Annotated in this window: 56 protein-coding genes, 1 tRNA gene and 1 other RNA gene; 36 read left to right on the top strand and 22 right to left on the bottom strand. The window is 60.5% G+C overall.

All coding sequences use genetic code 11. The features are described from left to right. Positions 1-3: 3 nt before the first annotated feature. Positions 4-351, bottom strand: coding sequence for a helix-turn-helix domain-containing protein (locus tag ACQRD3_RS03555; protein WP_427779875.1), 348 nt, complete (start codon positions 349-351; stop codon positions 4-6). 406 nt (positions 352-757) lie between these two features. Here ACQRD3_RS03555 and ACQRD3_RS03550 point away from each other — a divergent pair, with 406 nt between their 5' ends. From ACQRD3_RS03550 to ACQRD3_RS03530, 5 genes are all read left to right on the top strand, one after another. Beyond that, a complete protein-coding gene (locus ACQRD3_RS03550; protein WP_427779873.1) occupies positions 758-1,201 on the top strand; it encodes a sigma-70 family RNA polymerase sigma factor in 444 nt (147 codons plus the stop codon). Beyond that, complete coding sequence (locus ACQRD3_RS03545; RefSeq protein ID WP_235398194.1) at positions 1,179-1,433, top strand: helix-turn-helix domain-containing protein; 255 nt, start codon at positions 1,179-1,181, stop codon at positions 1,431-1,433. Before ACQRD3_RS03550 ends, ACQRD3_RS03545 begins: the two co-directional genes overlap by 23 nt. Before the next feature lie 279 nt (positions 1,434-1,712). Further along, positions 1,713-1,856 carry a hypothetical protein gene (locus ACQRD3_RS03540; protein WP_427779871.1) on the top strand — a complete coding sequence of 48 codons (144 nt, stop codon included), beginning with the start codon at positions 1,713-1,715 and terminating at the stop codon, positions 1,854-1,856. A gap of 74 nt (positions 1,857-1,930) precedes the next feature. Then, positions 1,931-2,131 (top strand): helix-turn-helix domain-containing protein, encoded by a 201-nt coding sequence (locus ACQRD3_RS03535; RefSeq protein ID WP_427779869.1) that lies wholly within the window; start codon positions 1,931-1,933, stop codon positions 2,129-2,131. A 15-nt stretch (positions 2,132-2,146) separates the two neighbouring features. Next, complete coding sequence (locus ACQRD3_RS03530) at positions 2,147-3,538, top strand: tyrosine-type recombinase/integrase (RefSeq protein ID WP_427779868.1); 1,392 nt, start codon at positions 2,147-2,149, stop codon at positions 3,536-3,538. Positions 3,539-3,706: 168 nt separating this feature from the next. Here the strand turns inward: ACQRD3_RS03530 and ACQRD3_RS03525 are convergent. Both ACQRD3_RS03525 and ACQRD3_RS03520 read right to left on the bottom strand, forming a co-directional pair. Beyond that, positions 3,707-3,783, bottom strand: a tRNA-Arg gene (locus ACQRD3_RS03525). Positions 3,784-4,079: 296 nt separating this feature from the next. Continuing rightward, on the bottom strand, positions 4,080-4,256 hold the full coding sequence (locus tag ACQRD3_RS03520; protein ID WP_158082904.1) for a hypothetical protein: 177 nt from the start codon (positions 4,254-4,256) through the stop codon (positions 4,080-4,082). A gap of 124 nt (positions 4,257-4,380) precedes the next feature. On the opposite strand from ACQRD3_RS03520, the gene ACQRD3_RS03515 reads away from it, so the two are divergent. Continuing rightward, positions 4,381-5,013 carry an HAD family hydrolase gene (locus tag ACQRD3_RS03515; RefSeq protein ID WP_080906689.1) on the top strand — a complete coding sequence of 211 codons (633 nt, stop codon included), beginning with the start codon at positions 4,381-4,383 and terminating at the stop codon, positions 5,011-5,013. A 64-nt stretch (positions 5,014-5,077) separates the two neighbouring features. Here ACQRD3_RS03515 and ACQRD3_RS03510 read toward each other — a convergent pair whose 3' ends face one another. The 8 genes from ACQRD3_RS03510 to ACQRD3_RS03475 form a co-directional block, all read right to left on the bottom strand. Further along, complete coding sequence (locus tag ACQRD3_RS03510) at positions 5,078-6,592, bottom strand: UDP-N-acetylmuramoyl-L-alanyl-D-glutamate--2,6-diaminopimelate ligase (protein WP_080906688.1); 1,515 nt, start codon at positions 6,590-6,592, stop codon at positions 5,078-5,080. 153 nt (positions 6,593-6,745) lie between these two features. Next, positions 6,746-6,955: a helix-turn-helix domain-containing protein gene (locus tag ACQRD3_RS03505; RefSeq protein WP_427779866.1), complete on the bottom strand. Its 210-nt coding sequence runs from the start codon at positions 6,953-6,955 to the stop codon at positions 6,746-6,748. 57 nt (positions 6,956-7,012) lie between these two features. Continuing rightward, complete coding sequence (locus ACQRD3_RS03500) at positions 7,013-7,726, bottom strand: aspartate/glutamate racemase family protein (protein WP_427779864.1); 714 nt, start codon at positions 7,724-7,726, stop codon at positions 7,013-7,015. Positions 7,727-7,729: 3 nt separating this feature from the next. Then, complete coding sequence (locus tag ACQRD3_RS03495) at positions 7,730-8,941, bottom strand: ATP-grasp domain-containing protein (protein ID WP_427779863.1); 1,212 nt, start codon at positions 8,939-8,941, stop codon at positions 7,730-7,732. Then, entirely contained in the window at positions 8,941-9,120 is a 180-nt protein-coding gene (locus ACQRD3_RS03490) for a hypothetical protein (protein WP_080906684.1), read from the bottom strand. Before ACQRD3_RS03490 ends, ACQRD3_RS03495 begins: the two co-directional genes overlap by 1 nt. Before the next feature lie 38 nt (positions 9,121-9,158). Then, on the bottom strand, positions 9,159-11,396 hold the full coding sequence (locus ACQRD3_RS03485; protein WP_080906683.1) for a RelA/SpoT family protein: 2,238 nt from the start codon (positions 11,394-11,396) through the stop codon (positions 9,159-9,161). Positions 11,397-11,411: 15 nt separating this feature from the next. Then, positions 11,412-13,478, bottom strand: a complete 2,067-nt coding sequence (recJ, locus tag ACQRD3_RS03480; protein ID WP_080906682.1) for a single-stranded-DNA-specific exonuclease RecJ — start codon at positions 13,476-13,478, stop codon at positions 11,412-11,414. Positions 13,479-13,787: 309 nt separating this feature from the next. Next, on the bottom strand, positions 13,788-14,834 hold the full coding sequence (locus ACQRD3_RS03475) for a M42 family metallopeptidase (RefSeq protein WP_427779860.1): 1,047 nt from the start codon (positions 14,832-14,834) through the stop codon (positions 13,788-13,790). A 70-nt stretch (positions 14,835-14,904) separates the two neighbouring features. Here ACQRD3_RS03475 and ybaK point away from each other — a divergent pair, with 70 nt between their 5' ends. The 12 genes from ybaK to ssrA all read left to right on the top strand — a co-directional run bounded on the left by ybaK (position 14,905) and on the right by ssrA (position 25,420). Then, a complete protein-coding gene (ybaK, locus tag ACQRD3_RS03470; RefSeq protein WP_427779858.1) occupies positions 14,905-15,381 on the top strand; it encodes a Cys-tRNA(Pro) deacylase in 477 nt (158 codons plus the stop codon). 115 nt (positions 15,382-15,496) lie between these two features. Next, a complete protein-coding gene (locus ACQRD3_RS03465) occupies positions 15,497-16,342 on the top strand; it encodes a DUF4358 domain-containing protein (protein ID WP_427779856.1) in 846 nt (281 codons plus the stop codon). A gap of 181 nt (positions 16,343-16,523) precedes the next feature. Beyond that, entirely contained in the window at positions 16,524-18,392 is a 1,869-nt protein-coding gene (locus tag ACQRD3_RS03460) for a fibronectin type III domain-containing protein (protein WP_427779854.1), read from the top strand. Positions 18,393-18,550: 158 nt separating this feature from the next. Continuing rightward, a complete protein-coding gene (locus ACQRD3_RS03455) occupies positions 18,551-19,765 on the top strand; it encodes a YibE/F family protein (protein ID WP_080906677.1) in 1,215 nt (404 codons plus the stop codon). Positions 19,766-19,842: 77 nt separating this feature from the next. Further along, positions 19,843-20,052 (top strand): FeoA family protein, encoded by a 210-nt coding sequence (locus ACQRD3_RS03450; RefSeq protein WP_080906676.1) that lies wholly within the window; start codon positions 19,843-19,845, stop codon positions 20,050-20,052. Between the two features lie 15 nt (positions 20,053-20,067). After that, positions 20,068-20,289: a FeoA domain-containing protein gene (locus tag ACQRD3_RS03445; protein ID WP_080906675.1), complete on the top strand. Its 222-nt coding sequence runs from the start codon at positions 20,068-20,070 to the stop codon at positions 20,287-20,289. Between the two features lie 66 nt (positions 20,290-20,355). Beyond that, on the top strand, positions 20,356-22,824 hold the full coding sequence (gene feoB / locus ACQRD3_RS03440; RefSeq protein WP_427779852.1) for a ferrous iron transport protein B: 2,469 nt from the start codon (positions 20,356-20,358) through the stop codon (positions 22,822-22,824). Between the two features lie 12 nt (positions 22,825-22,836). Beyond that, positions 22,837-22,998 carry a FeoB-associated Cys-rich membrane protein gene (locus ACQRD3_RS03435; protein ID WP_080906673.1) on the top strand — a complete coding sequence of 54 codons (162 nt, stop codon included), beginning with the start codon at positions 22,837-22,839 and terminating at the stop codon, positions 22,996-22,998. A gap of 159 nt (positions 22,999-23,157) precedes the next feature. Then, positions 23,158-23,661, top strand: coding sequence for an adaptor protein MecA (locus ACQRD3_RS03430; protein ID WP_427779850.1), 504 nt, complete (start codon positions 23,158-23,160; stop codon positions 23,659-23,661). A gap of 47 nt (positions 23,662-23,708) precedes the next feature. Then, positions 23,709-24,176, top strand: coding sequence for an SsrA-binding protein SmpB (gene smpB / locus ACQRD3_RS03425; protein WP_080906671.1), 468 nt, complete (start codon positions 23,709-23,711; stop codon positions 24,174-24,176). Between the two features lie 195 nt (positions 24,177-24,371). Next, a complete protein-coding gene (locus ACQRD3_RS03420) occupies positions 24,372-24,893 on the top strand; it encodes a peptidylprolyl isomerase (RefSeq protein WP_080906726.1) in 522 nt (173 codons plus the stop codon). A 181-nt stretch (positions 24,894-25,074) separates the two neighbouring features. Beyond that, positions 25,075-25,420: a transfer-messenger RNA gene (gene ssrA, locus ACQRD3_RS03415) on the top strand. Positions 25,421-25,728: 308 nt separating this feature from the next. Here ssrA and ACQRD3_RS03410 read toward each other — a convergent pair. From ACQRD3_RS03410 to ACQRD3_RS03395, 4 genes are all read right to left on the bottom strand, one after another. Continuing rightward, positions 25,729-26,538, bottom strand: a complete 810-nt coding sequence (locus tag ACQRD3_RS03410) for a hypothetical protein (RefSeq protein ID WP_427779847.1) — start codon at positions 26,536-26,538, stop codon at positions 25,729-25,731. Between the two features lie 62 nt (positions 26,539-26,600). After that, positions 26,601-27,185 carry a 5S rRNA E-loop-binding protein gene (locus ACQRD3_RS03405; RefSeq protein WP_080906669.1) on the bottom strand — a complete coding sequence of 195 codons (585 nt, stop codon included), beginning with the start codon at positions 27,183-27,185 and terminating at the stop codon, positions 26,601-26,603. Between the two features lie 182 nt (positions 27,186-27,367). Further along, positions 27,368-28,126, bottom strand: a complete 759-nt coding sequence (locus ACQRD3_RS03400; protein ID WP_080906668.1) for a hypothetical protein — start codon at positions 28,124-28,126, stop codon at positions 27,368-27,370. Positions 28,127-28,207: 81 nt separating this feature from the next. Further along, positions 28,208-29,548 (bottom strand): butyryl-CoA:acetate CoA-transferase, encoded by a 1,341-nt coding sequence (locus tag ACQRD3_RS03395; RefSeq protein WP_080906667.1) that lies wholly within the window; start codon positions 29,546-29,548, stop codon positions 28,208-28,210. A 208-nt stretch (positions 29,549-29,756) separates the two neighbouring features. On the opposite strand from ACQRD3_RS03395, the gene ACQRD3_RS03390 reads away from it, so the two are divergent. The 15 genes from ACQRD3_RS03390 to ACQRD3_RS03320 all read left to right on the top strand — a co-directional run bounded on the left by ACQRD3_RS03390 (position 29,757) and on the right by ACQRD3_RS03320 (position 43,609). Next, the gene (locus ACQRD3_RS03390; protein ID WP_427779844.1) at positions 29,757-30,620 is read left to right on the top strand and encodes a dipicolinate synthase subunit DpsA; all 864 of its coding nucleotides are present in this window, start codon (positions 29,757-29,759) and stop codon (positions 30,618-30,620) included. A gap of 2 nt (positions 30,621-30,622) precedes the next feature. Further along, positions 30,623-31,222 (top strand): dipicolinate synthase subunit B, encoded by a 600-nt coding sequence (locus ACQRD3_RS03385; protein WP_080906665.1) that lies wholly within the window; start codon positions 30,623-30,625, stop codon positions 31,220-31,222. 268 nt (positions 31,223-31,490) lie between these two features. Continuing rightward, a complete protein-coding gene (locus ACQRD3_RS03380; protein ID WP_427779841.1) occupies positions 31,491-32,408 on the top strand; it encodes an ABC transporter permease in 918 nt (305 codons plus the stop codon). A gap of 14 nt (positions 32,409-32,422) precedes the next feature. Further along, positions 32,423-33,571: an ABC transporter permease gene (locus tag ACQRD3_RS03375; RefSeq protein WP_080906663.1), complete on the top strand. Its 1,149-nt coding sequence runs from the start codon at positions 32,423-32,425 to the stop codon at positions 33,569-33,571. An 8-nt stretch (positions 33,572-33,579) separates the two neighbouring features. Then, complete coding sequence (locus ACQRD3_RS03370) at positions 33,580-34,599, top strand: ABC transporter ATP-binding protein (protein ID WP_080906662.1); 1,020 nt, start codon at positions 33,580-33,582, stop codon at positions 34,597-34,599. Then, positions 34,596-35,552 (top strand): oligopeptide/dipeptide ABC transporter ATP-binding protein, encoded by a 957-nt coding sequence (locus tag ACQRD3_RS03365; RefSeq protein ID WP_080906661.1) that lies wholly within the window; start codon positions 34,596-34,598, stop codon positions 35,550-35,552. The genes ACQRD3_RS03370 and ACQRD3_RS03365 overlap by 4 nt, the downstream gene beginning before the upstream one ends. Before the next feature lie 66 nt (positions 35,553-35,618). Further along, positions 35,619-37,280: a peptide ABC transporter substrate-binding protein gene (locus ACQRD3_RS03360; RefSeq protein WP_427779838.1), complete on the top strand. Its 1,662-nt coding sequence runs from the start codon at positions 35,619-35,621 to the stop codon at positions 37,278-37,280. Next, a complete protein-coding gene (locus ACQRD3_RS03355) occupies positions 37,280-37,765 on the top strand; it encodes a peptidylprolyl isomerase (protein ID WP_080906659.1) in 486 nt (161 codons plus the stop codon). Before ACQRD3_RS03360 ends, ACQRD3_RS03355 begins: the two co-directional genes overlap by 1 nt. Positions 37,766-37,918: 153 nt before the next feature. After that, positions 37,919-38,743 (top strand): purine-nucleoside phosphorylase, encoded by an 825-nt coding sequence (locus ACQRD3_RS03350; protein ID WP_080906658.1) that lies wholly within the window; start codon positions 37,919-37,921, stop codon positions 38,741-38,743. Between the two features lie 172 nt (positions 38,744-38,915). Further along, positions 38,916-39,155, top strand: a complete 240-nt coding sequence (locus ACQRD3_RS03345; protein WP_080906657.1) for a hypothetical protein — start codon at positions 38,916-38,918, stop codon at positions 39,153-39,155. A 13-nt stretch (positions 39,156-39,168) separates the two neighbouring features. After that, a complete protein-coding gene (locus ACQRD3_RS03340; RefSeq protein ID WP_427779835.1) occupies positions 39,169-40,470 on the top strand; it encodes an amidohydrolase family protein in 1,302 nt (433 codons plus the stop codon). A 23-nt stretch (positions 40,471-40,493) separates the two neighbouring features. Continuing rightward, positions 40,494-42,122 (top strand): polysaccharide biosynthesis protein, encoded by a 1,629-nt coding sequence (locus ACQRD3_RS03335; protein WP_080906655.1) that lies wholly within the window; start codon positions 40,494-40,496, stop codon positions 42,120-42,122. Positions 42,123-42,159: 37 nt separating this feature from the next. Continuing rightward, entirely contained in the window at positions 42,160-42,948 is a 789-nt protein-coding gene (mazG, locus tag ACQRD3_RS03330; RefSeq protein ID WP_427779832.1) for a nucleoside triphosphate pyrophosphohydrolase, read from the top strand. Between the two features lie 64 nt (positions 42,949-43,012). Then, complete coding sequence (locus ACQRD3_RS03325) at positions 43,013-43,288, top strand: HU family DNA-binding protein (protein WP_080906653.1); 276 nt, start codon at positions 43,013-43,015, stop codon at positions 43,286-43,288. 78 nt (positions 43,289-43,366) lie between these two features. After that, positions 43,367-43,609 (top strand): RNA-binding S4 domain-containing protein, encoded by a 243-nt coding sequence (locus ACQRD3_RS03320; protein WP_080906652.1) that lies wholly within the window; start codon positions 43,367-43,369, stop codon positions 43,607-43,609. Positions 43,610-43,788: 179 nt separating this feature from the next. Here ACQRD3_RS03320 and ACQRD3_RS03315 read toward each other — a convergent pair whose 3' ends face one another. Continuing rightward, positions 43,789-44,163, bottom strand: a complete 375-nt coding sequence (locus ACQRD3_RS03315; RefSeq protein ID WP_080906651.1) for a desulfoferrodoxin family protein — start codon at positions 44,161-44,163, stop codon at positions 43,789-43,791. A 469-nt stretch (positions 44,164-44,632) separates the two neighbouring features. Between ACQRD3_RS03315 and ACQRD3_RS03310 the strand changes: the two genes are divergently transcribed. Next, positions 44,633-46,819: a bifunctional diguanylate cyclase/phosphodiesterase gene (locus ACQRD3_RS03310; protein WP_427779829.1), complete on the top strand. Its 2,187-nt coding sequence runs from the start codon at positions 44,633-44,635 to the stop codon at positions 46,817-46,819. A gap of 20 nt (positions 46,820-46,839) precedes the next feature. On the opposite strand, the gene ACQRD3_RS03305 is transcribed toward ACQRD3_RS03310, so the two are convergent. Further along, positions 46,840-47,838, bottom strand: a complete 999-nt coding sequence (locus tag ACQRD3_RS03305; RefSeq protein WP_427779827.1) for a radical SAM protein — start codon at positions 47,836-47,838, stop codon at positions 46,840-46,842. A gap of 64 nt (positions 47,839-47,902) precedes the next feature. On the opposite strand from ACQRD3_RS03305, the gene ACQRD3_RS03300 reads away from it, so the two are divergent. After that, a complete protein-coding gene (locus ACQRD3_RS03300; RefSeq protein ID WP_080906648.1) occupies positions 47,903-49,213 on the top strand; it encodes an FAD-dependent oxidoreductase in 1,311 nt (436 codons plus the stop codon). After that, positions 49,194-50,027: a tocopherol cyclase family protein gene (locus ACQRD3_RS03295; RefSeq protein WP_427779825.1), complete on the top strand. Its 834-nt coding sequence runs from the start codon at positions 49,194-49,196 to the stop codon at positions 50,025-50,027. The genes ACQRD3_RS03300 and ACQRD3_RS03295 overlap by 20 nt, the downstream gene beginning before the upstream one ends. A 55-nt stretch (positions 50,028-50,082) precedes the next feature. Here ACQRD3_RS03295 and galU read toward each other — a convergent pair whose 3' ends face one another. The 5 genes from galU to ACQRD3_RS03270 form a co-directional block, all read right to left on the bottom strand. Then, positions 50,083-50,952, bottom strand: coding sequence for a UTP--glucose-1-phosphate uridylyltransferase GalU (gene galU / locus ACQRD3_RS03290; RefSeq protein WP_080906646.1), 870 nt, complete (start codon positions 50,950-50,952; stop codon positions 50,083-50,085). A 33-nt stretch (positions 50,953-50,985) separates the two neighbouring features. Then, positions 50,986-51,513: a QueT transporter family protein gene (locus ACQRD3_RS03285; protein ID WP_080906645.1), complete on the bottom strand. Its 528-nt coding sequence runs from the start codon at positions 51,511-51,513 to the stop codon at positions 50,986-50,988. A 339-nt stretch (positions 51,514-51,852) separates the two neighbouring features. Then, positions 51,853-52,959 carry an acryloyl-CoA reductase electron transfer subunit beta gene (acrA, locus tag ACQRD3_RS03280; RefSeq protein ID WP_080906644.1) on the bottom strand — a complete coding sequence of 369 codons (1,107 nt, stop codon included), beginning with the start codon at positions 52,957-52,959 and terminating at the stop codon, positions 51,853-51,855. Between the two features lie 20 nt (positions 52,960-52,979). Beyond that, positions 52,980-53,780 carry an acryloyl-CoA reductase electron transfer subunit gamma gene (gene acrB, locus ACQRD3_RS03275; RefSeq protein ID WP_080906643.1) on the bottom strand — a complete coding sequence of 267 codons (801 nt, stop codon included), beginning with the start codon at positions 53,778-53,780 and terminating at the stop codon, positions 52,980-52,982. A gap of 21 nt (positions 53,781-53,801) precedes the next feature. Further along, positions 53,802-54,959, bottom strand: a complete 1,158-nt coding sequence (locus tag ACQRD3_RS03270) for an acyl-CoA dehydrogenase (protein ID WP_080906642.1) — start codon at positions 54,957-54,959, stop codon at positions 53,802-53,804. Positions 54,960-55,153 lie beyond the last annotated feature (194 nt).

Here is a 55,153-nt window from a genome sequence, read left to right as displayed (position 1 = left end):
ATTTTATATTTGAATTGTTTCTTTTGACTTAAGCGCAGAGCGTGCTGCCTGACAAATTGGCAGTATTTTTTTAATTTCTTCTTCGCTGCACCCAATAAGCAAAAGCTGAAGCTGTCTGAACGCCGCATCACGCTGTTTTAACTCAGGATAAAAAACCTCCCAAGGATCTATTTTTAAAGTCCGAATCAAGGGGTATAGGTTTTCCAGCATGGGATTTCCCTCGCAGCCTTCAATTTTGATAATGGTGCGCGAGTCAATACCAGTCATTTCTGCAAGTTTCACCTGTGTAAGCCCCAACTCTTTCCTGGCCTTTCTAACTGCGACACCTAAGGAACGAGAGTAATCATGCATTTTATTTCACCTCGACAGCATTCTACAATACATGCTGCGCTGTGAAAATTCGCTCAAATTCATATTAATGTGTATCTTATTTCATGTAGATGAGGAAAGCCCTTTGGAAACAAAACAAAATAGCAGTCGAGCCGTACTGCACATGAATTTCATTGCAATCAGCAGGCTTCACATATTCTGAAATGTGAATTTAAATTCACATTTTGCAAGATTTTCTTTGCCCGTTCTCGGGCACCACCCTCCAATTCGCTGGAAAATGCCTTAAGCGAATTGGAGGGTTTTTATTTTTTGCATTTTTTAAAAAATTTTTCGCCATCTTTGCCAATTTGCCATGTTCAAAACGGGATAGAAGCGAAAGGGGTTAGAAAGCCGCCTCCCGCGGTTCGGGAGGGAGGTGAAATGACTCTTGGAGCTGACACCATCCCAGAAGAAAACCGTTCGGCATCAATTTGACAGCTTTTGCAGAAAGGTACTGCGTGAGGAAGCCCGTGATTATATCCGGGAACTGATACGGCGGGCCGCACATGAGGTCCCCCTTTCGGAGCTGTCTGAGGAGCAGATGGAGCGGCTGTGTGTACTGGACGAGTATCCGTCTGAAGCGATCCACTTCGATGTGCAGGGATATGATGTTGCGATAAACAACGAGAAGCTGGCAGATGCGCTGACCGCATTGCCGGATGATAAGCGTGACATCGTACTGCTGGCATATTTCCTGGACATGAGCGATCAGGAAATTGCGGACAAGCTGAACATGGTACGCCGCACAGTCCAGTACAGACGGACAAGCTCTCTCAAAGAAATGAAACATAGATTGGAGGTTCATGAAGATGGCGGGCAATCAGAAGAATAGCACTTCCTCGCTGCTGCCGTATTCCACCATTGAAGCGGCTGCGTCCGGCAATGTGGATGCCATCAACGCTGTGCTGGCGCATTATTCTCGTTACATCTGCGCTCTGTCCACCAGGACGCTGTATGACGAAAACGGTGTGCCGCATCTCTGCGTAGATGAAGAAATGCGGCGTCGGCTGGAAACCAAGCTGATTACGAAAATTCTGGACTTTGATGTGACCAGAGCAGCATAATCCCTTGCCCACAGACGGCGGCGTGTTCCCCTTTCCACGCCGCCGCTATGGGCTTTTCCTGCTTGCGGGTATCAGTTATCAATCTCATTGCTTGATGGCTGATACGGGCCGACAGGAGCCTTAATCGCACCTTGAAAAAGAAAGCGGCTTATGGACGCAGAATAAGGCAGACAGGCACATTCGTGTCAAAGTGAGCCACACGGCAGATCCGCCAAGACCTCTTTTTGCAGAGCGAGCGATTACGATCCAGCCGGAAAGCAGACTGGCAATCTGACGGCCATGACCTTTGCCACCCCTAACGATACTCCCGAATTGAACGCCCTCAAAGCATTGTTCGGCGCACCCATCAGCATGGGCCGAGGTGAAAATCCTGTGGAGCTGCTGCCAGCAGCCGCCTGTCTGCTTTACTTTTTTATGACCTGAAAAATTTGTGAATTTAGCGGCACCGTATTACAATTTTGATTGTCGGTACGATGCTGCTTGGAAAGGAGGCTGTTATGGACTACGAAAGCAGCACAATAAATAGTTATTCCGGCAAACGAACCTATACAGTAAAAGAAATTTCTGACATCCTGGGTATCGGGAGAACTGCCGCATATAAGCTTGTTCACTCTGGCGTATTCAAGACCGTGCAGATCGGAACAACGATCAGAGTATCCAAACAATCTTTTGATGAATGGCTTGATAGACAGATGTAATTCAGGAGGTTTATCATGGCTTCAATCAGAAAGCGAAGAAATAAATTCAATGTCGTGTATTATTACACAAATGACCAGGGCGAGCGCAAGCAGAAATGGGAACCCTTCGATACCGAGGAAGAAGCAAAGACACGCAAAGCTGAAATCGAATACAAAATGAAGGTCAACACCTTTATTGCCCCCAGCAATCTGACGGTAGCTGCCTTTTTGGAGGACTTTGTTTCCCTGTATGGTGTAAAGAAATGGGGGCCTTCCACTTATGAAGCGAACCGTGGACTGATCCGAAACTATATCAATCCCATTATCGGGGATGAGCTGATTCAGAATATCAACACCATGGCGGCGGATAAGTTTCTCACACGGTTGCAAAAGACCCCTTGCGCTGTTCGGAAAAATCGCTATTCTTCCACACAGTACATGACCCCTGCCGGAATTGCCAATATCAACAAACTCTTGAAATGCGCCTTTAAGCAGGCTGTACGATGGGACATTATTTCTAAGAACCCATTTGAGAATACCACCCTGCCGAAAGTAAAGCGCGAACCCCGTGCGATTTGGGATGCCGCGACAATTCGTAAGGCTCTGGATGCGTGTAAGGATAGTAAGCTCTATGTTGCTATGAACCTTTCCTTTGCCTGTTCGCTGCGGATTGGGGAGATCCTGGGCTTGACTTGGGATAACATTCATATCAGTGATGCCGATATAGCGCGGGACGACGCCCATCTGTGCGTGGAGAAAGTCCTTTGGCGTGTCCGTGAAGATACGCTGAATGTGCTGGGAACGGAGGAGATCATTAAGGTTTTCCCCAGAACCATGTATCTGGAGAATGCCAGCACGGTCATCGTTCTGAAAACCCCGAAAACGGAAAGCAGCGTTCGCAAAGTGTGGATGCCCAAAACGGTTGCGTACATTCTCCGGGAATGGAAGGCTTCGCAGGACAAGCAGAAGGCGTTTCTTGGTGATGAGTATCTGGATTATGGCCTTGTCATTGCTTTGCCTAACGGTCGTCCTTGTGAGGAAACCGTCATCAATAATGCATTCAGACGGCTCAAGAAAGAAGCCAACCTTCCCAATGTTGTTTTTCATTCCCTCCGACACAGCAGCACGACTTACAAGCTGAAGCTGAATCACGGAGATCTGAAAGCGACACAGGGTGACACCGGCCACTCCCAGGTGGACATGATTACAAAAATCTATGCGCATATTCTGGATGAGGATCGTAAGGTCAACGCGCAGAAGTTTGAATCCGCATTTTATGCGAACCCTGACCTGCGAAGCGTTCACGCTCCGCAGGAAGAAAAAACGCAGCCGGTGCTGGATGCGCAAACACTTTTGTCCCAGCTTCAGCAGTCCCCGGAACTCTTGTCGAACCTGACATCGCTTATCTTGGCACAGGTGGGGCGATAAGGGGTGGTGCCAAGACGGTGCCAAACCCCAGAACGGTGCGAAAATCGTTGCTGTCAATTTGGGTGTGCCAAAGGCAGCGGTGCCGCAAAACGAGATACTCCTGATCCTGCTTTGACATGAACTTTTCGAAAAGAAAAACACCGCAATTCCTTGGAATTACAGTGTTTTTGGTGCGCCAGAAGGGATTCGAACCCCCGGCCTCACCCTTAGGAGGGGCGCGCTCTATCCAGCTGAGCTACTGACGCAGATATGAAATTTTGGAAAAAAGGGTGCCAACGGCGAGTGTAGAGCATCCGCTTAGGAGGCGACCGCTCTATCCAACTGAGCTACGGGGGCATATACAGAAATTATTCAATTATGAAGGGCTCCAGAATTCGAACGATTCGATTTTTAGGAGGCGAACGCTACTATCCAACTGAGCTACGGAGACGTATTCAATTTGGGTCCTTCAAATGTTCCAAAAAACGGTAGAGCTATCCTTATATGCGGCTTAAGCCCCGGGTGCCGAGCTTTTTTATTTTATCCCAAGTATGCTGTTCTGTCAACTGGGGAAACAGGCGGTAACGATCAGTCCAATCAATCCGGCCGCCAGAAGGATGGCCGCCACCAGACGCGCCCGGGGCGTTCTCTGATTTTTTCGGGCCGCACGGTCGATCTCCTGAGAGAAGAGGAAAATCAAAAGGCCCAGCGCAATGAAAAACCAGAAGTAAACCTGCAAAATATTTCTCTCCCTCCGCCGCCGCCCCAAATTACGTCCCTGCTCAAACCAGGGCGGCCGGGCATTTACAACTTGCGGCTTTCGTTTTATAATGGCTTAAATCGACATTTAAAGGAGTTTACCCATGTTTGACGGTATCTTGTTCGATCTGGACGGTACGCTCTGGGATGCAGTCCCGGAAATCACCATCTCCTGGAATCTTGCTCTGGCGCGCAATCAGGTGGAGCGTCCTCCCCTCACAGTGGACGAAGTCCGCTCCTGTATGGGGCTGCGCATTGCGGACATCGCCGCGCGCAGACTTCCGGGATTGAACAGACAGAGGCAGCTGGAAATCATCGAAGAGTGCTGTGCGGTGGAAAATGAATATCTGGCGGAGCACGGCGCCGCGGTCTATCCGGAGGTGGAGGAGACCCTCTCCCTCCTCTCCCGGCGCAGCCCGCTGCTCGTGGTGAGCAACTGCCAGGACGGCTACATCCAGGCGTTTTTTCAGGGGACCGGGCTGGGGCGCTATTTTCAGGGCTTTGAGTGCGCCGGCCGGACCGGGAAGCCCAAAAGCCAAAATATCGCGCTGACGGCGGCCCGCTATGGGCTGAAAAAACCGGTCTATGTGGGGGACACCGAGTTGGACTGGCACTCTGCCCGGGAGGCCGGAGTGGCCTTCATCCACGCGGCCTACGGCTTCGGCACGGTGCCGCCGGAAGTTCCTTCCATCTCCGCATTCTCCCAACTCCCCGCTCTGCTGGAGAGGCTGGGATAAAACCACTTTCCGCGCGGCCCCGGGAGCAGGACAGCACCTGCCCCCGGGACCGCGTTTTCGTCTGTCATCTTCCGCCGTCCAGAGGAAGCCCCAGATACTTCCGGGCCAGCAGGCCGTCCGGGACACAGGGCTCCGGGCCGTTCTTCCGCTTCTGCTGTCCTTCGCTGCCCTTGCCCGCCAGGACCACGACCCCCGGGGCGGCGGTCTCCAAAATGGCGGTGCGGACCGCCTCCTCCCGGTCCGGGATGACGGTGCAAATCTTACCGAAGGGGGCGGCGGCCTCCGCGATCTCAGCGCAGATGGCCTCCACCTCCTCGGGTCCGGGGTCATCCTCGGTAAGGAGGATGCGGTCGGCAAATTCTCCCGCGGCGGCTCCCATGCCGGCCCGGCGGTCCAGCCCCTTGCCGCCGGTGCAGCCGAACACCACCGTGACCGGCGCGCCGGGGTAGTCGCTGTGCACGGAGCGCAGCAGGGCCGACAGGCTCATGCCGTTGTGGGCGTAGTCCACAATGACGGTCCGGCCCCCGGCGGAATAGGTCTCCATCCGCCCGGGCACCCGGCCCCGGGCCAGTCCGGCCTGAACGGCGTCCGCGGGCACGTCCAGTACCCGGCACACCGCCAGCGCCGCCAGAGCATTGGAGACATTGAAGTCTCCGGTCATGGGGATGGCACAGCGCAGTGGCGCCTCCCCATAGCCCACCGCGAAGGCAAGGCCCTCCTCCGTTCGGGCCAGATCCCGGCCAAAGAGATCGGCGGCGGGATCCCGCATGGAGTAGGTGACCACCCGCCCGCACCGGGCCGCGGCAGCCAGCACCTCCTCGGAGCGGTCGCTGTCCAGATTCACCACGGCGGCCTCTGCCTGGTTGAAAATCTTCAGCTTGGAGGCAAAATAGTCCTGAAACGTGGGGTGCTCCCGGGGGCTGATGTGATCCTCCCCGATATTCAGAAACACGGCGGCAGCCAGATCCACGCCGATGACCCGCCCATACTTCAGCGCCTGGCTGGACTCCTCCATGACCACGTAGCCGCACCCGGCGTTCACGGCGTTCCACAGGTGCCGCTGGAGGTCCAGCGGCTCGGGTGTGGTGAGCACCGCCGGGCGGCGCTGGGCCCCGTCGTCGGTGACGATGGTGGACAGAAGCCCCACGGGATGCAGCCCCTGCGCCTCCCGCCACGCGTCCAGAATGGACTTCAAAAAGTAGGCGGTGGTGGTCTTTCCCTTGGTGCCGGTGATCCCCACGGCCTTCAGCGCCCCGGAGGGGTGGCCCCAGGCCCGGTCGGCCAGCAGGCCCATGGCCAACCGGATGTCGGTGACCCGGAGACAGGGGGCGGGCGCCTCATAGGGCGTCTCGCTGACGTAGGCAAAGGCCCCCCGGCGGACGGCCTCGGCCAGATACTCCGCTTTAAAGGAAGCCCCTTTGCAGACGAAAATGCTCCCAGGCACGGCGCTGCGGGAGTCGCAGGTGACGGCGGTCACCGTTCTGGTAAGGTCTGCGGCCAGAGGCGAGGCATCGGCCAGCAGTCCGTTTTTCAGCAGGAGCTGATAATAGTCACCCAAAGGGAGACGGGGACGTTCCATAAAAAATACCTCCTGCCAAATAAAGTAAAGCAAAAAAGCCGCGGCATCTCACCGAACCCCGCGGCCGTTGCGAAGTAAGGTCACGGGGTCATCCCCGCCCCGCAGAAAGACCCGGGCTGTTTCCAAAGGAGGGGGAACCCACTCCCCCTCTTTTCAGCGCTGGTCGGAAAGCCCCAGGAGAAAGTCGGCAGATACGTCAAAATATTTAGAAAAATCTACAATTTGAGAGGCGCTCGGCTCCCGTTCGTTGAGCTCATACCTCTGGTAACCCCCAGTAGACAGTCCCATGAAACGTGCAAATTCCTCTTGTGTCAGTTTTCGTTCTTTTCTCAAAAGGCGCAGACGTTCCGCTAATATTTCCATAAAAGTCCCCCTGACGCCGCCCGCTTCGGCCCCTTCCGCGATCCGGTCAGGCTGGCCCTACACATTCCGTAAGGGATACCCACAGGCCAGCACGCTCTGCCGGGCCAGCACATCCATGGCGTCCAGATAGAAGTCGGGCAGGACATGCCAGTCCTTGTAGACCGACAGCTCGGTGCAGGCCAGTACCGCCCGGTCGCAGCCCATGGAGCGGAGAGCGGCATCGATGGCGGAGAACTTCTCCGGGCTGCCCTTCTCCCCCTTTTTGATCTCGTCGAAGATAACGCTCATCACCAGCCGCTGGATCTCCGCCGGCGGGCTCACCGTCTCGATCCCCTCGGCCGCGCAGGCGGCACGGTAGAGCCCCATGCGGAGGGTGCCGTCGGTGGCCAGGACCCCCACCCGCTTCGCCCCCAGCGCCTTCAGCGCGGCGGCGGTTTCGGTGATCATGTTCACGATGGGCGTCCTCAGCCGGGCCTGGAGCGCCGGGACAAAGGCGTGGGCGGTGTTGCAGGGGATGGCGATGGCCGCCGCGCCCCACTCCTCCAGCAGCCGGGCGCCGGACAGGAGCCGGTCCTCCACCGCCCCGGTCTCCCCGGAGAGGAGGGCTGCCGTGCGGTCGGGCATCCGGGTGTCGCTCAGGATCAGGGCGGGAATGTGCTCCTGATCGGTCCCTGCCTGGGTCTGGTCCAGCACCCGCTGGTAAAACATCTGGGTGGCCTGGGGACCCATCCCCCCCAGCACCCCGAGCTTTCCTTTCGTCAAAGCGATCACCTTTCAGTCCCTGGGCTTTTCCATCGAGGACGCGTACCAGCCGAACTGCCGGCGCTGGATGCGCCAGATGCGCAGCTTGTGGAGCAGGGCGTGGTCGGCGGGATACCACAGGGGGTTGACCGCCGCCCCGGCCCGCTCCAAAGCCTTCATCTCCTCATGGAACCGGGAGGGGATGTAGTCATAGGCCACCCGCTTGGGGATGGCCCACCAGAGGTGTCGGTTTTCCGAGCAGACGAGGGGCTGTTCCTTGTGGAAGATCCGGTCCTCCACCAGATACTTGGCCAGGTTGTAGCCCGCGCCGGTGACGTAGTAGTTGCTCCGGCCTTGGCGGCAGTTGATCTCAAAGGCCTTGAACTTCCCGTCCCGGGGATCGAACTTGATGTCGAAATTGGAAAAGCCGGTGAAGCGGATGTCCTCCAAAAACCGGCGGAAGGCGTCGTAGAGCGCCCCGCCGGGCTCGGTGATGATGACGGCGTGGTTGCCGATGGCGTGGCGGGTGTGCTCCTCCAGCAGGACGTGGCCCAGGCACATGAGCTTCACCTTGCCGTCGGCCCCGGAGTAGCAGGTGAGCACCCGCATGTTCTCGTCCCCGCCGGGGATGAAGTCCTGGATGATGAGGGAATCCTCGTAGCCGTGGCCGTAGATGTCATCGATGACCTGATCCACCTCGGCCCGGGACTGGAGGATATACGCCTTTTTCTGGGTATCGAAGGGGTGGTCCCAGTAAGTGGCGCTCTCAGCGGGCTTGACGGCAAAGGGCCCGTCGAAGGGAAGGGTGAAGTCGTGCCCCATCCCCTTTTTGTAGACGAAGGTCCTGGGGTGGTCGATGCCGTACCGATCGCACAGGGCGTAGAACCGCTCCTTGTGGATCAGCCCCTCCATCTGCTCCAAAGAGACGTAGGGCGCCACCACGTTGGCCGGGTAGTTGGGGAGATTGGCCGAAATGGAGGTCAGGTAGTTGTCCCCGCAGCCCAGCAGGAGAATGGTCTTGTCGGGGAACTCCGCGGCGACATGACAGACGTTTTCCAGCACGCGATCGGGCTCGTCGTTGCGCTCGCTCACCCGATAGTCGATGATGGAGCTTCCGTAGCATGGCCCGGAGGGGTACATGCCGTAGGCCACCGTTTTGACCCCGTAAGCCTCATGAAAGGCCCGGGCCATCGAGTATACATTGATGTCCGCCCCCAGAAGGAGCGGGACAAAAGGCTGTTCCATCAGCAATACGCCCCCTGAAATTCCATGTCGTACCAGCCCTCGCCCAGTGCGGTGAGGACGGCGGAATAGTGTTTGCCCGCCCAATCGGCCTCTTCTGCGGTGAGCCGGAGCTGGCGGCGCAGGGTCTCCCCGTGGCCAAAGGCGTCCGAAAGCCGGGCGCTCAGAGCTTGTTCATCCATGTTCATTGCCTCTTTTTTATTTCTCTGCGGCGGCGGCTTTATCCCACCACGCGCTTGACTTGATAGACGCTCTGGATCTGGCCCAGCTTGTTGACCACGTTGGTCAGCTCATTCCGGTCCCGGACCTCCACCGACAAATTCAATACGGCGTAGCCGTCGGGCATGGAGCGGGCGGACAGGCTGGTCACCTTCACCTTGGCCGCCGACAGGGCCATGGCCACGTCCAGCGTCAGCCCGTCGCGGTCCTTGGCGGAGAGCTCCAGCGAGGTGCGGTAGCCGGGCAGATCGCCGTCCACCCAGTCCACCTTGACCCAGCGCCCGGCCTCTTCCGGATTTCGGTTTTCCGCGACGGCATTGGGGCAGTCGGCCCGGTGAACCGACACGCCGTAGCCCCGGGTGATAAAGCCCACCACCGGGTCCCCCGGAACCGGGGAACAGCACTTGGCAAACTTCACCATGCAGTTGTCCAGCCCCTCCACGATGATGCCGGACTGGGAACGCCGGGGCGCGGAGGCCTTCAGGCTGGCGGCGGTGTTGGCGGAGGAGGCGGGCATGATGACCCCGCTCCCGGCGGCCAGCTTCTCGGCCGCCGCCTTGTCCGCGGCGGAGCGGTCTATGCGGGTGAGCTCGTCCTTCATCCGGGCCACCGCCTTCACCGCGGAGGCTCCTCCGTAGCCAATGGCGTTGTAGAGCTCGTCCAGCGAGCCGAACCGGACCTTGCGCAGAAGGGCGGGAAGGATCTCCTCCTCAGTGACGTCGGCCAGCGTCAGGCCCTGATGCTTGAGCTCCGACTCAAAGAGCGCCCGGCCGGTGGCGATGTTCTCCTCCCGGCGCTCCTTCTTGAACCACTGCCGGATCTTGTTGCGGGCCTCGTTGGATTTGCACAGCTTCAGCCAGTCCCGGCTGGGGCCGTGGGCGGCCTTGGAGGTGATGACCTCCACGATATCCCCCGACTTGAGCTTGGTCTCGAAGGGGACGATGCGGCCGTTGACCTTGGCCCCCGTCATATGATTGCCCACGGCGGAGTGGATGGAGTAGGCAAAATCGATGGGGGTGGCCCCGGCCGGCAGGCTCTTCACATCCCCCTGGGGGGTAAAGACAAAGACCTCGTCGGCGAACATGTCCACCTTGAGGGTGCGGACAAACTCGTCCGGGTCGGCGTCCTGCTGGCTCTCCAGGAGCTTGCGGACCCACTCGAAGGCCTCTTCGGTGCCCAGCTTGTCGTTGGCCATGCCCTGCTTGTACTTCCAGTGGGCGGCGATGCCGTATTCGGCGGTGTTGTGCATCTCTTCAGTGCGGATCTGCACCTCGAAGGGGATGCCCTCCCGGCCGATGACGGTGGTGTGGAGGGACTGATAGCCGTTGGGCTTTGGGGTGGAGATATAGTCCTTGAACCGCCCCAGCACGGGGTTGAATAGGTCGTGCATGCAGCCCAGGACGTAGTAACAGGTCGGCACGTCCTCCACAATGACCCGGAAAGCGTAGAGGTCGAAGATCTCGTCCAGCGTCTTGTTCTGGGCGTACATCTTCCGGTAGATGGAGTAGATGTGCTTCACCCGGCCGTAGACCTTGCAGCGGATGCCCTCGGCGTCCATCCGCTCCTGGAGCCGTTTCTGGATGGCCGCCAGAAACTCCTCGTGGGCGGAGGAGCGGGCGGCCAGCTCGTCGGCGATCTCCTTGTAGCCGATGGGGTCCAGATATTTCAGGGAGGTGTCCTCCAGCTCCCACTTGATGCGCTGCATGCCCAGCCGGTGGGCGATGGGCGCGTAGATCTCCATGGTCTCCAGCGCCTTTTCCCGCTGCTTGCGGGCGGACTGGTACTCCATGGTGCGCATGTTGTGCAGCCGGTCGCAGATCTTGATGAGGATCACCCGGATGTCCTTGGCCATGGCCATGAGCATCTTCCTGAGATTCTCCATCTGCTCCTCTTCCTTGGAGACATACTGCACCCGCGTCAGCTTGGTGACTCCCTCCACCAGATCGGCCACCGACGTGCCGAAGCGCTTGGCGATCTCCTCGTGGGTGGCGCCGGTGTCCTCAATGGTGTCGTGGAGGAGGGCGGCGATGATGGAGTCGGTGTCCAGCTCCAGATCGGCCACGATCTCGGCCACCGCCAGAGGGTGGATGATATAGGGCTCTCCGCTCTTGCGCAGCTGCCCGGAGTGGGCGTTGTCCGCGAAGGAGAAGGCGTCGAACAGCCGTCCGGAGTCCAGCGTCGGATTATAGGCTTTGATTTTGTCTTCCAGCGCCTGATAGCGCTCCAGAATAGGGTCCAATCCCTCTCCCCCCTTTCACGGTTCTTCCGCCAGACGGCGGAGCTGGCGCATGAGCGTACAGCTCTCCAGATCCACCTTTTCCCCGGTGTCCCGGATCTGGATGCGCAGATGGTCGGTGGTGCGCTCCATCCGGATGAGCCCCCGGTCGTGAAAGACCGCCAGGCACACCTGGGTGCGCATAAAAGTCTCCCGGAGCCCGCAGGATCGGGCCACGTTCCGGGCCAGGCGCTGGGCCGTGTCCTCGATGCAGCCCTCGCTCTGACGGGTGCGGAGATAGCGCCACAGGTTGGCAAATTCCTGCCGGGTGGGCAGAAGGGCGGCGGCCTCGCTCCGGGAGAGGGATTCCCCCTCCATCAGGCGGCGGAAGAGCTCCTCCTCCGCCTGGGCCCGGGTCCGGGCCGGGCGCAGATCGCACAACTGGAGCTGAACGGTGCGCCAGCTGCGGTATTCGTTGATCTGGGGATAAAAGCACACATCCACCCGGTCAGCGGCGGAGATGCCCGCCTCCTCCGCCGTAGCGGAGAAGAAGATAGCATCCAGATTCCGGCCTCCGGCGGAGAGCTTCAACTTCATATGTTTCCCATTTCCCACCTGGGTCAGACCTGTCACCGCGCACCGGTCCAGCCGGAACACCGGCTTGGGATTGCCGGGGCCGTAAGGCTCCAGCAGAGAAAGCCCCTCCACCTCCTCCAGCGTGAGGAGCTCGGGGGAGCCCAGCGCGCAGTCCACCGCCAGGGCGGTCACCGGCTCGGCCTCCGCCCGCGCCGCACGGGCGAGGGCGTTGACCCGGGTGCGGAAGGGGACGATGTTTTCCTCCCGGATGGTAAAGCCCGCCGCCAGCTCGTGTCCGCCGTATGACTCCAGCAGGTCGGCACAGCCCTCCAGCAGGGTGAAAAGGTTCAGCCCGCCGTAGGACCGGCAGGAGCCCTTGCCCCTCCCCTCCTGAATGCAGATCATGAAGGTGGGGACGGCGTACTTCTCGGTCAGGCGGGAGGCCACAATGCCCACCACGCCCTGATGCCAGGTGTTTCCCGCCAGGACCAGCGCGTCCCGCTCCCCGGCGGGGAGGGCGTCCACCAGCAGGTCGCACTGGGCGAAGATCAGGGCCTCCAGCTCCTGCCGCTCCCGGTTGAGCTCACACAGCTCCCGGGCCAGAGCCTCCGCCCGGGCGGGGTCGTCGGTGAGCAGCAGGGCCTCCGCCACCTCGGCCCGGCCCATGCGTCCGGCAGCGTTGATCCGTGGGGCCAGGGTGTAGCCGATGGAGATGGAGGAGAGGGCCCTGCCCTCCGCTCCCGCCTCCCGCAGCAGGGCCCGCAGGCCGGGCCGCAGGGTGCGGGACAGGGCGGTCAGCCCCCTGCGGACGATGGTGCGGTTTTCATCGGTGAGTTCCATCACGTCGGCCACCGTGCCCAGGGCACAGAGGTCGGCGTAGCGGTCCAGCAGCTCTTCCCGGCGGGCCGGGCCCGCCAGGGCCATGCACACCTTCAGAGCCACCCCCACCCCCGCCAGGCTTTTAAAAGGATAGGGACAGTCGCTCCGATGGGGATCCACCACCGCGGCGGCGGCCGGCAGCGTGTCCTTGCACTCGTGGTGATCCGTGATGACCACGTCCACTCCCAGCGCGGCGGCCACGGCGGCCTCGTCCACGGCGGTGATGCCGCAGTCCACGGTCACCACCAGCGACGCTCCCCGGGCAGCCAGCTGTTCCACCGCCCCCCGGTTGAGGCCGTAGCCCTCCTCCAGGCGGTTCGGGATATAGGGCAGCACTGTCCCGCCCTCGCTGCGCAGGAAGTCGGTCATCAAGCAGGTAGCGGTGATGCCGTCCACGTCGTAATCTCCGTAGACCGCGATGGTCTCTCCCCCGTCCAGCGCCCGCCGCAGGCGGGCCGCCGCCCGGTCCATGTCAGCCATCTCCATGGGGTCCCGCAGGGGGATCTCCTCAAAGAGGAACCGGCGGGCGGCCTCCGGATCGCTCCAGCCCCGGGCGGCCAGCACCTTTGCGCACAGGGCCGGAATGCCCGCAGCGCAGAGGGGCCCCTCTTCCCGGTGGGGTCCAAGCTCGTTCCATTGTCTGTATTTCATGGGCTCTCCCGCCCTCCGAATTGAAAAAATTATCTTTTATTATATCAAATTCAGAGGTCCCTGACAATGTGAGCGGGAAATATTTTGCCCGAATGCGTGCTTATTCGCAGTCCAGGTACAGGCCCACCAGCTCCATCGTGGCCTTCAGTCCATGCCAATGGGTGCACGCCCCGGGGGGATGGGACATCCCCCCGGGGGCCCCGTATCCTCTTCCCATCCTCGGCGGAAGTGAATTCCGCCTGCGGCAATTCTCCACTTCGCTCCGAAATTGACCCGCCTTCGGCGGGACCATGGAGCGCACGGGCTCCCTTATTCGCAGTCCAGATACAGGCCCACCAGCTCCATCGTGGCCTTCAGTCCATGCCAGTGGGTGCGCTCCATGCCGTGGGAGGCGTGGACGCCGGGGCCGATGAGGGCGGCGGGGAGATCCCGGCCGGACTTCCAGGCCACGGCGGCATCCGAAGAGTAGTGGGGATAGACGTCCACCGCATAGTCCACCCCGTTGGCCCGGGACAGCTCTACCAGCCGGGTCACCATGGCGTAGTCGTAGGGCCCGGCGGAGTCCTTGGCGCAGATGGAGACCTGCTCCTCGGTGCAGGTGAGCTCGGCGCCGATGCAGCCCATATCCACCGCCAGCAGCTCGTCCAGAGACTCGGAGAAGGTCGCTCCGCCGTGTCCCACCTCTTCGTAGACCGTGAAGGTGATCTCGGCGTCATACCGGGGCAGCTGACCGAGATCCCTCAGGATCTTCAGCACGGTGAGCAGGCAGGCGGCGCTGGCCTTGTCGTCCAGAAACCGGGACTTCAAAAAGCCGGAGGGGGTCACCAGGGTCTTGGGATCATAGCAGACGTAGTCGCCGGGGGCAATGCCCAGCGCGGCCACATCCTCCGCGGTGGACACCACCTCGTCCACCCGCACGGCCATGCTCTGCTCGTCCCGGGGACGGGTGCCGGCGTCGTCCTCCACATGGGCCGCGGGAGAGAGGGAGAGGATGGTGCCGGTGTACACTCTCCCGTCCCGGGTATAGATACGGCAGTACTCTCCGTCCAGAGTGGGCAGCAGCGGCCCGCCCACTTTGGTGATGAGGAGCTTTCCATCGGCGGTCACCGAGCGGACCATCAGCCCCAGGGTATCCACATGGGCGCACAGCCCCACCTTTTTTCCGTGCTCCCGGCCGGGCACCAGAATGGTGAGGTTCCCCTTCCGGCTGCGGCGGGTCCCGTAGCCCAGCCCCCGGGCCAGATTTTCGGCGGTCTCCACCGCCCGGAGGGTAAAGCCGCTGGGGCTGTCCTGGCTCAAAAGGGCCTTGGCGTATTCCATCACGGTATCCCGATAGGGGGTCACATCCCACTTCATATTTGAAATTCCTCCTTACTGGGTCTATAATGCCCATATAGTTTACCACAAAGTGAGAGGTGTTTCCACGATGGCAGAAGAAAAAACAAATGTGATGCGGCTTCTGGATCAGAAGAAGGTTCCCTATGTCCCCCACCAATACGACGTCAGCGACGGCGCTCTGGACGGCGTCACCGCCGCCCGGCGGCTGGGGGTGCCCCCCGAGACCTGCTTCAAGACTCTGGTGACGGTGGGGGCCTCCAAGCGAAACCACGTCTTTGTGGTGCCGGTGGAGCGGGAGCTGGATCTGAAGGCGGCCGCCCGGGCCGCCGGAGAGAAGTCCATTGAGATGATCAAGCAGGCCCAGCTCCTCCCCCTCACCGGGTACATCCACGGAGGCTGTTCCCCCGTGGGCATGAAAAAGCGCTTTCCCACGGTCATTGACGCCAGCGCGGAAACCCTCCCGGAAATGACGGTCTCCGCGGGGAAGGTGGGCCGGCAGGTGACCCTCTCTCCCGGGGACCTGGCCGCCTTCACAGGCGCGGTTTTTGCCCCGGTCAGCAAGTGACGGCGGCAGAAGAAAAAATTTTTCTTCTTTTGGGAACTTTTTGCCCGGAGGAGCGTCCAAAGAAAACAGATGCCCCCGCGGGCATACAATTACCGACAAAGGAGACATCTCACCCATGATGAAACGCATCGGCTCCGCGGCCCTGGCGCTCACGCTGGCCGCCTCTCTGGCCCCCGCCGCTCTGGCGGAGGACCTGCTCATTGCCACCGCCCCCGCGGCCCCTTCTGCGGCCATCACCGTCAACGGTGTAAAGCTGGATACCTCCGCCCTCCCCGCCGCCGCGGCCTCCCTTCTCCCCATGCGTCTGGTGGCTGAGGCCGACTACGGCTGCGCCGACTGGTTCCAGGAGGAAAACCAGGGTCTCTTTTCTTTGGATGCTCACCGCATCCGTGTCAACTTTGCGGACGGCTCCGTTATGGTGGACGACGCCGCGCTGGAGGGCGTCACCGCCACCGTCACCGACGGTGTCACCTTCCTGCCCGTCAGCGTCATCGCCGGCCTGTCCGGCTACACCGTCGCCCTGAACGACGCGGAAGGCGGCGAAGAGATCTTCATCACCACCCCCAACGGCACTCCCCTGGTGAAGCTGGCACGGGAGATCATCGAGGCCACGGAAATGGCCTCCTCCCAGAAGAACACCGATGCCGAGCTCAAGGACTTCCTGGGGATCGACCCCGCCCGGTACACAGAGCTGGTCTGCTTCTCCTCCATGATGGTCCGGGCCGACAACGTGGTCATCGGCAAGCTGGCCGAGGGGGCCGACAAGGCCGCCGCCAAGGCCGAGCTGGAGGCGCACCGTGCCGCCATCCAGCAGTCCTTCGAGCAGTACCTGCCCGACCCCCTGGCCATGGCCAAGGCCGGACGGGTGGTGGAGAGCGGGGACTACCTCATGCTCATCATCTCCCCCGATGTGGACAAGGCGGTGGAGCTGTTTGAAGCCGCCGTCTCCCAGGCGCAGTAATTCTCTCCCTCAGGGCCCCCGGACACGCAGCCGCGTGTCCGGGGGCCCTTTTTTACTCCCTTTGTCCCACTTTGGTCAACACATTGTAAATGTTTGGAAAAGTCCATTGTTTTCCTGCTTTTTGAATGCTACACTGTCCCTGCATTCCAAAACGACAACGCGAAAGGAAGTCAAGAGACAGATGAAGCTTCACAAAAATGTCCTGGCCGGTGTCTTGGCCGGCACCCTGGCCGTGGGGGCCTTCCCCGCAGCTCTGGCCGCCACCGTCCACTACAACGATTCCAGCGTCACCGGCGACAGCGCCCAGTGGCAGGCATGGGTCAACGGGTGGGAGACCCTCTCCGGCGACTACACCCAGGTCTCCCTCACCCCCGGCAAAAACGAGACCGAGCTGAATTTTGCCTGGTACTCCAAAGTCGAGCCCGGCAAGACCGCCACTCCCGTGGTCCATTTCGGCACCAACAAGGACGCCCTCACCGCCTTCACCGGCGTGTCCGCCGACGTGGACGCCAGCCTGACCGGCGGCGCGGCGTATGTCTATAACCACGTCACCGTCACCGGTCTGAAGGAGAATACAAACTACTTCTACACCGTGGAGAAAAACGGTGTCCAGTCTGATGTCAGAGAGTATCAGGCCAAGAGCTTCTCCTCCGTCAAGATGCTCTACGTGGGCGATCCCCAGATCGGCGCCTCCAAGGGCCAGCCTCAAAACGGCGAAAAGCTGTCGGCGAGCTCCGGCGCGGCCAACACCGCCGCCCGGAACGACGCCTTTGCCTGGGCCCGGACCCTGTCCGTGGCCACACAGCAGAACCCCGACGTGAGCTTCATCATCTCCGCCGGCGACCAGGTGAACAAGACCGGCAAGGCCAAGGAGGAGGAGTATGCCGGATATCTCTCCGCCCCTGTGCTCCAGTCCATCCCCGTGGCCACTACCATCGGCAACCACGACTCTTTGAACGCCGACTATTTCTACCACTTCAACAACCCCAACGCCACCGACTACGGCAAGACCCAGGCGGGCGGCGACTACTATTACACCTACGGCGCGGGGCTGTTCATCGTGCTCAACACCAACAACTACAATGTGGCCGAGCACGCAAAGGCCATTGAGGAGGCTGTGGCCTCCGCTCCCGACGCCGCCTGGCGGGTGGTGACCATCCACCAGGACATTTACGGCTCCGGCCTGGATCACTCCGACACAGACGGTATGATCCTCCGCACCCAGCTCACCCCCATTTTTGACCGCAACGACATCGACGTGGTGCTCCAGGGCCACGACCACACCTACACCCGTTCCAAGCTGCTCTACGGCGACGGCCAGACCCACGGCACCTACGAGTTCCAGCTCAACGCGGAAAAGACCGACTACGACTGGGACCACGCCTACAACACTCAGAACGGCGCCAAGATCCCCCTGGCCCCTGAGGACGCGGAAGGGGCCGCCGCCCAATCCGCCTTCCAGGCCGACAACTACTGCTACACCATCGAGAGCGCCAGCGGCAACACCGTGACCAACCCCAAGGGCACCCTGTACATGTCCGCCAACTCCGCCTCCGGCTCCAAGTATTATGAGCTGATCTCCGCCCAGCAGGACTACATCGCCAGCCGCAGCCAGAACTGGCTGCCCAGCTACTCCGTCATCTCCATGACCTCAGACGCCTTCTCCATCGACACCTATCAGATCACTGACGACGGCAAGGCGGAAAAGATCGACGAGACCTTTACCATCAAGAAGGACCCCTCCCAGCCCGCCAACGAGCAGAAGCCCGTTGTTTCCGCCTCCTCTCTGACCGCCGGCGGCCAGACCTACTACCGCCTGCGTGACCTGGCCGCCAGTTCCAACGCCTTCGATGTGAGCTGGGACGGCGGCGTGAAGGTGACCACCAAGACCGCCTACACCGGTTACAAGCCCACCGGCTCTGCCGAGGGCAGCGCCGTCACCCTGAACCTCACCGTGGACGGCAGGAGCGTCACCACGCCCGCCCTGCTCTCCAACAACAACTACTACGTCCCCGCCAGCTTCCTCTCCACCCTGGGCGTGAGCCTGTAAGGCCCGCCGAAGGGGCAGTCCCCATTCTGTCCTCTCTTTCAAAAATCCCAGATCAGGGCCCTCTCCCCCCTCGGTGGGAGGAGAGGGCCTTTCCCTCCTCATCTGATCATTCTCCGCGGGGCGCGCAGCCCGCGCGGCCCGGAAAGGAGCACCCGCCCATGTCTCATCCCTCCAAGCCCCTGCTCCGCTGGGGCCTCCCGCTGATCTTCACCGCCTTTTTCCTTCTTTTCGTCCTCTGGCTCAACTCCGCCGGGAAGATCCCTCTGGTCTCCCGCGCGGGGCAGAGCTTTGAGACCGGCGTTGTCACCGAGATCCTTCAGGACAATCTCCAAAGCGACGGCACCCGCTCCGGAGAACAGCGCGTTCTGGTGAAAATGACCTCCGGCGTCCGCGCGGGGACCGAGCAGGTCACCACCAGCAGCTCGGGCTATCTCTTCGGAGCCGGATGCACTGTCGGGATGAAGGTGATCCTCATCCAGAGCGTGGCAGGAGATTCCACCGTCACCGCCGTATACTCTCCCGACCGGGGCGGGGTACTGCTCCTCTTTGCCGGACTCTATCTGCTGACGCTGTGTCTGGTGGGCGGGCGGCAGGGTGTAAAGGGGGCGCTGGGGCTTGCCTTCACATTTCTGTGCATCCTCTTTGTTTACCTGCCCATGGTGGGGCGGGGCTGGTCCCCCTTCTGGACAGCGGTGTTCGTCTGCGCCGTCACCACGCTGGTCACCCTCTGGCTCATCGGCGGCCCCACCCCCAAGACCGCCGTGGCTGTCGGAGGCACGGTGTCCGGCGTGGTCATCGCCGGGGCGGCGGCTTCCCTTTTTTCCGCCGCCAGCGGCATCACCGGCTGGAACGTCTCCGATATCGAAAGCCTCATGACCCTGGCCAGCGCCGGGGACATCCAGGTGGGCGGACTGCTCTTTTCCGGACTGCTCATCTCCTCCCTGGGGGCGGTGATGGATGTGGCCATGTCCATCTCCAGCGCCATCCGGGAGATCTACGACCAAAACCCCGCCCTCTCCCGAGGAGCGCTGTTTCAGGCGGGAATGCGGGTGGGCCGGGATCTGATGGGCACCGACTCCAACACCCTCATCCTGGCCTTTGCAGGCTCCAGTGCCTCCATGCTGGTGCTGGACTACGCCTATGACCTCCCCCTGCTCCAGATCATCAACTCCAACAACATCGGCATTGCCGTGATGCAGGGCCTTTCGGGCAGCTTCGGCATCGTGCTGGCGGTCCCCGTCACTGTGCTCCTGGCTGTGGCGGTCTATCCCCGGAACAGGCCCCGGAACCATTCTCAGTCCCCTTCAACGCTCTTCCCCGCGGCTTGTTCCCCCGTTCATCCGCAGGAAAAGTCAGGTACAAAAAATGCTTGACAAGCAGAGTTAGCAGTGGTAAACTTCATTCAGAAGCAGTTAGTTTAGGCTAACTTTTAAAGACGGGAGGAATTCAGATGCCGATTACCATGGCAAAGCCCGGTGAATCTGTGATCATTCGCAAGATCACCGGAAAAGATGAGATTCGCCGCCATCTGGCGGAGCTGGGATTTGTGGTGGACGGCGTGGTCACCGTGGTCAGCGAACTGGCGGGGGGCCTGATCATACAGGTGAAAGACAGCCGGGTGGCGCTGGACAGAAGCATGGCCAACCGGATTTTGATCTGAGAGGAGGATACATGGATGAAAACGCTGCGGGACAGTAAGGTGGGAGAGACCACCCGCGTAGTTCGGCTCCACGGCGAGGGACCGGTGAAGCGCCGCATCATGGACATGGGGATCACCAAGGGAGTGGAGCTCCACATCCGAAAGGTGGCCCCCCTGGGTGACCCCATGGAGCTGAGCGTCCGGGGCTATGAGCTCTCGGTGCGGAAGGCCGATGCCGGAATGATCGAGGTGGAGTGACCTCGGCCGGCATTTTTCTTTTGCGGCATAGTTAGCCGTTGCTAATTCTAGAGGAGGAGATGGACCATGGAGTGGAAGATCGCGCTGGCGGGCAATCCGAACTGCGGCAAGACCACGCTGTTCAATGCCCTGACCGGCTCCAACCAGTATGTGGGCAACTGGCCCGGCGTGACGGTGGAAAAAAAGGAGGGGCGGCTCAAGGGCCACAGGGACGTGGTCATTCAGGATCTGCCCGGCATTTACTCCCTGTCGCCCTACACGCTGGAAGAGGTGGTGGCCCGGGGTTATCTGGTGAACGAGAAGCCCAACGCCATTTTGAATATCGTGGACGGGACCAACATTGAGCGCAACCTCTATCTCACCACCCAGCTCATTGAACTGGGCCTTCCGGTGGTGGTGGCGGTAAACATGATGGACCTGGTGCAGAAAAACGGGGATCAGGTGGATCTGGACCGGTTGGGGGGCGCCCTGGGCTGCCCGGTGGTTCCCATGTCCGCCCTCAAAGGGGAGGGCGGACAGCAGGCCGCCGAGCAGGCTATGGCGGCGGCCCGCTCCGGGCAGTCCGGGGAGCACCCCCACGTGTTCACCGGCAGCGTGGAGCACGCCATCGCCCACATCGAGGAGTCCCTGGAGGGCCGAGTGGACGGCCGCTATCTCCGCTGGTACGCCATCAAGGTTTTCGAGCGGGACGAGAAAGTCCTGGCCGAACTGGATCTGCCGGAAACGCTCAGGGCCCATTTGGAGGAGCATATCGCCGACTGCGAGCGGGAACTGGATGACGACGCCGAGAGCATCATCACCAATCAGCGCTATACCTACATCAGCGGGGTGGTGGAGCGGTCGGTCCGGAAAAAATCCCCTTCACATGCCCTGTCGGCCTCCGACAAGATCGACCGGGTCGTCACCAACCGGGTGCTGGCCCTGCCCATCTTCGCGCTGGTCATGTTCCTGGTCTACTACATCGCCATCGGCACCGTGGGCACCTGGGCCACAGACTGGACCAACGACGGGCTTTTCGGTGACGGCTGGTTCCTCTCGGGCGGCAGCGGTTATGAGGATGACAAGGGGGCCTATGAGGAGGCAAGCACCGTCATTGACGGATACCTCTCCGCCGCAGAGGCGGCGGGCGTGGACGTCTCTGCCTTCAGCGAGGCCCGGGAGACGGGAATGCCGGAGCCGGCCGTACTGGATGCGTTTCTTGCTCAGACCGGAGATCTGGAGACCGAGGTCTATTTCTATGACGACGAAAGCGGCGAGACAACGACGCAGACCATAGCCGCCGCAGACTTTACCTCCGCCCTGTCCGTAACCGAGCCGGATCCCGCCGATTACGGCACATGGATCAATGGGATCCCCGCGGCTGTGGGAAACTGGCTGGAGTCTGTTGGATGCGCCGACTGGCTCTCCGGTCTGGTCGTGGACGGGATCATCGGCGGTGTGGGCGCCGTGCTGGGTTTCGTGCCCCAGATGCTGGTGCTCTTCCTGATGCTGTCGCTGCTGGAGGATGTGGGCTACATGGCCCGGGTGGCCTTTATTATGGACCGGATCTTCCGCAAGTTCGGCCTGTCCGGCAAGTCCTTTATCCCCATGCTGGTGGGCTCCGGCTGCGGCGTCCCCGGCGTCATGGCCTCCCGGACGATTGAAAACGAACGGGACCGGCGCATGACCATCATGACCACCTGTTTTGTCCCCTGCGGGGCAAAAATGCCCATCATCGCCCTCTTTGCCGGGGCACTCTTCGGCGGCAGCGGCCTGGTGGCCGTGTCGGCCTACTTCATCGGAGTGGCCGCCATCATTCTCTCGGGCATTATCCTAAAAAAGACTCGGGGCTTTTCCGGCGATCCGGCCCCCTTTGTCATGGAGCTGCCCCCGTACCACGTCCCGGCCGCCCGCAACGTGCTGCGGGCCACCTGGGAGCGGGGCTGGTCCTTTATTAAGCGGGCGGGCACGGTCATTCTGGCCTCCTCCATCCTTCTGTGGTTCCTCCAGGGCTTCGGCTATGTGGACGGCGTATTCGGCATGGTGGAGAACAACGACCATTCCCTGCTGGCCTCTGTGGGTTCCGGCATCGCCTTCCTCTTTGCGCCGCTGGGCTTCGGCACCTGGCAGGCCGCCGTGGCCACCCTCACCGGCCTCATCGCCAAGGAGGAGGTGGTCTCCACCTTCGGCGTTCTCTATTCCGGCAACCTGAGTCTGGAGATCGCCCGGGCCTACACCCCGCTGGCCGCCTATTCCTTTATGATCTTCAACCTGCTGTGCGCCCCCTGCTTTGCCGCCATGGGCGCCATCAAGCGGGAGATGAACAGCGCCAAGTGGACTTTTGCCGCCATCGGCTACATGTGCGGGTTCGCCTACGCGGCGTCTCTCATGACCTACCAGCTGGGCGGACTGATCCTGGGTCAGGTCCCCTTTGGCCCGGGCACTCTGGCCGCGGCACTCTGCCTGACAGGACTTCTCTTCCTGCTGTTCCGGAAAAACCGGAACGATGAAAACCATCTCACCATCCACACGGCGGCCCCGGCGGCCGCCAAATAAGGAGGTCTTTTCATGAACGTTCCCACCCTTCTCATCGGCCTTGTGGTGCTGGCTCTCTTTGTGGCCGTGGTGGCCAGAGGGATCTACAACCGGCGCCAAGGAAAGAGCGGCTGCTCCTGTGGGGGAAGCTGTTCCGGCTGCTCCTGCAGCGGGGCGTGCCATCCGGGAAAATAAGAATCTGGGTTCCAAAGCAGCAGCAGAGGGGCGCCGCCACAGTTTGGCGGCGCCCTTTTGCTGCCCGTTCCATTTCTTTTCCATCCCTCCCAATCATTACAGCTATACAGTCAAGCCCCGGTGACATATAATGAGGCAAACCCAAAAAGGAGGTCCCCTATGACCATCCAGCCCATCGGAGCCGCCAGCGTGGCCCTCTATCTGACCCCTGCCGATCTGTCGGAATACGGCTTTACCCCCTCCGGCCTGACCTTGGAACAGGCCCTCATCCTGACCCGCCGCGCCTGCGACCGGGCGGGGATCGTTCTGGACGGCTCAGTGGAGATCGAGGCGTATCCGGAGTGCTGCGGTGTCCTGGTCTTTGCCCATGTCCGCCCCGTGGGCCCCTGCTGGTTCACCTTTGACGATCTGGAAGATGTCCTGCAGGCCGCCCTGGCCCTCCGGCACACCCCGGTGGATGCCGCTCTCTGGTGGTGGGAGAGAAAATACTGGCTCTCCCTCCCCGCGGAGGCGGAGGGGGCCGCCGCCGTCTGCTGCGAGTTCGGCGCGCCCCAGTCTCCCGATCCCCTCCGCCCCGCCCGGCTGGACGAGGCGGGAAAGCCCATCTTTGCCCATAACGCCCTCTCCGCGCTCTATTACCATTTTTTGCGTTTACATTTTTGAGAATTATGCTATAATAGGAGCACACCTGTGCGGAGAGGAGGTGCCCTATGGACCGCAAGGGAACCAAGCAGATCGCCAAAAACAGCAAAGCCTTTCACGACTATTTTGTGGAGGAGGCCTTTGAAGCCGGCGTGGTCCTTTCGGGCACCGAGGTCAAGTCCATCCGCCAGGGCGCAGTGAATCTGAAGGACAGCTTCTGCCAGGTGAAGGACGGGGAGCTCTGGCTCTACGGGGTACATATCAGCCCCTACGAGAAGGGCAACATCTTCAATAAGGATCCCCGCCGCACCCGAAAGCTTTTGATGCACCGCCGGGAGATCCTCCGGCTGCAGTCCGCGGCCCAGCGGGATGGGCTCACCCTGGTCCCTCTCTCCCTCTACTGGAAAGACGCCAAGGTCAAGGTGGAGGTGGGGCTGTGCAAGGGCAAAAAGCTCTACGACAAGCGGGCCACCGCCGCCGAGCGGGACTCCAAACGCGCCATCGACCGGGCCATGAAGGACCGGGGCCGCTACTGACTTCCTTTTTCTTGAAAGACTGTAACGACACTTGATTTTGCGACGCAAAATGATAGTGGAGTACGTCCCCAAAGGGGAAAAGGGAGCAAAAACAACTTTGATCGTTTGCCGATCCCTGCGGGAGAAGCAGGCAAAAAACTTTCACAGCCTGATTGGGGCTGAATGGTTCAAACAGAAGGAAAGGACGTGTTTCCCATGGCTCAAAATCCGATAGTCACCTTTGAAATGGAGTCGGGCGCCAAAATGGTGGCAGAACTCTATCCCGAGGTGGCTCCCAACACCGTCAACAATTTTATCTCCCTGGTCTCTTCCGGCTTTTACGATGGGCTGATCTTCCACCGGGTCATCCCCGGCTTCATGATCCAGGGCGGCGATCCCAAGGGCTCCGGCGTGGGCGGCCCCGGCTACGAGATCCCCGGCGAGTTCACCGCCAACGGCTTTCAGAACGATCTCAAGCACGACAAGGGCGTGTTGTCCATGGCCCGGACCAACGACCCCAACTCCGCAGGCAGTCAGTTCTTTGTCATGGTGGAGAAGGCCCCCCACCTGGACGGCCAGTATGCCGCGTTCGGCAAGGTCGTGGAAGGGATCGAGACGGCGGACGCCATTGTGGCCGTCCCCACCGACTGGAACGACAAACCCAAGACTCCCCAGCGCATGAAGAAGGTCACTGTGGAGACCTTCGGTGTGGAGTATCCCGCACCGAAAAAGTCCTGACGCGGGCACAAAATTCACTTGAAAGCAGGCTGCTTCAGTCTGTTTTGGACGTTACCCAGAAGCGAAGGCACCCTTTGCAGGCCGCTTTTGTGACTCCCGTGTCCAAGCCCCCCAGGCAGGCATCTGCTTGGGGGGCGGAAGGGACGCAGCGGAGAGGACGATGCTTGGCTTGCTCCGATCAGGGGGCGTACTGGTTTCGACGGGGACGTAGAGGCGGGAATAGCGGGCGGATGCGCCTAACATCCTTAAAATGGGCAAAAACATTTAAACGCCAACAATAACGTTGAGCTTGTCGCGGCTTAAGCCGTGACCGTCCCACCCGGAGGGGCCACGATCCGGGATGGGGCGTCGTTGAGTGGCGAACGTGCGTGCACAAAGCTTTGAGCGCACCATGCATCATGAAGCTACCAAGCCCCTGAGTGTGTCAGCCCACGCTTGGGTAAGGGAATGTAAATGACTGTCTGCGCCCGGAGAAGTTCCCGTTGAAGCGTTTTCGGACGGGGGTTCGACTCCCCCCGCCTCCACCAACATGCATCAAGGCGAACCCCGCAAGGGGTTCGCCTTTGGTGTATCATGCTCAGCCAAGATAGGTTGACAGGTTTTTGATGCAAAACCTGTCGACCTTCTTTCCTTTATGCTATGATCGTACTACATCAGCCGCAGAAGGAAAAACAGCAAAAGAACATGGGTGCAAATTTGAATCTTCCATTCCCCTGACAAAATAGCCACATAAAAAAGGTGTCCTGTGTGCTGCACAGGACACCTTTTTGAAAGGCACAGCAGTATACAGGAGGAAGGCTTCCAGAAAAAATTTGCGTGATATCCGCCATAGCCTTTACTCCAGCTTCTCCCCTTCAAGGTTTATGAGCGTGTTTAATTGGTTTATTTTGCAGAAATACCTATAATGTTCTACGGCTGTTTTTTCCTGTTCACTAGACCTCAGCAGACCCACCATATCAGCCAGTATTTGATTCACCACATTGGCTGGACAGTATTTAAATGCTGTATTTCCCCAGCGAGGCATGGTATTCTGGCCAAAGTATTTCCAGAATAGCATTTGGCTTTCCTTCGGAAGAAAGATGCGGTGTTGCGGATGCCCTTTGATGATACCATCATGAACATCTTCTCCAAAAAAATCTTCCCTGACCATGAAAGCGCCGATGATGATGCGTGCCTGCTCATCCTGCCCGCTTGGGCGTGTGGTAAGCAGACACACGGAATTGGGCTTCATGCGCTCTGCCACTCTCGGCTGCCCTTTGGAATATCCGCTCAAATATGTCCCGGTATAGACCTGACACTCTCTGATCGTCTGGTCAACCCGATCCGGTGCCACATGAAAGACAGCATGAGAATTTGCGGTAACGTTGAAGTTCAACATTTTCCGCTTTCTATCTTGTTTAGCCTGCTCAGCCCGCCTTTCCTTTTGGGTCGCGATCTCCCGGTCTGCAATTTCTTTCTCAATGCGCCGCTGTGTTTTTGGGTCTTTTAAAATCAAAAAGTTTTGAAAGGCATCCGGGTAAATAAATTTCTTTTCGCTGTCCTGAAAGCATATCGTCACCGTGTTTTCCGCTAAACCCGTAACGACTCCGGCACCAAAGATCCTGTGTTTGATCGGCTGTCCTATGAGTTTCATTTTTGCCTCCATTCTTCATATAGAAGAGTCCCCGCCCTTTCCAGGGTGGGGACTGCTTGTTTGATGTTTGAAAATTACTCCGCCGCTTCTGTATGATCACCCGACGCCCCTGCGCCAGCAAGTTTTTTATCCCGGATGCGCAAAACGATGCTGTCCGGATCGGCCTGCAATTCAATTTTGTCGCTTTGGAACTCTGGAATATCACTAATCGTAATCGTCGTTCCGATCGGGACACCGTCCAGGTCTATCGTGACAACATCCAAAAGGTTTTCCGGCTCCGCCGCATGCGGGATCTTCATCTGTATCTGTTCCAAAACACCCTGAACCTTATCCTTGTTGAGCAGCATAATGTCCGCGATGCTGTTGACCTTCTTTCCGGCGTTTAAAATATGGAAACTGATATGAACGATAGCGTCATTCAAGCTGCTGTATTCCAAGTCCTTGATAAGCGTGTGATAAACCTTTCCGTTTACCTGGATGTCTACCTTGCTCCCGTCACGTTTGGTGCGTTTGAGCTGCCTTGCTGTATTTTCATCTATTTGAATGGAGAGAGACTCCTTCAGCTCAGCGCCGCTGATCACGCAGGGAATGATACCGGAGCGCCTGAGCTGCTTCGCCTTTGCCGCAGGATTCCGCATTTCTGCCTTGATGATGTCCATTATTATTCCTCCTGAACATTAAATTTTTGGCGCCTTGTAAAAAAGAAGGGCTTTTCATAGGGCGCTTTACAGCGCACTACCAAAAGCCCTTCTTCAAAGACGGTTCTTTTTGTATTTAGTTTTATTCAGTATAACACAGGTCGGGAAAAAAAGCAAGCCGGCTGGCTGCCTCAGGTCAGGGGTCAGAGCTCTGCCGCCACGACCTGCCGCCAGCTCCGCTTTTCTCCGTGGGGCATCAGCTCCGTTCCCGGCCGGTCCATCAGCTCATGTCCGCGCCCGGCGGCGCCGCTCCAAAGCTCAAGGCACAAAACGCCGGCCCCGCCTGCGAGATGCACACCGGGATACCCCTGCGTACCCACCTCCAGGTACTTGCCCGTCTCCCGATGCTCCAGCCGGACCCAGGCCCCGGCCTCCGGAACGTCAGGGGCTTCCCGCCCAAAGAGCTCCGGCTTCAGCGGGATCACCCGGCCGCTCTCAAGGCGCACCTGATACTCTCTGACCTCTGTTTCGGGCAGGAAGGGACAGCAAAGCTCGGTATGAAAGCCGAACTGAACCGGCATGGGCCGCCCGGACCGGTTCTCCACCGTGCAGACAGTCACTACCCGGTTTCCCTCCAGCGTATGGACCGTCTCGACTTCAAAAGCCCAGGGCCACAGGCCCAGGCTTCCGGGCCACTCCAGCCGGAAGGAAAGCTGCCCCGGCTCCCGCCCCATCAGCAGATGTTCCTTGTCCCGGACGAAGCCGTTGAGGGAATCGGCCTCCCGGTACTGAAATCCCCGATCCTCATACCAGCCCCCCTCGATGGTCCCGCACCAGGGAAAGCACACCGTCGCCCCCTCTCCCAGAAGGGGCAGGCCCTGCCGGGTGCTCAGGCTCCGAAGTCCCGCGCCCAGGGTGGAGGACGTCAGGGCCAAGGCCTGATTCTCAATGGTATATTCCATGTGCTCCGCTTCCTTTCACGTCCGGCAAAAGAGGGGCCGCCCGGGCGGCCCCTCTTCCCCCGGCGCACTGATTGCGCCGCGTTACCGCTTGCTGGATCTCCGCCAGATGTGCATCTTGTCCGCCTGACTGATCAGCTCGTCCCTGAAATCGGGATGGGCGATGGAAATGATGGCCTCGGTCCGCTCCCAGGAGGACAGGCCCTTGAGATTGACCATGCCGTACTCGGTCACCAGATACTGCACACAGGTGCGGGGATCGGTGGCGATGGAGCCGGGGGTCAGGGTGGGGACAATGCGGCTCTTGACCGTGCCGTCCTTTCCGGTCACGGTGGAGGACAGGCAGATAAAGCTCTTGCCGCCCTTGGAGAGGTATGCGCCCATCACAAAATCCAGCTGGCCGCCGGTGCCGGAGATGTGCTTGACCCCGGCGGACTCGGCGTTCACCTGGCCGAAGAGATCCAGATCCACCGCGTTGTTGATGGAGATGAAGTTGTCCAGCTGGGCCACCACCCGCACGTCGTTGGTGTAGTCCACCGGCGCGCTCATGCAGGCGGGGTTGTCGGCCAGGTAGTCGTAGAGCTTTTGGGTCCCGGCGGCAAAGGCGTAGGTCTGGCGGCCCCGGTCCAGGTTCTTCCGCGCGCCGGTGATCTTGCCCGCCATGGCGATATCCACAAAGCCGTCTACGTACATCTCGGTGTGAACGCCCAGGTCCTTCAGATCGGACTTGGCGATCATGGAGCCCACGGCGTTGGGCATCCCGCCGATACCCAGCTGCAGGCAGGCCCCGTCAGGGATCTGGGGGACGATGAGATCGGCCACCGCCTGATCCACCGCGGTGGGCGCGCCGCCGCCGCCCAGCTGCCACATGGCGGGGTTCTCCCCCTCCACGACGTGGGCCACCTGAGAGATATGGACCCCCTCGTCAAAGCCGCCCAGGCACCGGGGCATGTTCCGGTTGACCTCCACAATGACGGTCTTGGCCGCGTCGCAGGCCGCCTTTAAATGGGAGGCACTGGGGCCGAAATTAAAATAGCCGAAGTCGTCCATGGGGGCCACCTGGATCATGACCACATCCACGTTCACGTTTTCCCGGTAGAACCGAGGCAGTTCAGAATAGCGCATGGGGGCATAAAAAGCGGTGCCGTCGGCGATCATTTTCCGCTCTACGCCGGACATGTGCCAGGAATTCCAGGTAAAGTGCTCCGCTGTGTCGGGCACCTGCATCACGGCAGGCTTCTCAAACAGAACGCCGCCGCGGATCTTCACATCGGTCAGCTCCCGGTACCGCCCAGCCAGCGCCTTGTCCAGCGCCCGGGGTGTCCCCACGCACCAGCCGTAATCCACCCAGTCACCGGACCGGACCGTCTTCACAGCCTCCTCTGCGGAGGTCAGCTTCTCTTGGTACATTGCTTGATAATTCATCGGAGTCTCCTTTTCTCGATTTTTGTCTGAGACCAGCCCTCGCCGATCCCGTTCTATTCCATGAATCAGTGTATCCGAGAATCCTTATACTGTCAAACTTTTTCTCCTGTAAAACCGACGAAAGTCAGCCCTCCCCGCAAACACGGGGCGAACCCTCTTTTCTGCTCCGGCATAGGATGGCCCAGCAAGTGATATGGAGGGAACGCCTATGCGGCAGCGATTGAATTTCTGGGTCATCGGGGGGGACCCAAGGCAGATGGCTCTGGCCCGATCCCTCTCCGAGGACGGGCACACCGTACATACCTACGCGCTGGAACGGGGCGGAGAACCTGCTCTGGCCGCCGACAGTCTGGCGGGCGCGGCGCTGGCCGACTGCGTGATCCTCCCGCTTCCCGCGGCAGAGGGCGAACGCCTCAACGCCCCCCTCTCCAGCCAGCGCCTCACCCTGAGCCAGGTCCTCGCTCCACTCTGTCCGGGGCAGCTCCTCTGTGCCGGGATGGCCGATTCTGATCTCCGGGAGGCCGCTGAAGGCAAGGGGCTTGTGTTCCGGGACTACTTCACCCGGGAGGAACTTGCGGTGGCAAACGCGGTTCCCACCTCCGAAGGCGCCATCCAAATCGCCATGGAGGAGCTTCCCATCACCCTGCACCGTGCCCGGGTGCTGGTCATCGGCTACGGCCGGCTGGGCAAAGTCCTGGCCGGACAGCTGAAGGGCCTGGGAGCCCTGGTCAGCGTGGCCGCCCGGAGCTGGACCGACCTGGCCTGGGCACAGACCTGCGGCTACGGGGTGGAACGCTCCGACCAGCTCTCCGGCTGGCTGTGCGGCTACGACCTGGTGATCAACACCGTCCCCGCCCCGGTCTTGGGCTGGGCGGAGCTGTCCGACATCAGCGGCGGCTGTCTGATCATCGACCTGGCCTCCAAACCCGGGGGGGTGGACTTTGCGGCGGCGGCCGAACTGGGCGTCAAAGTCATCTGGGCCCTTTCCCTCCCCGGAAAGACTGCCCCCGTCACCGCCGGGCTGGCCATCAAGAACACCGTCTACAACATCTTGACAGAATTGGGAGTGTGACTATGGAGCAGCAGCTCTGCCGCGTAGGGTTTGCCTTCTGCGGTTCTTTTTGTACGTATTCCAAAGCCATGGAGGCCTTGGAGCGGGTCAAAGCCCGCTTTGGAGACGTGACGTGCGTGGTCTCGGAAACCTCCGCCGCCTGCGACACCCGTTTTGGCAACGCCCATGATTTTATGCGGGAGATGGAGCGCATCTGTGACCGTCGAGTCATTGACACCATGCTGAAAGCGGAGCCCATCGGCCCCAAAAAGCTTTTTGACGTTCTGGTCATCTGTCCGTGTACCGGGAACACTCTGGGAAAACTGGCCGCCGGAATCACCGATTCTACCGTCACTTTGGCCGCCAAGGCCCATCTCCGCAACAGCCGGCCTCTGGTCATCGCCATTTCCACCAACGACGGTCTGGCCTCCTCCGCCAAAAGCATCGGGACTCTCCTGGACAAAAAGCACGTGTACTTTGTCCCCTTCCGCCAGGACGACCCCGGTGAAAAACCCACGTCCCTGGTCTCCGATTTCTCTCTGGTGCCCGACGCCATCTCCGCCGCCCTGGCCCAGCGCCAGCTCCAGCCCCTTCTCCTGGGTCCGGACGCGGCCGGCTCATGATGGACGGTGTCCGTCACTCCTGCACAATTCGTCTGCGATTCTTTTTCAAAAGCCGGAGGCGGCCAATAACCGCCTCCGGCTTTTGCAATTTTTATCTTGCCACGGTGCAAAATTTGCTGTAAAATAGAACTTAATTTTACACGGGTACACGGGCGCAGTGTTGGATGTCATTTCCAAGCGCCTTGTTTTTATCCCCGTTTTATTTAGCACACTAAAAAGCTGCTGTATCATAGCGTAAAAGTGTTCTCGTCGGAGGGAGGTCCTTTCTTTGGTCAAATATTTTGCCAAACGGCTTGGAATGACCCTGGCGGCCATGCTGGCCATTATCCTCATCACCTTCTGCCTGATGCACGCGGTCCCCGGGGGCCCCTTCACCAGCGACCGGAAGGTCACCCCCGAGGTGGAGGCCGCCCTCAACGAAAAGTACGGCCTCAACGACCCACTTCCCGTACAGTTTGTCAATTATCTGGGGGGACTGCTCCACGGAGACTTGGGCCCCTCCTACAAGTATACGGGCAAGACGGTGAATGAGTTCATCGTCAACGGCTTCCCTGTCTCCGCCCGGCTGGGCGCGGCCACCATTCTCTTTGTTTTGCTGGCCGCCCTTCCCATGGGTATCCTGGCGGCGGTGAAAAACGGCCGATGGCAGGATATGGGCATCATGGCCGTGGCCACGGTGGGCGTCACCATCCCCTCCTTTGTCATCGCCTCCATCCTTATTTATCTCTTCTCCTTCAAGCTGGGGTGGCTGCCCACCTACGGACTGGACTCCTGGAAGGGATACATCCTGCCGGTGATCGCTCTGGGAGGCTACTCCGTGAGCTACCTGGCCCGGCTCACCCGCTCGAGCCTGCTGGAGGTCATGGGCCAGGACTACATCCGCACCGCCCGGGCCAAGGGCCTGAGTGAGTTCAAGGTCATCACCCGCCACGCCCTGCGCAATGCCCTGCTCCCCGTGATCACCGTACTGGGCCCCACCGCGGCCAATCTGCTCACCGGCAGCTTCGTGGTGGAGAAGATCTTCGCCATCCCCGGCCTCGGTGTCCACTTTGTCAACAGCGTTTCCCAGCGGGATTACACCACCATCATGGGCGTCACCGTTTTTTACGCCGCCTTCCTGATGGCCATGGTGCTGGTGGTGGATGTGTTTTACTGCCTCATTGATCCCCGGATCAAATACGAATGAAGGGGGTCCTATCCATGGAAGACAAATGGGCGCCGCTGGAACAGTCCAGCGAAGACCGGGAGAAGATCTGGCGCAAAAACCGCACTTTTGCCGGTGATGTCTGGTTCCGCTTCCGCCACAAGCCCACCGCCATCGCCGGGCTTGTCATGATCCTGCTTCTGCTCCTCTTCTCCCTGCTGGGTCCCCTGTTCACCCCCTACTCCTACGCCGACCAAAACCTGAGAGGGGTCAACATCCCGCCGCTGATGAAGGTCTACGAGATCCCCAACGGCCAGCGGGTCTACATCACCCAGGCGCTCAAGCTGCTGCGGGTCAACAGCGACAACACTCTGGGAGAGCCCCTCCCCTTCCTCCGGGAGGAGAGCGGCAAATCCATGTCCGTCTTCGACTGCGACGGCACCGAGCTGGCCCTCTACTACGGCGGCGGCTCCTATGTGGTGTGCGACGAGCAAAGCGGCAATATCTACTCCTCCGGCCATGTGTGGAACCGCACCAACCTTTTGGGCACCGACGCCCTGGGGCGGGACATCCTGGCCCGGCTGATGTACGGCACCCGGGTTTCTCTGGCCGTGGCCTTCGTGGCCGTGCTGGTGAATCTGGTCATCGGGATCCTCTACGGCGGCCTCTCCGGCTATCTGGGCGGGGCGGCCGACGCGGTGATGATGCGCATTGTGGACATCATCAGCACCATACCCCTCACCCTCTATGTCATTCTCATCATGGTGGTCCTGGGCCCCGGGCTCCACAGCATCATCATCGCCCTGGGCACGGTCTACTGGGTGGATATGGCCCGGGTGGTGCGCGGTCAGGTGCTGGGGCTCAAGCAGCAGGAGTTCGTGCTGGCAGCCCGGACCATCGGCTCCTCCACCAAGACCATTCTGGCCCAGCACCTCATCCCCAACGCCATGGGAGCCATCCTGGTGACGGTGACCATGCTCATCCCCTCCGCCATCTTCATGGAGGCCTTCCTGGGCTATCTGGGCATCGGGCTGCAGCCCCCCCTGGCCAGTCTGGGCACCATGTGCAACGACGCCAACGCCAATCTGCGTACCAGCCCCTATGAGCTTTTCATTCCGGCGCTGGTCATCTGCCTGATCATGTTTGCCTTCAATTTCGTGGGCGACGGCCTGCGGGACGCCCTGGATCCCAAGCTGAAAAAGTGAGGTGCGTCATGGAACCCATCCTGACAGTCGACAACTTAAAAACCGCCTTCCTCACCAGCTCCGGCAAGGTCCAGGCCGTCCGGGGAGTGAGCTTCTCTCTGAACAAGGGGGAGATCGTGGGCATCGTGGGGGAATCGGGCTCGGGCAAGAGCGTCACCTCCATGTCCATCCTCCGCCTTCTGCCGGACACCGCCCGCATTGATCCAGAAAGTTCCATTCTCTTTGAGGGGCGGGATCTGTCCCGGCTGCCCAAAAAGCAGCTGCGGGACATCCGCGGCCAGAAGATCGCCATGATCTTTCAAGACCCCATGTCCTCCCTCAACCCCCTCATCCCCGTGGGGAATCAGGTGGAGGAAATGATCAAGATCCACCACAGGGAGCTGTCCGGGGAGGAGCTGCGCAAACGGGCGCTGGCCCTCTTTCAGGACGTGCGCATCCCCGAGCCGGAAAAGCGCTTTGCCCAGTATCCCCACCAGTTTTCCGGCGGCATGCGCCAGCGGGTGATGATCGCCATGGCCCTGGCCAACCGGCCCGATCTGCTCATCGCAGACGAGCCCACCACCGCCCTGGATGTGACCATCCAGGATCAGATCCTCAAGCAGCTGCGAGCCCTCCAGCGGGAGTGGAACACCGCCATCATCTTCATCACCCACGATCTGGGCGTGGTGGCCGAGCTGTGCCAGCGGGTGCTGGTGATGTACGGCGGGCTCATCATGGAAGAGTCCCCCATCGACGATCTCTTCGAGCGCCCCCGCCATCCCTACACGTTGGGGCTGCTGCGCTCCATTCCCGCCCTGAATCAGGACAAGGGGGCCCGGCTGGACTCCATCCCCGGCTCCCCTCCCGACATGACCAATCCACCGGCGGGCTGTCCCTTTGCTCCCCGGTGCCCCTACGCCCGGCAGATCTGCGCCCGGGAGCTGCCTCCCTACGCCGCCGTGGGGGAGGGCCACCGTTCTATGTGCTGGCTCCTCCAGCCGGACGCCCCCGCCGAGGGCAATCCCTTCCGAGAGGAGGAGGCGCGATGAGCGGCCCCATTCTGGAGGTCACAGACCTCACCCAGCACTTTCCGGTCAACCGCCGGGATGTGGTCCACGCCGTGGACGGCGTGACCTTCTCCATTCAGCGGGGCCAGACTTTGGGTCTGGTGGGAGAGTCGGGCTGCGGCAAATCCAGCTGCGCCCGGTCCATCATCCGGGTCTACGACCCCACCGGCGGCAGGATCGTCCTGGACGGCGAGGAGATCACCCACATGTCTCAGAAGGAGCTCCAGCCCCGCCGGAAGAAGATGCAGATGATCTTTCAGGACCCCTACGCCTCCCTCAACGCCCGGATGACGGTGCGGGATATCATTGCCGAGCCTCTGCTGGCCCACCATGTGGTGAAGAGCAGGGAGGAGGCCAACGACTATGTCTATCCCATGCTGGAGCGGGTGGGGCTGACCCGGGAGCACGCCGGACGGTACGCCCATGAGTTCTCCGGCGGCCAGCGCCAGCGGGTGGGCATCGCCCGGGCCCTGGTGCTCCGGCCCGAGCTGGTCATCTGCGACGAGCCCATCTCCGCGCTGGACGTGTCCATTCAGGCCCAGGTGGTGAATCTGCTGCGGGACTATCAGCAGGAGCAGGGCCTGGCCTATCTGTTCATCGCCCACGATCTGTCCATGGTTCGCTACGTCTCCGACCTGGTGGGTGTGATGTATCTGGGCCAGCTGGTGGAGCTGTGCGCCGCCGAGGAGATCTACGCCCACCCCCTCCACCCATACACCCAGGGGCTCCTCTCCTCCATCCCCGTGGCAAATCCCAAGCTGGCCCGGGAGAAGGAGCAAAGCGGCATCGAGGGCGACCTGCCCAGCCCTGTGAACCCGCCCTCCGGATGCCGGTTCCACACCCGCTGCCCCTTTGCAAAGGAAGTCTGTTCCCAGGAGGCCCCATGCATGAAGGAGGTCTCTCCCGGCCACCAGACCGCCTGCCACCTGTACTGACGGTTGATCCGGCGGAACTGTGTCCCGTCTGTCAATAGAACTGAACTTCGAAAGGAAGGATCTGAAATGAAAAAGCTCGTCTCTCTTGCCCTGGCCTGCGCTCTCTGCCTGGGGCTCACCGCCTGCGGCGGCAAGGATCCCGGCAACATCGGCGACGTGTCCTCCGCCGCCCCCAGCGCCGCCCCCTCCGCCGAGGCCACCGGCGCTCAGGAGCTGACCTTCGTGCTCAGCAACGAGCCTGACGGCATCGACCCCACCGTTACCAACAACTCCTTTGCCCAGTACATCCTGGCCAACTGCTTCGAGGGCCTGGTGACCTATGACGCCACCGGCTCCATCGTGGGCGGCGCCGCCGAGACCTGGGACATCAGTGACGACGGTCTGGTCTACACCTTCCATCTCCGGGACGGCCTGAAGTGGAGCGACGGCAGCGATCTCACCGCCGAGGACTTTGTTTACTCCCTCCAGCGGGTGCTCACTCCCGCCACCACCGCCCAGTATGTGAGCATGGTCACCGGCTATGTCAAGAACGCCCAGGAGTTCTATGACGGCACCGCCACCGCCGATGAGCTGGGCGTCAAAGCCGTGGACGCCCAGACCCTGGAGATCACCCTCATCCAGCCCACCTCCTTCTTCATCGACCTGGTGAGCATGTGGTGCTACGACCCGGTGCAGAAGGCCACCATCGAGGCCAACGGCGACCGCTGGACCGCCGCTGCCGACACCTACATCTGCAACGGCCCCTTCAAGATGACCCAGCTGAAGATGGGCGAGGGCTACGTACTGGAAAAAAACGAGAACTACTGGGACGCCGCCAACGTCTCTCTGGAGAAACTCACCTTCCGCTTTATTCTGGACTCCGCCACCGCCCTCACCGCCTATGAGTCCGGCGAGGTGGACGGCATCCGCTCCATCCCCACCGCCGATTATGCCCGGCTGAAGGCCGCCGGCGCCGGGATCCAGACCGTGCCCAACTACGGCACCGTCTACTACAACATCAACTGCGCCAAAACCCCCTATGACAACGTTCTGGTCCGCAAGGCCCTGAACCTGGCCATCGACCGCCAGGCCCTCATCGACAACGTGGTCCAGCTCAATGCCACCCCCGCATACAGCTTCCTGGCCCCCGGTTACAGCGTGGGCGGCATGGACATCACCAAGGGGCGGGAGACCTTTGACCTGTCCGCCACCGCCAATGTGGAGGCCGCCCAGAAGGCCCTGGCCGACGCCGGGTACCCCGGCGGCGAGGGCTTCCCCACGCTGCGCCTGTCCTACTACTCCGACGACACCGTGAAGAAGGTCGTGGAGGCCATGGCTGAGATGCTCAAGAACAACCTGGGCATCGACGTGGAGATCTCCTCCAACGACTGGGCCATTTACTATGAGTCCGTCCAGTCCGGCAACTACGAGGTGGGCGCCATGGGCTGGAGCGCCGACTACCTCAACCCCATGAGCTTCCTGCCGCTCTTCAAGACCGGCGACTCCACCAACACCGCCTTCTACTCCAACCCCGACTACGACAAGCTGGTGGATAAGGTCATGACCACCACAGACCCCGATGCCGCCGCCGAGCTCACCCTCCAGGCCGATGCTCTGGCGTCCAAAGAGTACTGCTGCCTGCCCCTCTACTACAAGACCAACGACTTCCTTATGAAGGACTACGTCTCCGGCTACTACATGACCGCCTCCGGAAACCTCTACTTCAAGGACGCCAAGGTCAGCAAGTAATGGAATGCCGCATTGTCACCGGGGACTTTGGGGAGATGGTGTTCACCCTCTATCCCCAGTATGCCCCCCTCACGGTGGAGAGCTTTGTCCGGGTAGCCCGCAGCGGGTTCTTTGACGGCCTGGGCTGGTGCCGTATCGTCAAGGATTACGTCATCCAGTCCGGCTCGCCCGACGATGACATCATGACAGACAGCGGCTTCCACCTCAAGGGGGAATTCCGGGAAAACGGCGTGGACAATCCCCTGCCCCACATCCGGGGCGCGCTGTCCATGGCCAGGGACGACGGCTTCGACACCGCCGGGACCCAGTTTTTCGTGGTCCATCGGGACGCCCACAAGCTGGACGGCCGATACGCCGCCTTCGGTCAGATGACCGCCGGGTTCGACGTGCTGGACGCCATCGCCGGGGTGGCCACCTCTGGGCCGGAGACCTGGAACAAGCCGCTCAACATGCCTGTCATCACCCGCGTGGAGATCACGGAATAAACCGAAACGGAGGAGCGCCCATCTGGGCGCTCCTCCGCCTTTTCCGCGGTGTGCGGCCGCTTTCTACACAGTGATTGCTTTTTCCGGCAAAACGGTGTAAAATACCTTGATTGACCGAAACTTACCATCTACACCCGAAAGGAAGGATTCTTTATGAGCTATCCCTTTGCATCCTACAAAGAGAGCGCCGACTATATCCGCACCCGGATCGGTGATTTCACCCCTGACGTGGCCATGATCCTGGGCTCCGGCCTGGGCTTCCTGGGCGACGTGGTGGAAAACCCCATCGCCGTCCCCTACGGAGAGATCCCCCACTTCAAGGTCTCCACCGCCCCCGGCCACAAGGGCCAGCTGGTATTCGGCACTCTGGCCGGACAGAAGGTGGCCGTCATGCAGGGCCGGATGCACCACTATGAGGGCTACTCCTACGAGGATGTGTCCTACGGTGCCCGGGTGCTGCGGCTGCTGGGCTGCTCCACACTGGTAGTCACCAACGCCGCCGGGTGCGTCAACACCGCCTGGCACGCCGGCGAGGTCATGCTCATCACCGACCAGATCAAGTTCTTTATGGAGTCCCCTCTCCGGGGCGAAAACATCCCCGAGTTCGGCACCCGCTTCCCCGACATGTCCCACATGTACACCCCCGCCCTTCAGGACATCGCCCGCCAGAGCGCCAAGGAGCTGGGCCTCACCCTGAGAGAGGGCGTCTACTGCTACTTCCCCGGCCCCCAGTTCGAGACGCCCGCCGAGGTCCGGGCCGTCCGGGTCCTGGGCGGCGACGCCTGCGGCATGTCCACCGCCCCCGAGGCCACCGCGGCTGTCCACGCCGGGATGAAGCTGCTGGGCTTCACTCTGCTGACCAATATGGCCGCCGGCATCCTGGATCAGCCCCTCAGCGGGGAGGAAGTCAACGCTGCCGCCGAGGCCGCCAAGGACACCTTCTCCCGGCTGGTCCTCACCTGCCTCTCCAAAATGTGACCTCCTTTTTCTTGAGAGAAAAAGGAGGCAAAAAGAGCTTTTATAAAAACTCCGGACCAGACCCATCCCATTCTTTCTCAAGACAAAAAAGCTTTTATAGAGAGATTGCTTTGGGAGAACCGCTCTATTGCACCAGTAAAAGAAGCCTCTGCATGGAAAGGACGGCTGGAGCATGATTCCTGTTTTAAACCGCGGGGAGCTGATTCTTACCCGGGATCTCAGACGACAGGCCGAAATCCGGGATGCTCTGGCCGGGGTTGGGATCGACTGCACAGTCAAGGTTTCTCACTGCGGCGGACGAAAAAGCACCGCAGTGGGAAATGTGACTCCCATCGCCTATGAATACCGCATCTATGTTCGGCGAAAGGATCTGGAACCGGCCCGCCGCATCCCGGCGGGACTGAACCGCTGAAAGGAACAATGCTATGGCAATTCTGTTCAAAAACGTCACCGCCGTTTTGATGGACCCCGCCCACACTGTTTTGGAAGGCGCCTATGTGGCGGTGGAGGGCCGAACCATCGACTCGGTGGGCGTCACCCGGCCGGCGGGCTCCTTCGATCGGGAGATCGACGGCAGGGGCGGCATTCTCATGCCCGGCCTCGTCAACGCCCACACCCACGTCCCTATGACCGCCATGCGGGGCTACGGCGACGGTCACAACCTTCAGGACTGGTTGAACGACTTTATCTTCCCCGTGGAATCCCGATGGGACGACCGGGCCGTTGCCGCCTGCACCTCCCTGGGACTTATGGAGATGATCGCCTCGGGCACCACCTGCATCGCCGACATGTACATGCGCACCGGCGTGATCGCGCAGGCGGCGGCCGACGCCGGCATTTCGGCCAACCTCTCCTGCGGCGGCGTTTTCTTCGGGGAGGACTTCTCCCCCGCCGTCTGCGTCGACTGCGCCAATGAGACCGAACTGGCCGACCGGTGGCACGGTCACGACCACGGCCGCATTCAAATCGACGCCTCCCTCCACGCGGAATACACCTCCATGCCCGGTCTGTGGGAGTGGACGGCGGACTTCGCCAGATCCCGGGGGCTTGGGATGCATGTGCATATCTCCGAGACAAAGCGGGAACACGAGGAGTGCAGGGCCCGCTGGGGGAACACCCCCATTCAGACTTTGGCGAAATACGGCGTGTTCGATGTGCGCGCCATCGCCGCCCACTGCGTTTGGACCGAGCCTGAGGACTGGGCCGTCATGGCCGAGAAAGGGATCTCCGCTGTCCACAACCCGGTGTCCAACCTGAAGCTGGGCTCCGGCGTGGCTCCCATCCCCGATCTTCGCAAGGCCGGGGTCAACGTGGCTCTGGGCACTGACGGCGTCTCCTCCAACAACGCCACCGACCTCTTCGCCGATCTGAAGATCGCCGCCATCCTCCAAAACGGCGTGCGGTGCGACCCGCTGGCCCTGAATGCCTGGGACGCGCTGGAGATGGCCACGGTGAACGGCGCCCGGGCCCTGGGCCGGAACACCGGCGTCATCGAAGCCGGCCGGGACGCCGATCTCATCCTGCTCGATGCCGAAGCCCCCAATCTGACCCCCTGCCACGACGCGGCCAACAACCTGGCCTACGCCGCCCACGGCGGCAACGTCATCCTGAATATGTGCCGGGGCAAGGTCATATATGAAAACGGGGAGTTCCGCACCATCGATGCGGAGAAGGTCCGTCGTGAAGTCCTGGACTACGCGGTCCCCGTCCTCTTTGGGCGGAACTGATCCCCGGAAAGGCTGTGTCTCACTTGTCAGAATCACAGAAAAAGAGCACTTTCTTCGGCGGGGCGGCCATTCTGGCCGCCAGCGCCATTCTGGTCAAACTCATCGGGGCCGTCTACCGCATTCCCCTGGGCAACATCCTCCCCGACGAGGTCATGGGCGACTACAACAGCGCCTACAACATCTATAACTTTTTCCTCACCATCTCCACCGCCGGTCTCCCGGTGGCCCTGTCCAAAACCATCTCGGAGGCCAATGCCCTGGGCCGCCGCAATCAGGTGGATAAGACCTTCCGTGTGGCCTTCTTCACCTTCCTGACTCTGGGCCTCATCAGTTTTTTCTGCATGACGGTGCTGGCCGCGCCCATGGCCCAGCTGGTCATCAGCAACCCCAAGGCGGTCTACTGCGTGATGGCGCTGGCCCCGTCGGTGCTGTGCGTGTGCGTCATGTCCTCCATCCGGGGCTACTTCCAGGGCCACTTCGACATGAAGCCCACCGCCGTCTCTCAGGTCATTGAGGCCCTGTTCAAGCTCATCATCGGCCTGGCCCTGGCCATCTACTTTGTCTCTGTGCTCAAAAAGCCGGACTTCGGCTCCGTAGGCGCCATCATCGGCGTCTCCTGCGGCAGCGTGGTGGCCCTTCTCTATATCCTCTTCCTCTTTTTCCGGGCCCGGGGACACCGGCGGCGCACCCGCTCCGACGACGTGCCCGACTCCTCTCGCCGGATCTTCGGCACCCTGCTCAAGCTGGCCATCCCCATCACCCTGGGCTCAGCGGCCACCTCCCTGGTCACCCTCATCGACACCAAGCTGGTCATGAGCCAGCTCCAGACCGTCTACCAGACGGTGGACGGCATGACCCGGACCGCCGCTCTGGACGCCGCCCGAGGGCTTTACGGCATTTACAGCAAGACCATGTCCATTTACAACCTGCCCTTCTCCATGATGGTCCCCCTCACCGCCTGCATCATCCCCGCAGTCTCGGCCGCCCTGGCCCGGAAGGACCGCCGAGAGGCCCAGCGGGTGAGCGAGTCCGCCCTCCGGGTGGGCCTGCTGCTGGCTCTGCCCATGGGCATGGGCCTCTTCGCTCTGGGCGGCCCCATCATGGGGCTTCTCTTCCCCGCCATTGATGTCTCCATCGCCGGCCCCCTCCTCTCCGTGCTGGGTCTGGCCTCCATTTTTGTGGCGCTCCAGCTGCTGTGTAACTCCATCCTCCAGGCCAACGGCATGGTCAATCTGCCCATTCTGGCGGTGGTCATCGGCGGCGTGGTGAAGATCGGAGTGAACTACACCCTGGTGGGCAACCCGGACATCCGCATCAACGGCGCTCCGGTGGGCACCCTGTGCTGCTTTATCGTCATCTCCGCCCTGGAGATGTTCATGATCCGCCGGGCCATTCCCGCGCCGCCCAGCTTCCTGCGGGCCTTTCTCAAGCCCTTTATCCCCTCCGCCCTGATGGCGTTGGCGGCCCGGGCGGTCTACGGGCTGCTCACCGGTGTGCTCGGCTTCGGCAGCTCCCTGGCCACGCTGGGCGGCATCCTGGTGGGCGTGGTGGTGTACCTCGTCCTGGTGCTGGCGCTGCGGGTCATTTCAAAAGATGACCTCTCCCTCATGCCAAAGGGAGATAAAATCGCAAAAATCCTCCATATCCATTGACTTTTTCGTCAAAACCACTTGCAGTGAGAGGTAAAATATGATAGATTTTGTGAAGAAAGATTCTTACAGCCTCAACGACTTGGAGCATATCGTCTCCATCCTCCGCGCCCCGGGGGGCTGCCCCTGGGACGGCGAGCAGACCCACGAGAGTCTCCGCCGCGGCATGCTGGAGGAGAGCTACGAAGTCGTGGAGGCCATTGACGAGGGCAGCGCCTCCCATTTGAAGGAGGAGCTGGGCGACGTTCTGCTGCAGGTGGTCTTTCACGCAGATATCGAAAAGGACGCCGGCCGCTTTACTCTGGACGATGTGGCCGACGGGATCTGCAAAAAACTCATCTTCCGCCACCCCCACGTCTTTGGGGATGTGTCCGTCTCCGGCTCCGACGAGGTACTGGTGAACTGGGAGGTCCTCAAGCGGGAGGAAAAGGGGCAGGAGACCTACTCCGACACCCTCCGCTCCGTGGCCCGCTCCCTGCCCGCCCTGTGGCGGGCGGAAAAGGTGCAGAAAAAGGCCAAAAAGGCCGGTTTCGACTGGCCGGACGCCTCCGGCGCCATGGACAAGCTCTCCGAGGAGCTGGAGGAGCTGAAGCAGGCCGTCACCGAAAACAGCAACGTGGCCGAGGAGCTGGGCGACCTGCTCTTCGCCGCTGTCAACGTCTCCCGGTTCATAAAGGCGGATCCGGAAGAGACCCTCACCGCCGCCACCGACAAATTCATCTCCCGCTTTGAAAAGGTGGAGCGTCTGGCCGCCCAGACCGGACAGGATATGGCGGAATTGCCTCTGGAAGAGTTGGACAAGCTCTGGGAAGAGGCCAAACGGACTTAACGGCATTAGAGCCTTAAGTATATTCTGGCGGGTCACCGCCGAGAAAAAACAGGAGGAAACTATTATGAACAAGGCTGAACTCATCAACGCCGCCGCCGAGAAGGCCGGCCTGTCCAAGAAAGATACCGAAGCTGCTGTGAACGCCGCCATTGAGGCGATTGCCGATTGCCTGGCCGCTGGGGACAAGGTCCAGCTGGTGGGCTTCGGCGCTTTTGAGGTGAAGTGCCGTGCCGCCCGCATCGGCCGCAACCCCAAGACCAAGGAGTCTATCCAGATCCCCGCCTCCAAGGTTCCCGTCTTTAAGCCCGGCAAGGCCCTGAAGGACACTGTTGCGAAATAAGCCTGTTCTCTGATAAAGAGCGGCCCCGGTCTCCCGGGGCCGCTTTTGCACATATCCCATCATAAAGGAGTACGACCCATGCGACTGGACAAATGGCTCAAAAATTCCCGTCTCATCAAGCGCCGCACTGTGGCCAACGAGGCCTGTGACGCCGGGCGGGTCACCGTGGGCGGCCGCCCGGTGAAGGCATCCTATGAGGTCAAGCCCGGCGACCTGTTGGAATTGAGGTTCGGAGAACGGGTGGTCCGGGTGAAAGTCCTCTCCATTCAGGAGATCGTGGGGAAGGCCGACGCCGGAGCACTGTACGAAGAGGTCCTCTGAGCAGGATCCCGGCAGAATGCCGCCAAACAGAACAGGCCGACGCGGCACATCTGTAAAATAAAAGGGCTTGCCGTCTGTGAGGTACAGACGGCAAGCCCTTTCTGTTTGCAGAAAAATACGGACGAGGCACGGCGGTCAAGCCCCGGAACCACTCTGATCCCGAGATCCCTTTGAGCCGATCAGGCCTCAGCTTTCCAAAGCCCGTGAAGGTTGCAGTACTCATAGGCAGCCACAACCTCGTCACCCTCGCAGATCATAAATTCTGCGCAGGGCTTCTCGCCCGGGTGCAGCTCCTTGCGCTGATTCCCCTGCTTGGTTTCCAGCGCGATCCACATGATGTAGTGGGCGTCCAGCATGGGGTGCTCCACCGATCCCACCGTTACGGTGACCTTGTTCCCCTCCACCTGAATGACAGGCACATGCTTTTCACCGGCAGCATCGGTGGTATTGGGGATCAGCTCTTTCATGGGCTCTCCGCAGCAGATGACGGGCACACCGGAACTCTTCACATAGGCAATGATGTTGTGGCAATGGCTGCACTCGTAAAATTTCATAAGTATGACTCCCTTCCATTGACGAATTATTTGATCTGTTTCTCGGCCTGCAAAGGTATACGATCCAATTCCATTATATCACATTTTTAAAAAATGCAACCTATTTTTTAAAGTCTTTTCCCTGCTTCGGTTTCTATTCGGATGGTTTCTGACTTTTGCCTGTCCTGTTTCTTGCTTTTTTTCAAACGCCTTAAAATAAGTTGTTTTTTAAGGCAGTTTATGGTAGTCTTAAGTTAAATTATTACCTCCTTCGACTTGCGGGAAAACAACCGGGACGCAGCCGCTTTCTGGCATGCCTGCCAGAGACGCCTGCGATCTTTTAAACTGCGCTGTGGATCGGCGCAGCGCTTCAAAGGGAAGCGAAACATGATGGCTGGGAAGGTAAGCTGGTATGGAGCCAAACAAGGAAAGAAATTCTGCAAGCGGGGAACCGTCTGTCAAGACTGGGCAGCCGCATTGTTTTTCCAAAATGGATGATACGGCGAAACTGCCGGGCAGGGTGGAGACCGAGGCGGAGATCTCCGCTCTGCTGGCGGAGCGGCCGGACCAAAATCACGCGCTCTTGCTGATCGATATGTACGGCTGGCGCGGACAAACTGATCCGGCGGAAAGAGAAACGGTCAAAAAGTCCGTTCGTGCCGCTTCTGAATTTCTGCTGAATTATTTTCGCAAAAACGACATTGTCGGTCACATCAGCAGGGACATGCTTGTGGCGCTGATGGTCGATGTACCCAATTCCCACGCCGTGGAAAAAAAGATCAAAGTTTTGAACGCTGCCGTTCCATACGGGGGATGGGATCCCCATCTGCCCCGGCCCGCATTCCGCATCGGCTTTGCCATGAGCGGCGGGCTGCCGTGCAGCTACGGGGAACTTTTTCAGCGCGCAGACGAAACGCTGTACCGGATCAAGCGCACGGAGGGTCTGCTGCCCAAAGGGAGCCAGCTGCGGAGATGGAAACTGGACGCCTCTCCGAATTCCCGGCGCAGGATGGTTCTGGTGGTAGACGACAGTGCCGTCAACCGCAGGATCCTGCGAAAAAATTTATCGGATGAATACGACATCGTGGAGGCCGGAGACGGCCGGGAGGCACTCAACGCGCTGGAGCGGTACGGCACACGGATCGAGGTCATCATCCTTGATCTTCTGATGCCCGTCATGAACGGCTTTGAGTTCCTCACCGAACTGCAGGGGCGGAGCATCTGGAAGGATATCCCTGTCCTTGTGGCCACCGGCAGCAACGCCGCCGAACGGGAGAGCCAGGCGCTGAAGCTGGGCGCCTGGGACTTCGTTTCCACGCCCTATAACATGGAGGTATTGAGGTCCCGTCTGCGCAATGCGATCCTGCGCAGCCAGATGAGCGCCTTCAATCGTCTGAAATACCTGGCGGAATACGATACGGTTACAGGCATTTACAATAAGCAGATGTTTTTCGAAATGACCCACGACATGCTTCTGGCGCACCCCCAAAAACGCTTTATCTTTATTCGATTCGATATTGAGAAATTTAAACTGATCAATTCCTACTTTGGCTCCGCCGCAGGGGATCACGTCCTGCGGCAGATCGCCCAGCTCTTCCGGCAGTACGCCGCCCTGCAGCCCATGATGACCTACGGCTATATTTACGCCGATGTTTTCTGCATCTGTATGCCCTTTCTCTCCCGGGAGGAGGTCTCTGCCTGGCTGGCGCTGGCCCGCGACCAGGTTCAGGCTCTGTTTGAAGGCATCCAGATCTCTTCCCGGTTCGGCCTCTACGTCATCACCGACCCTAAAATGAGCGTAGACCGCATGTACGACAATGCCATCCTGGCATCGGAATACTGCAAGGGAAACTACATGCACAATTACGCCTTTTACGAGGAATCCATGCGGGCGGCGCTGGAGCGGGAGAGCGAGTTGACCGGGCAAATGGTACAAGCCTTGGAAGGCGGACAGTTTATCGTTTACTACCAGCCCAGATACACGGTGGACACACAGCGGCCCGCCGGGGCCGAGGCTCTGGTGCGCTGGCAGCATCCGGACCAGGGGATCATTCCTCCGGACGAGTTTATCCCCCTCTTTGAGCGGAACGGCTTCATCGCGCAGCTCGACTCTTATGTCTGGGAGCAAGCCTGCATGATGCTGAGAAGGCGGATGGATGCGGGGAAGCCGGTGTCTCCCATCTCGGTCAATGTCTCCCGGGTGGATCTGTTCAAAACCGATCTGATCGAGCGCGTCCGGCAGCTGGTGAAGGCCTATCAGATCCCCAGCGAACTTTTTAATCTGGAGATCACCGAATCGGCATATTCGGACAACCCGCACGCCATGCAGGGCATTGTTCGTCAGCTGCAGGAGCTGGGCTTTGTGATCATGATGGATGATTTCGGAAGCGGGTATTCCTCTCTGAACATCCTCAAAGATCTGCCGGTGGATGTGCTGAAGATCGACATGCGTTTTCTCCCCAGCCGTCCCAACGAACGGGCAGAGGTAATCTTGGAGTCTGTGGTGGAGATGGCAAAAAAACTGCGCATGTCCGTAATCGTAGAAGGCGTAGAGACCGCTTTGCAGGCGGAGTACCTGCGTAAAATCGGCTGCGATTACATTCAGGGCTACTACTGTGGCCGTCCCATGCCTCAGGATGCGTATGAGCGGCTGCTGGACCAGACGCCAAAGCCGTAAAAGGATCTGCACAGAGGCGGTTATGCCAGGTAGAGAATGGGCATGTTCAGCTTCTCCCGGATCTGTTCCTGCAGAAAATGCTCTGCCTCTGCACGCGCCTGGCCTCGATAGCAGTACTTCCCCCGTCCCCGTCCTGTCATGATCGCCCGGTCAAAGATGGGTGCCGCCCCGGGGAACGCCTCCGTATTGATGGCATCCTGCACAAAGCTGTATGTCATGAGGATCACCTCCACAAATCCCGTGCGTTTGACCTGTTGGGACAGTCCGCCGGCCAGGGCGTCCATCAGTTCTCCGTACTGCCGCCGCCAGTCCGGCATCAGGATCACGGGGGCGACCAGGAGCCCTACCGGATACCCCGCCGCCGCCATTTCGTTGAGCGCGCGGATCCGCGCCTCCAGCGGCGAGGTCCCCAGTTCCACCTGCCGGACGATCTCTGCCGGGTTGACGCTCATGCGAAAGATGGTCTTGCCCCCGTGCTCCAAAGGGAGAAGCGGACCCACCATCTCGAATTTGGTGGGGAATGTCAGTCTGCCCCGCCCCTCCCGGGCAAATCGCTCAATGGTCCACGGGAGATTGTCGGTGACGGCGTTTTCCAAAACAAGGTCGCTGTTGCTGCCGATCTCAAACGTCTGCGGAACAGGCGCGGCCCGGTCCTTTTTCAGAAGTTTTTCCATCATTTGCTCCCGGTTTACAAACAGGCGCAGATAGGCGCACTTATTGTAGTTGCAGACCAGATAACAGTATAGGCACATGGCCCGGCAGCCGGAAGAGGTATACGGCACCAGCCAGTCCGACACCTTGTGGTTTTCGGTATATTGGTGGGTCTTGCGGACCCCCAGGACCAAATGCCGTTTGAGCTGCGCAAACGCCTTGTTCTCCGCAGCGCTCAGCTCGGGGATCCGGTTGTGAGACGTGATCTCCACCCAGGGCAGGGTCCGGTACTTTTCCCGCATGGCTTTTCCCAGGGGGTACTCCAGCGCCTGGGGCTCATAATAGACCGCGTCAAATGTAAGATCCATATTCATCCCTCCCATCGTTATTCTGCCTGAAAAGGCGAATACTATTGGGAAAGGAGGCATGAATATGGATTTTTTATGGCCGAAGGGCCTAACACCCCCAAACTTTCCCACGCTGCGGGGGGAGGTGGAAACGGAAGTCCTGGTGATCGGCGGCGGCATGGCCGGGATCCTGTGCGCACTGCAATTACAGGAAGCCGGAATTTCCTGTGTCCTCGCGGAAGGCAAGCGGATCGGCGGCGGCATTACCAAAGGCACCACCGCTGTCCTCACCGCCCAGCACGATACACTGTATCAGGATCTGGTGAAGCGGTTCGGCGCAGAGAAGGCAAGGCTCTACCTAAACGCAAATCTTCAGGCCGTGGAGCGCCTTCGCACCCTGTCGCAGCGGATCCCCTGCGACTTTGAGGAGCGGCCGTCCGTCATGTATTCCCTCCGCGACCGCCCGCTTCTGGAGCGGGAGGCTGAGACCGTCCGATCCCTGGGCTTCGAGGCGGAGTTCACGACGGAAACCTCTCTGCCCTTTCCCGTGGCCGGGGCGGTGCGTTACCCCGGCATGGCCCAGTTCCATCCGATGAAGTTTTTATACGGCGCGGCCAGGGGGCTGCACATCTACGAAAACACGTTCATTCAAACGCTGGACGGCACCACCGCATACTCTGAGCATGGACGGATCCGTGCCCAAAAGGTCATCATCACCACCCACTACCCCTTTCTCAACAGCCGCGGACTGTATTTTATGAAGCTCTACCAGCAGCGCTCCTATGTCATCGCCCTGGAAAACGCCCCGGACCTGGGCTGCACCATAGAGGACGCGGCGGAAAACGGCATCTATCTGCGCAATTATCAGGGGCTGCTTCTCATTGGGGGCGGCGATCACCGCACCGGAAAGCCCGGGGGCGGGTTTGCAGTCCCCCGGGCCTTTGCCAGACGATATTTCCCCAACGCGAAAGAAAAATACGCCTGGGCAAACCAGGACTGTGTCAGTCTGGACGGCGCACCCTATATCGGGGCGTACAGCGCCGGTCTGCCCAACGTGTACGTGGCCTCCGGCTTCAATCTCTGGGGAATGACCACCTCCATGGCAGCTGCCGGGATCCTGGCCGATCTGGTGTCGGGCCGGAAAAATCCCTTCGCCCCCGCGTTCCGGCCGAACAGGAGCGCGCTCACCGGGCAGCTCTTTGTCAATATGGGCACCACACTGCTGGATTTTGTCACCCCCACCACCAAGCGCTGTTCCCATCTGGGCTGCGCGCTGAAATGGAATCCCGAGGAACACAGCTGGGACTGCCCCTGCCACGGCTCCCGCTTTGACGAACACGGAAAGCTGATCGACAATCCCGCCGGAAAGGACAGCCATGTGGAAGCGGGGCTTTGAGGGCTGGTATTTCAAGCACCAGAAGGACGGCGACATGATCGCGCTGATTCCCGGGCGGGCGGAAAGCGGCGCGTTCGTTCAGATGATCTCAGACGGTGGTTCCCGGCAGTTCGACCTGCCGGAGCTGTCTGTATGGGGGGACACCATCCGGGCGGGGAACTGCTTCTTTTCACCCCGGGGCTGCTCCATCGAACTTCCGGGGGTCCGGGGTGAGATCGCCTACGGCCCCCTCACGCCGCTGCGCTCCGACATCATGGGCCCCTTCCGCTTTTTCCCCATGGAATGCCGCCACGGCGTCCTCAGCATGGCGCACACCCTCACGGGCAGCCTGAACGTCGACGGGGTCCCGCACGACTTTGACGGCGGGACTGGGTATCTGGAAAAAGACAGCGGAACGTCCTTTCCCAGGTCCTACCTCTGGCTGCAGTGCAGCGACTTTCCGGAGCCCTGCTCCATCATGGTCTCCATTGCGGAGATCCCGTTCTGCGGAATGCACTTTACCGGCTGTATCTGCGCGCTTGTCCACCGGGGCCGCGAATACCGCCTTGCCACCTACAACGGCGTGTGCATCCGCGCCGCCGGTGAGCAGCATATCTGCCTCTCCCAGGGCGGCCTCCTTCTGGAGGTGGATCTGTCCCCCTCCCAGTCCGGCCACCCTTTGCGCTCCCCCGTAGGGGGACAAATGTCCGGAGTCATCCGGGAGAGCAGCAACGCGTGGATCCACGTCCGCCTGTGGGACCGGCGGCAGCCTGTTCTCGACCTGAGCAGTCCCCATGCGGTGCACGAGTATGTCCCCCCTGCGGCCCACACCTGAGCTGCTAAAAAAGAGCGCCGGAACGTGAAATCACGTTCCGGCGCTCTTGATTTTTTTATAATGTCCCTGCCTTTTCCCGGATAAACCGCCTCAGCCACTCCCCGGTCTCCGGGTGATCCAGGGCGAAGTCGATGGTGGCCTCCAAAAAGCCCTTTAGATTGCCGGTGTCATAGCGGCGGCCCTCAAAGTCCACCGCCACCATCCGGTCCTGCCCACACAGGGTCTTAAGGCTGTCCGTGAGCTGGATCTCCCCGCCGTAGCCGGGGGACTGGTGCTCCAGGAGATCGAAGATCCCCGGTTTGAGCACATAGCGGCCCAGGATGGCATAGTTGGAGAACATCTCCGCCGGCGTGGGCTTCTCATTCATGTCGGAGACCGAGAAGATCCGCTCCTCCAGAGGAGAGATCTTGACGGAGGAATACTTTGAGATCGCCTCAGTGGCCACCTGCTGCACCCCGATGGCAGAGGCGTCATACTTCTCCGCCGCCGAGATCAGCTGTCCAATCACCGGCCGCCTGGCACGCATAATGTCGTCCCCCAGCAGCACGGCAAAGGGCTCGTCCCCCACGAACCGCTTCGCCCGCCAGATGGCGTGCCCCAGTCCCTTGGTCTCCTTCTGCCGGACGTAAAACACGTTGGCCAGATCGGCGGCCTGCCGGACCTCTTCCAGCTCCTTCTCCTTCCCCGACGCCTCCAGCCGGCGCTCCAGCTCCGGGTAGTAGTCGAAGTAGTCGTCCATGGCGGACTTGGAACGGTTGGTGACGATGAGGATATCCTCGATCCCCGCGGCTACCGCCTCTTCAATGATGTACTGGATCACCGGCTTGTCCACCATGGGGAGCATCTCCTTGGGCACCGTCTTGGTGGCCGGGAGCATCCGGGTCCCCAGCCCGGCGGCGGGGATGACAGCCTTGCGTACCTTCATTTGGTATTCCCTCCTGTATTTGAGGCCGGAGTCTCAGACGACCTTCAGCCGTCCCTCCGGGATCATGGTCCGAACAGATTTGATCCTGGGCAGCGCATACAGCAGCAGCATCCCCAGCACATAGCAGGCCCCCAGCTCTCCCAGTCCCACCGAAAGGCCGTTGACGGCCCAGGCCGCCGGAAACGCGGCGGTGAAGCCGCCTGCCTCCGCCCAGCCGATGGTGAAGCCCACCAGCACCGTGTTGCAGATCACGGGAGGCAGCGGGGCCAGCCACCTGTTTTTCAGCCTGCTGGTCCACAGGGCGGCCAGCAGGGTGGCGGCGGAGCCCACCACGATGTCCAGAAGGCCGTATGGACTGAGCAGATTGGTGATAAGGCAGCCCACAAAGAGTCCCGGCACGGCGGCCGGAAACAGGAAAGGCAGCACACACAGCGCCTCGGAGAATCGGAACTGGATGCCGAGGAACGTCAGGCCGAAAATGTTGCCGAAATAGCTCATCACGGCGTAGAGCGCGGCCACCATGGCGGCCAGGGTCAGATCCCGCACAGAAAATTTGCGCATGAAAAAATACCTCCATTTTTTGTTTAGAGTACGCGCGCCGACGCACAGCGGCAGGGGATCCTTTCCCCGAGAGCATGGCGCGGCGCTCTCGGACGGCATTCTCCCTACCGGTTGGACTGGGTGGGGAACCAGTCGAAGGCATTATATCATATCCGGCCGGAAAAGAAAAGACCGGCTCCTTTCGAATTCTTTTTTCCGATTCTCACAAAATGCGGCCCGTTTTTTGCTACGGGCTTCAATCCTTCCGATTCCAGCGATTTTTTCGCGTGTGGAGGAGCCTCCGAAAAAACCACCGGGCCGCGGTTTTCCGCGGCCCGGTGGTTTTATTTGAAAAACAGCTTACTTGGACGCCTTGAGGGCCTTGATGGCCTCGGTGAGCATGGGGGCTACCTTGAACAGATCGCCCACGATGCCGTAGCTCGCCACCTCAAAAATGGGGGCGTCGCCGTTCTTGTTCACCGCGATGATGCACTCGGAGTCCTGCATGCCGGCCTTGTGCTGGATGGCGCCGGAAATACCCAGAGCCACATAGATCCGGGGATGCACCGTCTTGCCGGTCTGGCCCACCTGATGGTCGGCGCTGATCCAGCCCGCATCCACGCACGCACGGGAGGAGCCGACCACACCGCCCAGGGCGTTGGCCAGATCCTGCGCCAGGGCAATGCCCTTCTCGGGATCCTTGCTGATGCCGCGGCCCACAGAGACCACCACATCCGCACCGATCAGATCCACCATCTTCTTGGCGGCCTTCTTGATCTCCAGGATCTCCACATGGATGTCGTCCTTGCTCAGGCTGACGGGCACGTTCTCCACCACGGTCTTGGCCGCACCGGCCTCGTCGTAGGCCTGGGTGGCCATGACGCCCGGACGCACGGTGGACATCTGAGGACGGAACCGGGGGCAGATGATGGTGGCCATCAGATGGCCGCCGAACGCCGGACGGGTCATCTTCAGGTTGGTGTTCACCTCAAACGCGGTGTTGTCCACGTCGATGGTGGAGGTGGTCTTCAGGAAGCTCTTGTACTTCTCCACGTCCACATCCAGGTGGGTGCAGTCGGCGGTCAGGCCGGTGTGCAGACGGGCCGCGCAGCGGGGGCCCAGGTCACGGCCGATGTTGGTCGCGCCGATCAGGAAGATCTCCGGCTTCTTGTCCTCCACCAGGTCGCAGATGACCTTGGTGTAGCCGTCGGTGGTGTAGTCCTTCAGCAGCTCGTGGTCGCAGTAGTAGACCTTATCCGCGCCGTAGCCGCCCAGGGCCTTGATGTACTCTTCCTTCACGCCGCTGCCCAGCACCACGCCGCACAGCTCCACGCCCAGATCGTTGGCCAGCTTCCGGCCCTCGCTCAGCAGCTGATAGCTGATGGACATGATCACGCCTTCGCGCTGCTCACAAAATACCCACACGCCCTTGAAGGCGCCGGTGTCTTTACTATTAAATTCAGCCATTGTTTCCATCTCCTCTCAATTTAGATGATGTGCTTGCCGTCCAGGATGCCGACCAGCTGGTCCACGGTCGCCTTGTCGGCGCCCTCCAGCATCATGCCGGCGCCCTTGACCGGGGGAGAGAAGGACTTGTACACGTTGGTGGGAGATCCCTTCAGGCCGATGGTGTCCAGGTCGATGAGCTCATCGTCCTTCAGCGTGTCGTAGTTGAACACCTCCAGGGGCTTGGAGTAGCACTCAAAGATCCCGGGCACGGACATGTAACGCGGAGTGTTCAGCTCCTTGACGCAGGTGATCAGGCACGGGGTCTGAACCTTCAGCATCATATAGCCGTCCTCCAGCAGCCGCTTGACGGTCAGGGCATTGCCCTCCATCTTCACGTCCGCCGCGTAGGACACCTGGGGCAGATGCAGCTTCTCGGCGATCTGGGGACCCACCTGGGCGGTGTCACCGTCGATGGCCTGACGGCCGCAGAACACCACGTCGTCCTGCTCCACGCCGATCTTCTTGATGGCGGCAGCCAGGATCTGAGAGGTGGCATAAGTATCCGATCCGCCGAACTCACGGGCAGAGACCAGGACCGCCTTGTCGGCGCCCATGGCCAGCAGCTCCCGCAGCATTCCCTCGGCAGGAGGGGGGCCCATGGAAACCACGACCACTTCGCAGCCGGTGGCGTCCTTCAGCTCCAGAGCCGCCTCAACAGCGGCCAGGTCGTCATGGTTGGTGATGGTGGCCATTGCGGCACGGTCCATGGTGCCGTCTTCCTTGACCGCCACGACACCGGACGTATCCGGCACCTGCTTGACACAAACGATTGCTTTCATGTTGCTTCTCCCTCCAGTTCCTTACTTAATGCCCAGGTGCGCGGAGATGACCATCCGCTGCACTTCGCTGGTGCCCTCATAGATCTCGGTGATCTTGGCGTCCCGCATCATCCGCTCCATGGGATACTCGCGGGTGTAGCCGTAGCCGCCGAAGAGCTGCACGCACCGGCGGGTCACGTCGGAAGCGGTCTCGGCCGCCACCAGCTTCGCCATGGCGGCGTCCATGCTGTACGGCTCGTGGTTCTGCTTCTTCATGGCGGCGGAGTACACCAGCCACTTGGCCGCCTCGGTCTTGGCGTACATGTCGGCCAGCTGGAACTGGGTGTTCTGGAACTGGGAGATGCGCTTGCCGAACTGCACACGCTCCTTGGTGTAGGCGATGGTCTCTTCGATGGCGCCCTCCGCCAGGCCCAGGGCCTGGGAGGCGATGCCGATCCGGCCGCCGTCCAGGGTCTGCATGGCGATCTTGAAGCCCTTGCCCAGCTGGCCCAGCAGACGGTCCTTGGGGATGATGCAGTCCTCCATGATCAGCTCGCAGGTAGAAGAACCCTTGATGCCCATCTTCTTCTCGTGCTTGCCCACGGAGAAGCCGGGATCGGTCCGCTCCACAATGAACGCGGAGATATCCTTCACCTTGCGGCCCCGCTTGTCGGCGTGGCTGCCGGTGATGGCGATGATGATGAACACGTTGGCAAAGCCCGCGTTGGTGATGAAGATCTTGGAGCCGTTGAGCACCCAGTGATCCCCGGCATCCACGGCGGTGGTCTGCTGGCCCTGGGCGTCGGTGCCCGCGCCGGGCTCGGTCAGGCCGAACGCGCCGATCCACTCGCCCTTGCACAGCTTCGGCAGGTACTTCATCTTCTGCTCCTCGGTGCCGTGCTCATAGATGGGCGCGGCGCACAGAGAGGTATGGGCGGAAATGATAACGCCGGTAGTGCCGCAGACCTTGCTCATCTCCTCGACGGCCATGACGTAGGACAGAACGTCCGCGCCGGCTCCGCCGTATTCCTTCGGGAAGTAAATACCCATCATGCCCAGCTTGGCCATCTTTTTGACGGTCTCCTCGGGGAAGCGCTCCTCCTCGTCGACCTCTTCGGCCAGAGGCTTGACTTCATTCTGCGCAAAATCACGATACATCTTGCGCAGCATTTCTTGCTCTTTGGTCAGATGCAAATCCATATTGATACCTTCCTCCATTGATATTTTCACGGGATGCGCGAGAGAATCCCTCGTCCCCCCCATTGGGACTTCTTAATTCAGGGCACTCCGGTCATCGGCGTGCGAACGCCTCCCGGACCCGCCGTATTTTGGGCCGGACTTACTTCTTGGAATAGTCGTAGAAGCCCTTGCCGGTCTTGCGGCCCAGATAGCCT

It is taken from the genome of Candidatus Pseudoscillospira sp. SGI.172, from assembly GCF_050313575.1.
Lineage (GTDB): Bacteria > Bacillota > Clostridia > Oscillospirales > Oscillospiraceae > Vermiculatibacterium.
The sequence above is the reverse complement of the archived record's forward strand: the minus strand, read 5'-3'. Positions and strand labels throughout refer to the sequence as shown.

What these genes read in the sequence shown, in the direction of transcription:
- ACQRD3_RS03300 (WP_080906648.1), top strand. Translation starts at nt 47,903, where the DNA reads ATGGATTTTTTATGGCCGAAGGGCCTAACACCCCCAAACTTTCCCACG.
- ACQRD3_RS03420 (WP_080906726.1), top strand. Translation starts at nt 24,372, where the DNA reads ATGGCTCAAAATCCGATAGTCACCTTTGAAATGGAGTCGGGCGCCAAA.
- ACQRD3_RS03540 (WP_427779871.1), top strand. Translation starts at nt 1,713, where the DNA reads ATGACCTTTGCCACCCCTAACGATACTCCCGAATTGAACGCCCTCAAA.
- ACQRD3_RS03495 (WP_427779863.1), bottom strand. Translation starts at nt 8,941, where the DNA reads ATGGAACAGCCTTTTGTCCCGCTCCTTCTGGGGGCGGACATCAATGTA.
- ACQRD3_RS03490 (WP_080906684.1), bottom strand. Translation starts at nt 9,120, where the DNA reads ATGGATGAACAAGCTCTGAGCGCCCGGCTTTCGGACGCCTTTGGCCAC.
- ACQRD3_RS03320 (WP_080906652.1), top strand. Translation starts at nt 43,367, where the DNA reads ATGCGACTGGACAAATGGCTCAAAAATTCCCGTCTCATCAAGCGCCGC.
- ACQRD3_RS03360 (WP_427779838.1), top strand. Translation starts at nt 35,619, where the DNA reads ATGAAAAAGCTCGTCTCTCTTGCCCTGGCCTGCGCTCTCTGCCTGGGG.
- acrB (WP_080906643.1), bottom strand. Translation starts at nt 53,780, where the DNA reads ATGAAAGCAATCGTTTGTGTCAAGCAGGTGCCGGATACGTCCGGTGTC.
- ACQRD3_RS03515 (WP_080906689.1), top strand. Translation starts at nt 4,381, where the DNA reads ATGTTTGACGGTATCTTGTTCGATCTGGACGGTACGCTCTGGGATGCA.
- galU (WP_080906646.1), bottom strand. Translation starts at nt 50,952, where the DNA reads ATGAAGGTACGCAAGGCTGTCATCCCCGCCGCCGGGCTGGGGACCCGG.
- ACQRD3_RS03355 (WP_080906659.1), top strand. Translation starts at nt 37,280, where the DNA reads ATGGAATGCCGCATTGTCACCGGGGACTTTGGGGAGATGGTGTTCACC.
- ACQRD3_RS03475 (WP_427779860.1), bottom strand. Translation starts at nt 14,834, where the DNA reads ATGAAGTGGGATGTGACCCCCTATCGGGATACCGTGATGGAATACGCC.
- ACQRD3_RS03545 (WP_235398194.1), top strand. Translation starts at nt 1,179, where the DNA reads ATGGCGGGCAATCAGAAGAATAGCACTTCCTCGCTGCTGCCGTATTCC.
- ACQRD3_RS03405 (WP_080906669.1), bottom strand. Translation starts at nt 27,185, where the DNA reads ATGGACATCATCAAGGCAGAAATGCGGAATCCTGCGGCAAAGGCGAAG.
- mazG (WP_427779832.1), top strand. Translation starts at nt 42,160, where the DNA reads ATGATAGATTTTGTGAAGAAAGATTCTTACAGCCTCAACGACTTGGAG.
- ACQRD3_RS03505 (WP_427779866.1), bottom strand. Translation starts at nt 6,955, where the DNA reads ATGGAAATATTAGCGGAACGTCTGCGCCTTTTGAGAAAAGAACGAAAA.
- ACQRD3_RS03325 (WP_080906653.1), top strand. Translation starts at nt 43,013, where the DNA reads ATGAACAAGGCTGAACTCATCAACGCCGCCGCCGAGAAGGCCGGCCTG.
- ACQRD3_RS03510 (WP_080906688.1), bottom strand. Translation starts at nt 6,592, where the DNA reads ATGGAACGTCCCCGTCTCCCTTTGGGTGACTATTATCAGCTCCTGCTG.
- ACQRD3_RS03450 (WP_080906676.1), top strand. Translation starts at nt 19,843, where the DNA reads ATGCCGATTACCATGGCAAAGCCCGGTGAATCTGTGATCATTCGCAAG.
- ACQRD3_RS03310 (WP_427779829.1), top strand. Translation starts at nt 44,633, where the DNA reads ATGGATGATACGGCGAAACTGCCGGGCAGGGTGGAGACCGAGGCGGAG.
- ACQRD3_RS03390 (WP_427779844.1), top strand. Translation starts at nt 29,757, where the DNA reads ATGCGGCAGCGATTGAATTTCTGGGTCATCGGGGGGGACCCAAGGCAG.
- ACQRD3_RS03365 (WP_080906661.1), top strand. Translation starts at nt 34,596, where the DNA reads ATGAGCGGCCCCATTCTGGAGGTCACAGACCTCACCCAGCACTTTCCG.
- ACQRD3_RS03295 (WP_427779825.1), top strand. Translation starts at nt 49,194, where the DNA reads ATGTGGAAGCGGGGCTTTGAGGGCTGGTATTTCAAGCACCAGAAGGAC.
- ACQRD3_RS03455 (WP_080906677.1), top strand. Translation starts at nt 18,551, where the DNA reads ATGTCTCATCCCTCCAAGCCCCTGCTCCGCTGGGGCCTCCCGCTGATC.
- ACQRD3_RS03430 (WP_427779850.1), top strand. Translation starts at nt 23,158, where the DNA reads ATGACCATCCAGCCCATCGGAGCCGCCAGCGTGGCCCTCTATCTGACC.
- ACQRD3_RS03340 (WP_427779835.1), top strand. Translation starts at nt 39,169, where the DNA reads ATGGCAATTCTGTTCAAAAACGTCACCGCCGTTTTGATGGACCCCGCC.
- ACQRD3_RS03315 (WP_080906651.1), bottom strand. Translation starts at nt 44,163, where the DNA reads ATGAAATTTTACGAGTGCAGCCATTGCCACAACATCATTGCCTATGTG.
- feoB (WP_427779852.1), top strand. Translation starts at nt 20,356, where the DNA reads ATGGAGTGGAAGATCGCGCTGGCGGGCAATCCGAACTGCGGCAAGACC.
- ACQRD3_RS03345 (WP_080906657.1), top strand. Translation starts at nt 38,916, where the DNA reads ATGATTCCTGTTTTAAACCGCGGGGAGCTGATTCTTACCCGGGATCTC.
- ACQRD3_RS03400 (WP_080906668.1), bottom strand. Translation starts at nt 28,126, where the DNA reads ATGGAATATACCATTGAGAATCAGGCCTTGGCCCTGACGTCCTCCACC.
- ACQRD3_RS03460 (WP_427779854.1), top strand. Translation starts at nt 16,524, where the DNA reads ATGAAGCTTCACAAAAATGTCCTGGCCGGTGTCTTGGCCGGCACCCTG.
- ybaK (WP_427779858.1), top strand. Translation starts at nt 14,905, where the DNA reads ATGGCAGAAGAAAAAACAAATGTGATGCGGCTTCTGGATCAGAAGAAG.
- ACQRD3_RS03535 (WP_427779869.1), top strand. Translation starts at nt 1,931, where the DNA reads ATGGACTACGAAAGCAGCACAATAAATAGTTATTCCGGCAAACGAACC.
- ACQRD3_RS03285 (WP_080906645.1), bottom strand. Translation starts at nt 51,513, where the DNA reads ATGCGCAAATTTTCTGTGCGGGATCTGACCCTGGCCGCCATGGTGGCC.
- recJ (WP_080906682.1), bottom strand. Translation starts at nt 13,478, where the DNA reads ATGAAATACAGACAATGGAACGAGCTTGGACCCCACCGGGAAGAGGGG.
- acrA (WP_080906644.1), bottom strand. Translation starts at nt 52,959, where the DNA reads ATGGCTGAATTTAATAGTAAAGACACCGGCGCCTTCAAGGGCGTGTGG.
- smpB (WP_080906671.1), top strand. Translation starts at nt 23,709, where the DNA reads ATGGACCGCAAGGGAACCAAGCAGATCGCCAAAAACAGCAAAGCCTTT.
- ACQRD3_RS03530 (WP_427779868.1), top strand. Translation starts at nt 2,147, where the DNA reads ATGGCTTCAATCAGAAAGCGAAGAAATAAATTCAATGTCGTGTATTAT.
- ACQRD3_RS03270 (WP_080906642.1), bottom strand. Translation starts at nt 54,959, where the DNA reads ATGGATTTGCATCTGACCAAAGAGCAAGAAATGCTGCGCAAGATGTAT.
- ACQRD3_RS03385 (WP_080906665.1), top strand. Translation starts at nt 30,623, where the DNA reads ATGGAGCAGCAGCTCTGCCGCGTAGGGTTTGCCTTCTGCGGTTCTTTT.
- ACQRD3_RS03370 (WP_080906662.1), top strand. Translation starts at nt 33,580, where the DNA reads ATGGAACCCATCCTGACAGTCGACAACTTAAAAACCGCCTTCCTCACC.
- ACQRD3_RS03395 (WP_080906667.1), bottom strand. Translation starts at nt 29,548, where the DNA reads ATGAATTATCAAGCAATGTACCAAGAGAAGCTGACCTCCGCAGAGGAG.
- ACQRD3_RS03555 (WP_427779875.1), bottom strand. Translation starts at nt 351, where the DNA reads ATGCATGATTACTCTCGTTCCTTAGGTGTCGCAGTTAGAAAGGCCAGG.
- ACQRD3_RS03305 (WP_427779827.1), bottom strand. Translation starts at nt 47,838, where the DNA reads ATGGATCTTACATTTGACGCGGTCTATTATGAGCCCCAGGCGCTGGAG.
- ACQRD3_RS03350 (WP_080906658.1), top strand. Translation starts at nt 37,919, where the DNA reads ATGAGCTATCCCTTTGCATCCTACAAAGAGAGCGCCGACTATATCCGC.
- ACQRD3_RS03445 (WP_080906675.1), top strand. Translation starts at nt 20,068, where the DNA reads ATGAAAACGCTGCGGGACAGTAAGGTGGGAGAGACCACCCGCGTAGTT.
- ACQRD3_RS03375 (WP_080906663.1), top strand. Translation starts at nt 32,423, where the DNA reads ATGGAAGACAAATGGGCGCCGCTGGAACAGTCCAGCGAAGACCGGGAG.
- ACQRD3_RS03435 (WP_080906673.1), top strand. Translation starts at nt 22,837, where the DNA reads ATGAACGTTCCCACCCTTCTCATCGGCCTTGTGGTGCTGGCTCTCTTT.
- ACQRD3_RS03465 (WP_427779856.1), top strand. Translation starts at nt 15,497, where the DNA reads ATGATGAAACGCATCGGCTCCGCGGCCCTGGCGCTCACGCTGGCCGCC.
- ACQRD3_RS03410 (WP_427779847.1), bottom strand. Translation starts at nt 26,538, where the DNA reads ATGGAGGCAAAAATGAAACTCATAGGACAGCCGATCAAACACAGGATC.